Origin of the sequence: Solibacillus sp. FSL H8-0538 (assembly GCF_038003525.1) — a bacterium.
In the GTDB taxonomy this organism is placed as follows: Bacteria; Bacillota; Bacilli; order Bacillales_A; family Planococcaceae; genus JBBOPI01.
Map to the genome: position 1 here is coordinate 2,419,872 of NZ_JBBOPI010000001.1, position 57,671 is coordinate 2,477,542.

The 57,671-nt window shown below is 39.7% G+C and carries 54 protein-coding genes, 1 other RNA gene and 2 other annotated features (1 of these 57 only partly in view); of the genes, 8 read left to right on the forward strand and 47 right to left on the reverse strand.

Features of this window, described 5'->3' with window-relative positions; translation table 11 throughout:
* The 11 genes from MHH87_RS11530 to MHH87_RS11580 all read right to left on the reverse strand — a co-directional run.
* Positions 1-126 carry the beginning of a ComE operon protein 2 gene (locus tag MHH87_RS11530; protein ID WP_340749451.1) on the reverse strand. Its footprint begins 450 nt before the window's first position, so only the first 126 of its 576 coding nucleotides appear in the window; the start codon lies at positions 124-126; its stop codon lies off the left edge, out of view.
* 84 nt (positions 127-210) lie between these two features.
* Positions 211-867 carry a helix-hairpin-helix domain-containing protein gene (locus tag MHH87_RS11535; protein WP_340749452.1) on the reverse strand — a complete coding sequence of 219 codons (657 nt, stop codon included), beginning with the start codon at positions 865-867 and terminating at the stop codon, positions 211-213.
* 118 nt (positions 868-985) lie between these two features.
* Positions 986-1,723: a class I SAM-dependent DNA methyltransferase gene (locus MHH87_RS11540; RefSeq protein ID WP_340749453.1), complete on the reverse strand. Its 738-nt coding sequence runs from the start codon at positions 1,721-1,723 to the stop codon at positions 986-988.
* Position 1,724: 1 nt separating this feature from the next.
* On the reverse strand, positions 1,725-2,069 hold the full coding sequence (gene rsfS / locus MHH87_RS11545; protein WP_340749454.1) for a ribosome silencing factor: 345 nt from the start codon (positions 2,067-2,069) through the stop codon (positions 1,725-1,727).
* Between the two features lie 5 nt (positions 2,070-2,074).
* Positions 2,075-2,635 carry a bis(5'-nucleosyl)-tetraphosphatase (symmetrical) YqeK gene (gene yqeK / locus MHH87_RS11550; RefSeq protein ID WP_340749455.1) on the reverse strand — a complete coding sequence of 187 codons (561 nt, stop codon included), beginning with the start codon at positions 2,633-2,635 and terminating at the stop codon, positions 2,075-2,077.
* Complete coding sequence (locus tag MHH87_RS11555; RefSeq protein ID WP_340749456.1) at positions 2,604-3,194, reverse strand: nicotinate-nucleotide adenylyltransferase; 591 nt, start codon at positions 3,192-3,194, stop codon at positions 2,604-2,606. The genes yqeK and MHH87_RS11555 overlap by 32 nt, the downstream gene beginning before the upstream one ends.
* A gap of 11 nt (positions 3,195-3,205) precedes the next feature.
* The gene (gene yhbY, locus MHH87_RS11560) at positions 3,206-3,511 is read right to left on the reverse strand and encodes a ribosome assembly RNA-binding protein YhbY (RefSeq protein ID WP_340749457.1); all 306 of its coding nucleotides are present in this window, start codon (positions 3,509-3,511) and stop codon (positions 3,206-3,208) included.
* Positions 3,512-3,555: 44 nt separating this feature from the next.
* Positions 3,556-4,383: a shikimate dehydrogenase gene (aroE, locus tag MHH87_RS11565; RefSeq protein WP_340749458.1), complete on the reverse strand. Its 828-nt coding sequence runs from the start codon at positions 4,381-4,383 to the stop codon at positions 3,556-3,558.
* Between the two features lie 152 nt (positions 4,384-4,535).
* Positions 4,536-5,639: a ribosome biogenesis GTPase YqeH gene (gene yqeH / locus MHH87_RS11570; protein WP_340749459.1), complete on the reverse strand. Its 1,104-nt coding sequence runs from the start codon at positions 5,637-5,639 to the stop codon at positions 4,536-4,538.
* Positions 5,640-5,726: 87 nt separating this feature from the next.
* Positions 5,727-6,245 carry a YqeG family HAD IIIA-type phosphatase gene (locus MHH87_RS11575; protein WP_340750978.1) on the reverse strand — a complete coding sequence of 173 codons (519 nt, stop codon included), beginning with the start codon at positions 6,243-6,245 and terminating at the stop codon, positions 5,727-5,729.
* A 32-nt stretch (positions 6,246-6,277) separates the two neighbouring features.
* On the reverse strand, positions 6,278-7,060 hold the full coding sequence (locus tag MHH87_RS11580; protein WP_340749460.1) for a phosphatidylserine decarboxylase: 783 nt from the start codon (positions 7,058-7,060) through the stop codon (positions 6,278-6,280).
* A gap of 147 nt (positions 7,061-7,207) precedes the next feature.
* On the opposite strand from MHH87_RS11580, the gene pssA reads away from it, so the two are divergent.
* Together pssA and sigK are read left to right on the forward strand one after the other, a co-directional pair.
* Positions 7,208-7,747, forward strand: coding sequence for a CDP-diacylglycerol--serine O-phosphatidyltransferase (gene pssA / locus MHH87_RS11585; RefSeq protein ID WP_340749461.1), 540 nt, complete (start codon positions 7,208-7,210; stop codon positions 7,745-7,747).
* A gap of 119 nt (positions 7,748-7,866) precedes the next feature.
* Positions 7,867-8,568 (forward strand): RNA polymerase sporulation sigma factor SigK, encoded by a 702-nt coding sequence (gene sigK / locus MHH87_RS11590; RefSeq protein WP_340749462.1) that lies wholly within the window; start codon positions 7,867-7,869, stop codon positions 8,566-8,568.
* Between the two features lie 421 nt (positions 8,569-8,989).
* On the opposite strand, the gene mtnN is transcribed toward sigK, so the two are convergent.
* The 14 genes from mtnN to MHH87_RS11660 all read right to left on the reverse strand — a co-directional run bounded on the left by mtnN (position 8,990) and on the right by MHH87_RS11660 (position 23,504).
* Entirely contained in the window at positions 8,990-9,682 is a 693-nt protein-coding gene (gene mtnN / locus MHH87_RS11595; protein ID WP_340749463.1) for a 5'-methylthioadenosine/S-adenosylhomocysteine nucleosidase, read from the reverse strand.
* 204 nt (positions 9,683-9,886) lie between these two features.
* On the reverse strand, positions 9,887-10,567 hold the full coding sequence (locus MHH87_RS11600; RefSeq protein ID WP_340749464.1) for a YrrS family protein: 681 nt from the start codon (positions 10,565-10,567) through the stop codon (positions 9,887-9,889).
* 113 nt (positions 10,568-10,680) lie between these two features.
* Positions 10,681-11,166 carry a transcription elongation factor GreA gene (greA, locus tag MHH87_RS11605; RefSeq protein WP_340749465.1) on the reverse strand — a complete coding sequence of 162 codons (486 nt, stop codon included), beginning with the start codon at positions 11,164-11,166 and terminating at the stop codon, positions 10,681-10,683.
* 563 nt (positions 11,167-11,729) lie between these two features.
* Positions 11,730-12,365 carry a uridine kinase gene (gene udk, locus MHH87_RS11610; RefSeq protein ID WP_340749466.1) on the reverse strand — a complete coding sequence of 212 codons (636 nt, stop codon included), beginning with the start codon at positions 12,363-12,365 and terminating at the stop codon, positions 11,730-11,732.
* Entirely contained in the window at positions 12,366-13,643 is a 1,278-nt protein-coding gene (locus tag MHH87_RS11615) for a peptidase U32 family protein (RefSeq protein ID WP_340749467.1), read from the reverse strand. It lies immediately after the preceding gene.
* Positions 13,644-13,659: 16 nt separating this feature from the next.
* Positions 13,660-14,592, reverse strand: coding sequence for a peptidase U32 family protein (locus MHH87_RS11620; RefSeq protein WP_340749468.1), 933 nt, complete (start codon positions 14,590-14,592; stop codon positions 13,660-13,662).
* Positions 14,593-14,598: 6 nt separating this feature from the next.
* Positions 14,599-15,231, reverse strand: a complete 633-nt coding sequence (locus MHH87_RS11625; protein WP_340749469.1) for an O-methyltransferase — start codon at positions 15,229-15,231, stop codon at positions 14,599-14,601.
* A 576-nt stretch (positions 15,232-15,807) separates the two neighbouring features.
* Positions 15,808-16,929: an endolytic transglycosylase MltG gene (gene mltG / locus MHH87_RS11630; RefSeq protein WP_340749470.1), complete on the reverse strand. Its 1,122-nt coding sequence runs from the start codon at positions 16,927-16,929 to the stop codon at positions 15,808-15,810.
* Positions 16,930-17,128: 199 nt separating this feature from the next.
* Positions 17,129-17,656, reverse strand: coding sequence for a DUF1292 domain-containing protein (locus MHH87_RS11635; protein WP_340749471.1), 528 nt, complete (start codon positions 17,654-17,656; stop codon positions 17,129-17,131).
* A gap of 334 nt (positions 17,657-17,990) precedes the next feature.
* The gene (locus tag MHH87_RS11640; RefSeq protein ID WP_340749472.1) at positions 17,991-18,287 is read right to left on the reverse strand and encodes a DUF1292 domain-containing protein; all 297 of its coding nucleotides are present in this window, start codon (positions 18,285-18,287) and stop codon (positions 17,991-17,993) included.
* Between the two features lie 175 nt (positions 18,288-18,462).
* Positions 18,463-18,879 carry a Holliday junction resolvase RuvX gene (ruvX, locus tag MHH87_RS11645; RefSeq protein WP_340749473.1) on the reverse strand — a complete coding sequence of 139 codons (417 nt, stop codon included), beginning with the start codon at positions 18,877-18,879 and terminating at the stop codon, positions 18,463-18,465.
* Entirely contained in the window at positions 18,876-19,148 is a 273-nt protein-coding gene (locus MHH87_RS11650; RefSeq protein WP_340749474.1) for an IreB family regulatory phosphoprotein, read from the reverse strand. Before MHH87_RS11650 ends, ruvX begins: the two co-directional genes overlap by 4 nt.
* A 138-nt stretch (positions 19,149-19,286) precedes the next feature.
* A complete protein-coding gene (gene alaS / locus MHH87_RS11655) occupies positions 19,287-21,947 on the reverse strand; it encodes an alanine--tRNA ligase (protein ID WP_340749475.1) in 2,661 nt (886 codons plus the stop codon).
* A gap of 142 nt (positions 21,948-22,089) precedes the next feature.
* Positions 22,090-22,300: a binding site (T-box leader), on the reverse strand.
* 61 nt (positions 22,301-22,361) lie between these two features.
* Positions 22,362-23,504 carry an MFS transporter gene (locus MHH87_RS11660; protein ID WP_340749476.1) on the reverse strand — a complete coding sequence of 381 codons (1,143 nt, stop codon included), beginning with the start codon at positions 23,502-23,504 and terminating at the stop codon, positions 22,362-22,364.
* A gap of 100 nt (positions 23,505-23,604) precedes the next feature.
* Here MHH87_RS11660 and yeiL point away from each other — a divergent pair, with 100 nt between their 5' ends.
* A complete protein-coding gene (yeiL, locus tag MHH87_RS11665) occupies positions 23,605-24,270 on the forward strand; it encodes a transcriptional regulator YeiL (RefSeq protein ID WP_340749477.1) in 666 nt (221 codons plus the stop codon).
* Between the two features lie 221 nt (positions 24,271-24,491).
* Here yeiL and MHH87_RS11670 read toward each other — a convergent pair whose 3' ends face one another.
* Positions 24,492-25,703, reverse strand: coding sequence for a NupC/NupG family nucleoside CNT transporter (locus tag MHH87_RS11670; protein ID WP_340749478.1), 1,212 nt, complete (start codon positions 25,701-25,703; stop codon positions 24,492-24,494).
* Positions 25,704-25,938: 235 nt separating this feature from the next.
* A complete protein-coding gene (recD2, locus tag MHH87_RS11675) occupies positions 25,939-28,449 on the reverse strand; it encodes an SF1B family DNA helicase RecD2 (RefSeq protein WP_340749479.1) in 2,511 nt (836 codons plus the stop codon).
* Positions 28,450-28,616: 167 nt separating this feature from the next.
* Between recD2 and hisA the strand changes: the two genes are divergently transcribed.
* A complete protein-coding gene (gene hisA / locus MHH87_RS11680; RefSeq protein ID WP_340749480.1) occupies positions 28,617-29,372 on the forward strand; it encodes a phosphoribosylformimino-5-aminoimidazole carboxamide ribotide isomerase in 756 nt (251 codons plus the stop codon).
* An 871-nt stretch (positions 29,373-30,243) separates the two neighbouring features.
* Here the strand turns inward: hisA and hpaB are convergent.
* Positions 30,244-31,692 carry a 4-hydroxyphenylacetate 3-monooxygenase, oxygenase component gene (gene hpaB, locus MHH87_RS11685; protein WP_340749481.1) on the reverse strand — a complete coding sequence of 483 codons (1,449 nt, stop codon included), beginning with the start codon at positions 31,690-31,692 and terminating at the stop codon, positions 30,244-30,246.
* A 184-nt stretch (positions 31,693-31,876) separates the two neighbouring features.
* On the opposite strand from hpaB, the gene MHH87_RS11690 reads away from it, so the two are divergent.
* Positions 31,877-32,209 carry a hypothetical protein gene (locus MHH87_RS11690; RefSeq protein WP_340749482.1) on the forward strand — a complete coding sequence of 111 codons (333 nt, stop codon included), beginning with the start codon at positions 31,877-31,879 and terminating at the stop codon, positions 32,207-32,209.
* 132 nt (positions 32,210-32,341) lie between these two features.
* Here the strand turns inward: MHH87_RS11690 and MHH87_RS11695 are convergent, their stop codons facing one another.
* The 5 genes from MHH87_RS11695 to cymR all read right to left on the reverse strand — a co-directional run bounded on the left by MHH87_RS11695 (position 32,342) and on the right by cymR (position 36,634).
* Positions 32,342-32,770, reverse strand: a complete 429-nt coding sequence (locus MHH87_RS11695; protein ID WP_340749483.1) for a DUF1801 domain-containing protein — start codon at positions 32,768-32,770, stop codon at positions 32,342-32,344.
* 127 nt (positions 32,771-32,897) lie between these two features.
* Entirely contained in the window at positions 32,898-33,557 is a 660-nt protein-coding gene (locus MHH87_RS11700; RefSeq protein WP_340750980.1) for a tetratricopeptide repeat protein, read from the reverse strand.
* A 118-nt stretch (positions 33,558-33,675) separates the two neighbouring features.
* On the reverse strand, positions 33,676-34,797 hold the full coding sequence (mnmA, locus tag MHH87_RS11705; protein WP_340749484.1) for a tRNA 2-thiouridine(34) synthase MnmA: 1,122 nt from the start codon (positions 34,795-34,797) through the stop codon (positions 33,676-33,678).
* A 55-nt stretch (positions 34,798-34,852) separates the two neighbouring features.
* Complete coding sequence (locus MHH87_RS11710) at positions 34,853-35,995, reverse strand: cysteine desulfurase family protein (RefSeq protein WP_340749485.1); 1,143 nt, start codon at positions 35,993-35,995, stop codon at positions 34,853-34,855.
* 219 nt (positions 35,996-36,214) lie between these two features.
* Complete coding sequence (gene cymR / locus MHH87_RS11715) at positions 36,215-36,634, reverse strand: cysteine metabolism transcriptional regulator CymR (RefSeq protein WP_340749486.1); 420 nt, start codon at positions 36,632-36,634, stop codon at positions 36,215-36,217.
* 118 nt (positions 36,635-36,752) lie between these two features.
* Between cymR and MHH87_RS11720 the strand changes: the two genes are divergently transcribed.
* Together MHH87_RS11720 and MHH87_RS11725 are read left to right on the forward strand one after the other, a co-directional pair.
* A complete protein-coding gene (locus tag MHH87_RS11720) occupies positions 36,753-38,033 on the forward strand; it encodes a replication-associated recombination protein A (protein WP_340749487.1) in 1,281 nt (426 codons plus the stop codon).
* A gap of 573 nt (positions 38,034-38,606) precedes the next feature.
* Positions 38,607-39,029, forward strand: a complete 423-nt coding sequence (locus MHH87_RS11725) for a universal stress protein (protein ID WP_340749488.1) — start codon at positions 38,607-38,609, stop codon at positions 39,027-39,029.
* Positions 39,030-39,380: 351 nt separating this feature from the next.
* On the opposite strand, the gene MHH87_RS11730 is transcribed toward MHH87_RS11725, so the two are convergent.
* From MHH87_RS11730 to hisS, 6 genes are all read right to left on the reverse strand, one after another.
* The gene (locus tag MHH87_RS11730; protein WP_340749489.1) at positions 39,381-39,884 is read right to left on the reverse strand and encodes a GTPase; all 504 of its coding nucleotides are present in this window, start codon (positions 39,882-39,884) and stop codon (positions 39,381-39,383) included.
* Positions 39,885-40,105: 221 nt separating this feature from the next.
* Positions 40,106-40,507: an aminopeptidase gene (locus tag MHH87_RS11735; protein ID WP_340749490.1), complete on the reverse strand. Its 402-nt coding sequence runs from the start codon at positions 40,505-40,507 to the stop codon at positions 40,106-40,108.
* A 187-nt stretch (positions 40,508-40,694) separates the two neighbouring features.
* Positions 40,695-41,456 carry a tRNA threonylcarbamoyladenosine dehydratase gene (locus MHH87_RS11740; RefSeq protein ID WP_340749491.1) on the reverse strand — a complete coding sequence of 254 codons (762 nt, stop codon included), beginning with the start codon at positions 41,454-41,456 and terminating at the stop codon, positions 40,695-40,697.
* A 94-nt stretch (positions 41,457-41,550) separates the two neighbouring features.
* Positions 41,551-41,747: non-coding RNA, 6S RNA (ssrS, locus tag MHH87_RS11745), on the reverse strand.
* A gap of 184 nt (positions 41,748-41,931) precedes the next feature.
* Complete coding sequence (gene aspS / locus MHH87_RS11750) at positions 41,932-43,707, reverse strand: aspartate--tRNA ligase (RefSeq protein ID WP_340749492.1); 1,776 nt, start codon at positions 43,705-43,707, stop codon at positions 41,932-41,934.
* Between the two features lie 23 nt (positions 43,708-43,730).
* Positions 43,731-44,999, reverse strand: coding sequence for a histidine--tRNA ligase (hisS, locus tag MHH87_RS11755; RefSeq protein WP_340749493.1), 1,269 nt, complete (start codon positions 44,997-44,999; stop codon positions 43,731-43,733).
* A gap of 255 nt (positions 45,000-45,254) precedes the next feature.
* Positions 45,255-45,491, reverse strand: a binding site (T-box leader).
* 164 nt (positions 45,492-45,655) lie between these two features.
* Here hisS and MHH87_RS11760 point away from each other — a divergent pair.
* Positions 45,656-47,287, forward strand: coding sequence for an N-acetylmuramoyl-L-alanine amidase (locus tag MHH87_RS11760; protein ID WP_340749494.1), 1,632 nt, complete (start codon positions 45,656-45,658; stop codon positions 47,285-47,287).
* Positions 47,288-47,523: 236 nt separating this feature from the next.
* Here the strand turns inward: MHH87_RS11760 and MHH87_RS11765 are convergent, their stop codons facing one another.
* The 8 genes from MHH87_RS11765 to MHH87_RS11800 form a co-directional block, all read right to left on the reverse strand.
* Positions 47,524-48,417, reverse strand: a complete 894-nt coding sequence (locus MHH87_RS11765) for a manganese catalase family protein (RefSeq protein ID WP_340749495.1) — start codon at positions 48,415-48,417, stop codon at positions 47,524-47,526.
* A gap of 64 nt (positions 48,418-48,481) precedes the next feature.
* Positions 48,482-48,694 carry a YuzF family protein gene (locus MHH87_RS11770; RefSeq protein WP_340749496.1) on the reverse strand — a complete coding sequence of 71 codons (213 nt, stop codon included), beginning with the start codon at positions 48,692-48,694 and terminating at the stop codon, positions 48,482-48,484.
* 110 nt (positions 48,695-48,804) lie between these two features.
* The gene (gene dtd, locus MHH87_RS11775) at positions 48,805-49,251 is read right to left on the reverse strand and encodes a D-aminoacyl-tRNA deacylase (protein WP_340749497.1); all 447 of its coding nucleotides are present in this window, start codon (positions 49,249-49,251) and stop codon (positions 48,805-48,807) included.
* Between the two features lie 18 nt (positions 49,252-49,269).
* On the reverse strand, positions 49,270-51,465 hold the full coding sequence (locus MHH87_RS11780; protein ID WP_340749498.1) for a RelA/SpoT family protein: 2,196 nt from the start codon (positions 51,463-51,465) through the stop codon (positions 49,270-49,272).
* A 176-nt stretch (positions 51,466-51,641) separates the two neighbouring features.
* A complete protein-coding gene (locus tag MHH87_RS11785; protein ID WP_340749499.1) occupies positions 51,642-52,154 on the reverse strand; it encodes an adenine phosphoribosyltransferase in 513 nt (170 codons plus the stop codon).
* 13 nt (positions 52,155-52,167) lie between these two features.
* Entirely contained in the window at positions 52,168-54,489 is a 2,322-nt protein-coding gene (gene recJ / locus MHH87_RS11790; protein ID WP_340749500.1) for a single-stranded-DNA-specific exonuclease RecJ, read from the reverse strand.
* 299 nt (positions 54,490-54,788) lie between these two features.
* On the reverse strand, positions 54,789-57,056 hold the full coding sequence (gene secDF, locus MHH87_RS11795) for a protein translocase subunit SecDF (protein ID WP_340749501.1): 2,268 nt from the start codon (positions 57,054-57,056) through the stop codon (positions 54,789-54,791).
* A 230-nt stretch (positions 57,057-57,286) separates the two neighbouring features.
* Positions 57,287-57,616: a post-transcriptional regulator gene (locus tag MHH87_RS11800; RefSeq protein WP_340749502.1), complete on the reverse strand. Its 330-nt coding sequence runs from the start codon at positions 57,614-57,616 to the stop codon at positions 57,287-57,289.
* Positions 57,617-57,671: the final 55 nt, after the last annotated feature.

A 57,671-nucleotide genomic window follows, 5' to 3' on the forward strand; every position in this document is an offset into this window, starting at 1 on the left:
GCCGCCTGCAATAATGCGTTTTTCTCTTACTATTGTTGCACCAACGGCAAGTCTTGCACATGTACTTCTAAGTGCTAGCAAATGGCTTTGTGCCATGAAAAATTGATCCCATGTAATACGCTCCATATGACAACCTCCAAAAATGTTCACTTTCATTAAGTTTAATCCTTGTCTGCGCTTATGGCAATGCAACATATTCCTAATTGTACGTTATTTTACATCGATTAAGTCTTTAAGTTGCTCAAATGATTTTTCGCCAATGCCGGACACCTTTTTTAAATCTTCTATTGTTTGAAAGCTACCAACCTCAGTACGGTAAGTGAGTATTGCCTGTGCTTTTGCCGGACCAACACCTGGTAACGTCACCAGGGCCGCCTCATCAGCCTTGTTGATATTTACCTTACTCGATCCATTCGTACTACCGATAGCACCACTAGGCGATACGCTAGCAACCTGTACAAGGGTTTGCATTGCCTCCGTCAGCTCTTCTCCTTGCCTCGGAATATAAATGACCATTTCATCCTGCAATTTTTGCGCATGATTAATAAGCTGCGGATTGGCATTCTCGGTATAACCGCCTGCAAGCTCAATCAAATCTATAATTCTGTCATCTTCTGTTAGTTCATAAACACCTGGGTAATGGATAGCACCTTTGACATCGACAATGATAGGCTGTGTAACAGTTTCTTCTGTTAATACTTCAATTTGCTGTTGTTGTGTCGTTTCTTCAATAGGAATTGTTTCAATCAAATTAATAGTGGGACTTGCTGAATTGTTTTGAGGAAAGAAAAAATAAATAATTCCAATTATGCAAACGATGCCGGGGATTAGCACGCGCTTGCCATACTTCTGTAGAAATGGCTGCAAAATAAAAAAACACCCTTTCAAGTCAGAAGGCAAATCATATGGAGCTACCTCCACTATACAAAATTTGCCTCTTAATGAAAAGATGTTCTTACTAAATCACGCTAAACTTACGATTTGACTATTTAATTGCACGAATAAATACACGTTCGCTTTCATCTTCTGGTGCTTCAATTGACCAGTCTGCTGTTACAAAAACTTCAGAAAAGCCAATTTCCTTTAGCCACTTCACATATTGTGCTGGATCGAATGTTCGCTGAAAATGCTCCTCGTCGAAACGCTCAAATAAGCCGTTTTCTGTCGCCACGAAGAAGCTCATTTGGTGATATACCGAGTGTTCATAGTCACCCGGCGCGGTATGCCAAATATACGTAATCGTACCATCATCATATGTGAACGGGCTCGTTAAAAAGATATCGTCCATTTTAAATAATGAATGCACATCGAAAAATAACTGCCCGCCTGCGCGAAGACTTGCAAATACACGTTTTAACGTTTCAATCACTGCTGACTCGTCGGTTACATAGTTGATTGAATCAATTGGAATAATTGCTACATCCAGCTCATTAAAGCCGTCTAGCTCATCCATTGACATTGCAAATAACGGAATTTGGGCATTCGCCATTTCCATACGCGCGCTCGCAACTGCTAGCATATCCTCTGATAGGTCAACACCTGACACAGCATAGCCTGCTTGATCAAGCATTAGCGCAAGTGTACCTGTGCCACAGCCAATGTCTAATAGATTTTTATTATCTGCTATCGGGGCATACGTTTGAATCCATTCAACATATTCATCGTAAGGAATATCTGTCATTAACTCATCGTACACTTTCGCAAAACGTTCGTAGCTATTCATCTTACACTTCTGGTGCGTCTAGCTGAGGAGCATCTCCCCATAGGCGCTCTAGGTTATAATAAGCACGCTCATCTTTATGGAATACATGTGCAACAACATCGCCCATATCAACTAAAATCCAGCGAGCTGAATCAAAGCCTTCCATTTTGCGAACGTTAAAGCCGTTTTCTTCTGCTTTTTCTTTTAATTCACGTGCAACTGCTTGTACTTGACGCTCAGAACCGCATTCAGTAATGATGAAATAATCTGCTAAAAGTGAAATACCTTGCATGTTTAATACAACAATATCCTCACCTCGTTTATCGTCGATTGCTTTATATGCTATTTGTAATAATGTTTCGTTCATTAAATTTATTCCTCTCTCATGAGATCATTATAACAGTCGATTGATACTGGATAAACTCGCTGCTTAGTATCCACTAAAAAAGCAATTGTATGACGGACGCAAGCTTTCATCGCCTGATCCAAGTCTTTTTGTGCTTTTACTCGTAGCTTCTCAAGGCCGTGAAATTTACGATTTGGCTCAATCATGTCTGCGATATAAATGATCTTTTCTAATTTACTCATTCCAGCACGGCCGGTTGTATGATGACGTATAGCATTTAGTATATCCTCATCCTGCACACCAAATTCAGTTTGGGCAATCCAAGCACCCACCGGACCGTGTAATATTTCGGCATTCCACTCAACTAAGCGAGTATCTAAGCCGTTTTCTAACACAATTTTTCGCATCCATTCGACGTCGGCATATTTTGCTACATCATGTATGATGGCAGCAATTTCTGCTTTTTTCGGGTCTTCGCCGTATCGTTCAGCTAGTTGTATAGCTGTCTCCATTACACCAAGCGAATGAATGTAGCGTTTTTCAGGCATGCGAGGTTTAATCGCTGCGAGTAATGTCGCTCGTTCCATAAAGACCCTCCTTTCGAATATAAGCGTCTACAGCTGGATGTAGTAAAAATTGTAACGTTCTACCTGCTTGCAAGCGATTGCGAATAAACGATGAAGATAGGTTGATTTCAGGTGCTTCTACCATTATCACATTGTATGATGTTTCGCCTTGCGTACCTGGTCTTTTAACACCTACAAACTGGACAAGCTTGCTCAGTTCCTCAATGCAATACCATGTATGAAGCGAATCAATCATATCGCCACCGATAATAAAGTAGAACTGGACATCCGGCTCACGCTTAAGCATTTCGACAATCGTATCATACGTATACGAAATCCCGCCGCGGTCCATCTCAAAATGTTCCACCTTAAACTGTGGATACAGTTCTGTCATAAGCTCTACCATGCGCATTCGCTGAGCATTTGTGACTGCATGCCCCGCCTCTTTATGTGGTGCTTTGGCATTTGGCATGAAACGAACTTCATCTAGACCAAGCGCATAATAAACTTCATTTGCCATAATTAAATGGCCAATATGTGGTGGATTAAATGTACCACCTAAAATGCCGACCTTCTTCAAATTACGTCACCTTACTTTTTCGCCACTTTCGGTAACTCAATTTTTTTGCTGTTGCGTGATTCTTTATATAATACAACTGTTAAGCCGATCAATTGTACTAATTCTGCACGAGTACCAGCTGCTAAGCTTTGCGCCACATCATGCTTGTCGTCTTCACAGTTATCTAAAATACGTACTTTAATTAATTCACGAGCTTCCAATACATCGCGTAATTGCGAAATCATCGCATCGTTTACGCCACCTTTGCCTACTTGGAAAATCGGATCTAAATGATGTGCCTGGGCACGTAAAAAACGTTTTTGTTTGCCTGTTAACATGAAAATTATTCCTCTCCTAAAACAAATCGACTTATGCGATTTATTTATTTCTGCAATTGCTCTGTAAGCCTTGCAATCATTGAATTTGTATTTGGGGATTCACCAAGCCAGTATTCATACGCAATAGCGCCCTGGTGTACGAACATCCCCAGTCCGTTGACGATCACTGCACCTTTGTCCTGTGCTGCCAGTAAAAAAGGCGTCAATAATGGATTATACACTATATCCGCCGCAATCGCTCCTTTTGGAAACTTGTCCATTGAAAAAGGGAGAGTAAATTCCCCGTTTTTCAGCCCTGCTGGTGTCATTTGGATGAAAACCCCATACAAATCAAGCGTCGCTTCTGCCTGCTCAAGTGAAATTGCCACACCATCGCCAAGCTCATCTATAATTTTCTGCGCATTGGCTACAGTACGATTTGCAATCGTTAAATCATGATAGCCAGCCGCCAGCAGTGCAAAGGCAATACCACGTGCAGCTCCACCCGCACCAATTAGTAAAATACGTTTGTTTTTATGCTTCGTGCCAATTGATTCTTCAAGCGAACGCACAAAGCCAGCACCGTCTGTATTATAGCCCTTTAGCTTGCCTTCTGCTGTCCGAACAACCGTATTCACTGCGCCCATTTTCTTGGCCATGTCATCTAACTCATCTAAGTAAGGAATGATCGTTTCCTTATGCGGAATAGTAATATTCCAGCCACTTGCACCGAGCGTTTTAAACGACTGAACCGCCGCCAGTAAATCATCTGGCTTCACGTGGACAGGAATATAGGTCGCATCTGCGTTCATTTCTTCATACCAAGCATTATGCATTTCAGGTGATTTCGAATGTGCAATCGGATCACCAATAACAGCAAACCATTTCTTCATCTCGTCTCTACCTCTCTCTAGAAAAGCGCGTTCGCGCCAGTTTGCACCTGATAAGCGCTGGAGGAGCCTGACGAGTGTGATTGCACACGTGGGAAGGAACCGAAGCGACCTCAAGGGTGCGGCGCGAAGGCCTGGACATTCTTTTTTAATCGTTAAATTAATGAAGTTCGAACAAAAACTTGTACACCCTTTGGCGCGTATGCTGCTACAACAACGTTCGCATGTTGTACTGTAATCCAACCAAGTCCAGAGAACACGACATCTGTTTTCGCTTCTTTAATTGAAAACTCGTGACGCACTAGTTCTGGTAATTTATCTATATGCGCAGCAGTTGGCGGTGCTAAAAGCTCGCCCTTATGCTCTTTATATAAATCATCCGCCTTTTCAAGCTTTGTGCGATGGATTGGTAAATCATTTGCCACGTGCACCGTGAATGCTGAACGCTCGCCTTGAATAAAATCAAAACGTGCAAGCGCCCCGATGAACAATGTTTGTCCTGGATTTTGTTGATATACTTTTGGTTTAATTTCTTTTTTCGGCATAATATATTTTAATTCAGTTGCGTCAATATGATGCGCCATTTGGTGATGGTTAATTATCCCTGGCGTATCATATAATGCTGAGCCGTCATCAAGTGGAATTTCAATCATATCTAATGTAGTTCCTGGGAAGTGAGAAGTTGTAATAATCTCTCCCTCACCTGTCGCTTGTTTAATAATGCGGTTTATGAATGTTGATTTCCCAACATTTGTACAACCAACAACGAATACGTCTTTGCCACGACGATATTTTTCAATGGCTTCCACTACTTCTACCATGCCCATACCTTTATGCGCAGATACAAGCATCACATCTATTGGTTGAAGACCTAATGATTTTGCTTCGCGCTTTAGCCAATTGATTACTTTGTTTGACTTTACTGACCTTGGTAATAGGTCTGCCTTATTTGCTACAAGTAATACAGGGTTTTTGCCGACAAATCGGTGAAGTCCTGGTAACCAGCTACCATTGAAATCAAAAATATCCACGATTTTTACGATAAGACCTTCCTGTTCGCCAAGGCCGTTTAAAATACGTAAAAAGTCGTCGTCAGTTAAGCTTACTGGTTGAATTTCGTTATAGTTTTTCAAACGGAAGCATCGTTGGCAAATAATTGTTTCTTTTTCTAGTGAAGAGGCTGGAGCATATCCTAGCCCGTCCTTATTTTCTGTCTGAATAACTGCACCACAGCCAATACAATTTGGCATTTCTATCATTACTGTTCCTCCTTAGTAAGACACATCTCGTCTAAAATAAAACGCGATGATGTCCTTACTTATGGAAGAATAAGAAGAAGCACCTTCTTATTCCTCCCAAGTTTTAATACCTTTTCGTTTTAAATCATTAAATACACGTCGTTCTACAAATCGGTTGAAAAGCGTAACAAAACCGTCCGATTCCGCAACCGGTCGAACTAAAAATGTATAAAGCTTTTGACGTTTCGCACCGAGTACATCGGTTAATAATTGATCGCCAACCATTGCTACCTCATTTCGTTTTAGACGAAGTTGCACTAAGCCAGCATAGTACGCTGCCCCTAATGGTTTTTTGGCACGGTGAATATACGGGATGCCCAGTGGTTCAGCAAACCGTTTAACGCGATCTTCATTATTATTTGACGCGATAATAATACGAATACCTGCTGCCTGTAATTCCTGCATCCACGTAGCAATTTCTGCTGTCGCATCTACACGATCCCATTCGACTAACGTATTATCTAAATCGGTAATAATGCCGCGAATGCCATTTGCTTGTAATTTTTCAGGTGTAATTTCAAATACACTATTAACAAATTCGTTAGGTAATAAAAAATTATACAAAATCGTGACCCCTTAAACCAAATTTTATTACACTATTATAACATAGTTGCGAATGCTTCTCCCATTCTGATTGCACAGCCTTGCTTGACATTTTTCGAAAATGTGACGGATTGTGGCTCAAATAGCATGACAACCGTGGAACCGAATGAAAAATAGCCGACCTCATCGCCCTTATTCCATTGTTCCGTTGTATTCGTCAGCTTTATAGAATTAACAAATGTCGCCCCTACTTTAATGAATGCCGCAAGCGTATTTTCTGCATACTCGATTTCACTAATCATACGGTAGTTTTGGCTAATTGGCTTTTTACCATATGCTAGCCCCCACTGATTCACCGGATATGATTTTTGACCAAGTATGTATTGACGGACTACATGTGCGTCAATTGGACTATGAATGCGGTGGTAATCAGCTGGACTCAAGTAAAACACGATAAACTTGCCATCTCGATAGCGGGCTGATTGCACCTCACTTCCAAGCAAATCTAGTAAAGAATACGGTTTATTTTTAACATAAAATGTCATGCCGTCCACAATATCTCCATATGCTTCTACCTTGCCATCCACGGGACTTGCAAAAACATTGTGTCCTTGTGCAATTGTTCGCGCCTCTTGCTTCAGTGTACGAACAAAGAAATCATGCAAACTAGAAAAACTATCGATTTTATTTGAAACCTCTTCTATATTAATTCCGTATACTTTACTATAGCTACGGATAAACTTTTTACTAAATGTCGATTGCGCAACTGCTTGTAGTAGCTTTGAACTTGTTTCGCCATTGGTTAGTTCAATTAAGCTTTGATATACTTTTTCTTTCATCTAGTCACCTCCATCTAATAATAAAACTAAATTATATAATTTAAATACGACGATGAAAAGAAAATCTTGCTTTTTTCAAACAGATACCAATTTTTCTTGTTTCGAAGTATAATAGACTTATCTTAATGTGCAAAGGAGTGTTTTCCAATGTTTCTTCTCCACAAGGTCGATTCGACTGTGAAGAAAATGAAATCGCACGCTGCCAACTTAATCACAATGTGTAACATGTCTTTTGGTGGAGCTTCTATAATGGCGACACTAAACGAATCATATAACTACGCTGTCCTTTTTATTTTTATTGCTGCTTTTTTAGATCGTTATGACGGTAAGGTTGCACGTAAGTTTAATCAGGAATCCGAGCTAGGTAAACAGTTGGATTCAATGGGTGATATTATTTCATTCGGTGTTGCACCAGCATTACTTATGTATGAATTTGTATTAGTTGATTTCGGTGTTGCGGGTATGTTTATGACCGTGCTTTATATTGCATGTGGGGCGTTACGCTTAGCGCGATTTAATGTGATGGAGTCGACAGGCTATTTTGTTGGCCTACCGATTACAGCTGCTGGTACGCTACTCACGTTTTCATTTTTCCTTACTCATGTACTATCACCGGTAGTGTATATGTTCCTGTTCTTCATTTTGGCCATCTTAATGGTCAGTACATTTACTCTAAAAAAAGTATAGTGCTTGTAAAAAAACTCAATTTCCACTCTAAAAGTTTAGTGAGCCCTGCTCATTATTCTTTTTTTCATTTCCACGCAGTTTTCGTCATATACTGTCGAAAAGATGAAAGGATGTCGCCGTTGAGTGGGATTGTTACGTCTCTTCTCCAGCTTTGGCTTGAACTCCCAACACTACTCGGCTATTTAAAGGGGCAGGCATTTTATAAGCCGTTTTCACGCGATGAGGAGGCACTCGCCATTGAAGCCTTTATAGGGGGTGATGAGCAGGCTCGGCTCGATTTAATCGAACGGAATATGCGACTAGTGGCACATGTCGTAAAAAAATTCCATCCATCCCATGAACAGCTAGATGATTATATCTCCATTGGTACAATTGGTTTAATGAAGGCTGTGAGCAGTTATACGCCCGATAAAAAAACGAGGCTAGCTACTTATGCCGCGCGCTGTATCGAAAATGAAATTTTAATGCATTTACGGGCACAAAAAAAAGTGCAAAAGGACGTCTCTCTTTTTGAACCAATCGGCGTAGATAAAGATGGCCAATCACTTCAAATACGTGACCTCCTACAGATGGAAGAAGTATCCGCGATTGACCAGATCGAACAGCAGGAAAGCTTTAAACAGCTTTATGCCTACTTGAACACCTTAGAACCACGTGAGCTTGAAATTATTTCACATCGCTACGGACTACATGACCGTGATCCATTAACACAAAAAGAAATAGCAAGTCTTCTCAACATTTCTAGAAGCTATGTCTCCCGTATTGAAAAAAGAGCACTAATTAAGCTTTACCAGCAATTCAAACATAATCAGAAAGAATAGGAAAAGCGCATTCGCGCCCGTTTGCACGCGGGCAAGCTGCTTGCGAGCCCGAAGCGAAAGGAAATGCCCCACCACTTTCGCTAGAGGGCAGACCGCGACCTCGAGCGTGCGGCGCGAATGCCTAGACATTATCAAAAAGTTACACTTTCTTATCGTTTAAAAAAAGCGCATTTAAAAGGAGGAAATTCCTTTTAAATGCGCTTTAGTTTATCCACTTAATGCACTGTTTCACTCGTTTCAGCAAAAATAATTAATCCTAAAACTGCTGTAATACCAACAGCGACTGCCATTAAAAATACCATTAGACACGCCTCCTTATTAAATAGCCGATTTTCAATTAAAATTATCGTACCATTTTACCGTATGGATGACTGTGATTTTTTTAACACCTGTTTCGTTTTTTTTTGAATAGATTATGAAATTACAATTTCGTAATTGCTTTTAAGACGATTTCTGTTGAGTGCTTTGCAGCTACAGGTAAAAATTCATCAAAGCTAATATTTGATTCTTTTCCTGCAATGTCTGATAACGCACGAATGACTACAAACGGTGTATTGAATTGGTAGCATACTTGTGCAACTGCTGCTGCTTCCATTTCTACAGCTTTCATTGTCGGAAAATGCTCACGTACATTAGCCACCCTTACAGGATCATTCATAAACGCATCGCCTGAACAAATTAAACCAATGCCGTATTGGTGCTCTCCTACTTCTGTTACTGCTAGTTTAGCAATGTCCATAAGTTTTTCGTCTGATTTATAAGCAGCAGGCATGCCGGCCATTTGACCAATTTCGTATCCAAAAATTGTCACGTCTACATCATGGTGACGAACCTCATCTGAAATGACAATTGCACCAACTTCAAGCGTCTCATCAAATCCACCTGCTGAACCTGTATTAATGACAACATCCGGTTTAAATTGTTGCAATAAAATCGTTGTCGACATCGCGGCATTTACTTTACCAATACCACTTTTTAATAAAACAACATCCTTTCCTGCATACGTACCTGTTGTGTATTCACTACTCGCAATCGTTGTTATTTCTGTATTATTAAGCGCGTTACGTAGAAGTTCAACTTCTTCTTCCATTGCGCCAATTACTGCTATTTTCATCATTATTTCCTCCAATTTAAGGCTCTACACCAAAATCTGTACTTGACAGCACATTCCACTCCAGGCGGTCGCCTTCCGTTCCATGTGCTTATAAAGTAGTACACTTTCTTTTAAAGTAAAGCACATGTTTTGGTAAAGACCCCAATTTAATAACACTCTTTTAAAAGTAATCAAAGCATGCACCTTCGTCAAGGGAAACTTTGGTTAAAATGCACCTTCAAGCGTATTTAACGTTTCTAGCTTTACTGGCTTCCATCCTGCTCCGTCAACCCACTCGATACTAACTCGGTATTTTAACGTCTTGTCAAGTGAGGATACCACTACGCTCGCCGTGTCGGCACTGCCGTTATTTTTCACATTCCATACAATGCTTGCCTCCGGACTAAGCTGAGTCACCGAAAAAGCCGCCCCTAGCTTTTCCTCATAATCAATATGCCCTTTTTGATATGTGGAAGTATGGACACCATTTTGCTTGGTTGGATACGATTGCCAACTCGGATTCGTCTGCACTTCATTAACGACTGGATCATCCGATTGAGATACAATTGCCTCTTCCTCTTGTGCTCCTACCGAGGATTCGCCCTCCGATTTTTCAGATGAATCGTCCTCAGCTAACTCCTTTTCTACAGAAGCTTCCTGCGAAGAATTTTTAGGCTCTTCTGCTAATGGTTCTGACTGTTGCTGCATATCGTTCTTCTGCTCTTTAGCAGAACTTACAGTATCATCCTGCGTACGTAAAATAATTACTAAGCTTATTACAATGAGCATCGATACAATTGCGATTAATACATTTAAAAGCCGATCTAGCTTACTACTGTTTGAACTATGATCTTTACGCTCCGAATGCTCTCTACGCGTTAAAAATTGTCGCTTTTGTTCCGCCATCGTTTTATCACCCTTACTTTCATGTGATTTAATTTTAGCAGGAAAAGAAAAGAAAGCCTATATAATAACATATAAAAAAGCAGTTAACATTTTCTGTTAACCGCCTTTATATATTATTTAATGTTTAAGATAACGACTTCCATATCTCCACCTGGAGTTGTTAATTTTACAACGTCATCTACTGTATGTCCCATTAACGCTTTAGCAATTGGAGAATCATTTGAAATAAGTCCTTCAATCGGATCTGCTTCTGCTGAACCTACGATTGTGTATGATTCTTCAAAATTAGCACGCTTGCCATTGATTAACTCGTCGAATGTGACAGTTTTACCAAGTGTAACGGTACCGCCACCTTCATCTTCAGTAATGATTAATGAATTACGTAGCATTGATTCGATCGTAGAAATACGACCTTCTACAAAGCCTTGCTCTTCTTTTGCTGAGTCATACTCTGAGTTCTCAGATAGATCGCCAAAGCTACGAGCAACTTTGATACGCTCTACAACCTCTTTACGTTTAACCGTTTTTAATTGTTCAAGCTCCTCTTCAAGCTTTGTTTTACCCGCTAATGTCATAGGGTATTGTTTTTCATTTGACAAAATGCTCACTCCTTAATGTTGCTTGAAAACATTACTATACACCTTAATGTTCAAAATGCAATCGTTTTCTTAATGTAAAGGCGCTGTTAAACGCTACTGTCGTTTTATTAGCTAACCCAACCGTGCTGAATGCCAAAGCAGGTATGGTCATTGGGGAAATGCAGTATCTATGCGCATGTTTGCCACCCGCTTTGCAAGAAACGGTTGTAGTAAGTTTTCACTACTCATGTTTATTTCCATAAAAACAACAATGTTATTTAACATAGCCAATGTAAAAATAAAAATCGGTACATAGCACAAAACCCGACCACTAGTTCACGATATGAAAAAATGTCCCCCGTTAGAAGGACAAACTTCATCGTAATAAACTATTAGCCGAATTTTCTCTACTACCTATGCAAATGACAATGTAAATCGTTTTACCAGTCAATCAAATTCGCCTCTGCGAATTTGGAGTCCAGATTTTGAATCGTGCAAGCACGATTAACTTCATTCAGCCGGCGTTTGAACGCCTGCTGAATGAAGTTAAAAATGAAAAATATTGTCAATACTTATCCATCATATTACACAATAGAGTCAGTTTCAAGAATTGTTTTAATTTTTGTAACCATTAGATCAATCGCTACGTCATTGTCGCCGCCTTCTGGAATAATTACATCAGCATAACGTTTCGTTGGCTCAATGAACAGATTATGCATTGGACGAACAGCTGCTAAGTATTGATCGATGACTGAATCTGCTGTACGGCCACGCTCTTTAATATCACGCTGAATTCGACGAATAATACGTAAATCCGAGTCAGTATCAACGAATAATTTAATATCCATTAGATTGCGCAGACGTTCATCCTCAAGCACTAAAATACCTTCTACGATAATAACATCCTTTGGCTCAACATGAATCACGTCTGTTGCACGAGTATGTGCTACATAATCATAAACGGGCTTATCAATTGCTTCATATTTAACCAAAGAGTTTATATGCTCTATTAATAAATCGGTATCAAATGCAAGTGGGTGATCATAATTTGTTTTTAGACGTTCTTCAAATGTCATATGCGATTGATCTTTATAGTAATAATCTTGTTCGATTACAACAACGGAATGGTCACGGAAAACATCATAAATGGCACGTGTTACACTCGTTTTACCTGAACATGACCCACCTGCGATCCCAATGACTACAGGACGCTTTGCCATTTATTTATTCTCCTTTCGCATCATGTTGAATTTTGTCAACGGACGATCAACCTTGAATTTTAAAATTTGTAATGGATGACGCGCTATATCGATCTCTGTACCCTCTTCATCCCAAATTGGGCCCACTTCCATTTTAAAAGTTTCGATGTCTGGACCGAAGAATTCGATTGTGTCGCCTGGTTTAAAGTAGTTACGTTGCTCCATTGTTACCATTTGAGTTTCTGCATCGTAATCAAGGACGAAACCTGCAAAGTCCCACTTCATTTTGTGAGAGTGGAATCCAAACATTTGTTGTTTGTAACTAGGCTCTCCTTCAAAGAAAGAAGAAGCTGTTGCACGGTTTGCACAGCGCGCAAGTTCTTCTAACCACGCTTTTTTGATTTGGAAGTTTTCGGGATCTGCGCAATAGGCATCAATTACTTTTCGGTAAACAGAAATTACTGTTGCAATATAGTGAATTGATTTCATACGACCTTCAACTTTTAATGAGTCAATGCCTAGCTCAATCATATGAGGGATTGATTCGATTAGTTTTAAGTCTTTCGGGCTCATTGCAAATGGTGCTTCGCCTTCGATGAATAATGCTTTTTCTTCACCTTCAACATTTTCATATAAATCATAATCCCAACGACATGATTGGCAGCACCCACCACGGTTTGAGTCACGAGCTGTCATATGGTTGGAAAGCGTACAACGACCAGAGTAAGCGATACACATTGCACCGTGCACGAATGCTTCGATTTCAATGTCCACTTCCTCTTTCATTTTTTGCATTTCTTCGCCGCCTACTTCACGTGCAAGTACAACACGTTCTAACCCTTCTTGTTTCCAATACTTCACAGCTTTCCAATTTGATAAAGACTGCTGCGTAGAAAGGTGAATTTCAAGGCTAGGTGCTGCCTTTTTACAAGTCTCAATAATTAATGGATCCGCCACGATAATTCCTCTAACGCCTGCGCCCTCAATAGCTTTTAAGTAATCGGCTAGTCCGTCCATATTTTCATTATGAGCAAAAATATTTGTTGTTACGTATACGACAGCGCCATATTTTTTAGCGAACTCAACGCCTTCATGCATTTCTTCAATTGTGAAGTTTCCTGCATTTGAGCGTAGGCCGAATTCTTGACCACCTATAAATACAGCGTCAGCTCCGTAGTGAACGGCAACTTTTAATTTTTCTAAGCTTCCTGCTGGTGCTAAAAGCTCAGGTTTTTTCACGATAACTGTTTTGCCATCTATTGTTCCGCGAATTTTGTCGTTTTGAATTAATTGAAGCATTGTTTCGCTCCCCTCTCTAGTAGACTGTTTCCTTGAAGATGAAGCCTGTATCCAATGGTCGTAGCTCTGGTTGAATTGCTTCTATTTGCTCTAATAAGCCGTCTTTAATTTCTTCGTAAGCATCTTCACCTTGCTCATAGTACGCATCAATTGCTTGGCGGTAAAGGTTTGTTACTGTAACAGCATAATCAAATGTCTGTAGAACGCTGTCGATTTTAAATGAATCTATTCCCGCTTCGAAAAGCTCCGTTAGTTCATCGATTACACACATATCATTTGGTGAGAAAATGTGTGTACCATTCAGATCTTCATAAATTGGATATTTATTTTTACGTTCTTTATCATGTAGGAACATATTTTTATTTTCTTTTCGGTTTTCAATTTCCATCGCTTCGTCACGGTATAAGAAGTAGTTTCCTAAAAGTGAGCGTTTTGATTGGAACATGCAAGTCATCCCATGGACTTGAGCTTCGATTTCGTACTCTGTGTTTTCTTTAATTTCAACTACTTCATCTAAAGAAAGCTCACGTGCTAGTACGGAACGTTTTGAGCCGCGCTCGCCCCAATAATTAACTTGGAACCAGTTTGTTGCAATTGTTTCTGGGCTCCAGTGTAATGGAATTGTAACGCCTAATTCACGAACAGCTACAACGACAGCTGGGTCGCCAAAAACAAGCGCATCTACGCCAATACGTTGCATTTCTTGTAAATACACATCTAAAGCATCTAGTCGATCATTATGGAATATCGCATTAACTGCTACATATACTTTTTTTCCAGCTGCATGAATTAGCGCAGTTGCTTCTTCAACTTGAGCTACTGTAAAATCTCCAGCAAGTCGTAAGCCAAATTTTTGTTCACCGATTACAAATGCGTCTGCACCTGCTTCAAGCAAAGCCTTCACATGCTCCACTGATTGCGGTGTTACTAATAATTCAGGTTTCTTCACCTTTCGTCACCTCTTCAAACAAATTAATAATCCATCTCCAACCGGGAAAAATGCACTTGTATAATCTGGATGTTGCATAATCCACTCTGAAAAATGTTTTAAGTTGCGAATCATCGTTCTTTTTCTTCTAGGCACTTCTTTAATATCTAAATCCGAAAGTCCGTGCATATACATATTATCGATATACAACACACCACCTGATGGCACAAGCGGTGAATATTTTTCAAAAAACTTTTGATATTGGCCTTTCGCCGCATCAATAAAAACAGCATCAAAAGTAGGTTGAATACTTTCAACATCTACCTCTAACGCATCCCCTTCAATGACCGTAATTCGATTAGCTACTTCGGAACGTGCGATAAACGATTTTGCATGCGCCACACGGGCTGTGTCACGTTCAATCGTCACAATACTACATTCAGGTAGGGCCTGCGCCATACGCATAGCAGAATAACCAATGGCCGTCCCAATTTCTAAAACTCTCGAAGGCTTTTGAATACGAAGTAATTGATTCAGTGACTCAATTCCTGCAAGTTGCATAATTGGCACATGATTTTCCTTCGCAAAACGCTCCATTTCTAGTAGCAGTTCGTTACGGGCTGGAATGAAGGAGTCGATATAAGCATCTGATAATTCCATTCATAGAACCCCTTTAAGAAAAGCTCGGGTCACAAAGAAAAGTGCTAAAATGCCCACTTACACCCGTATCACCAAAAACACCGCTTCTATATCTAGACGGCCTTTTTTTGCACCTAAAATCGTAGCGGCAGTTGCATTGGGAATATGACTGACAACGTGCGAGCCTCAGCTGCTTGCAGGTCCGAAGTGATAGTATCTTTTCGACTATCGCCCATGGGCAGACCGCGACTTTGTGGGTGTAGCGCTTTATTCTAGACATATATTTCGTCTTTTACAAATTAAAAAGACGAAACGATGATGTTTGCGCCCGTAGCTTCATAAATATATAAGGACAAAAAATTACAACTTATAATAGCACGAAAATAAAAGGAATGCGAATAATCTTTACTAGATTCATCGACCACTTATGAATATTTATCGCAAACACAATTCATTGAAAATTCAATCGTATCAACGAACTTAACAGGTTGATGCATAATTATTGAAAACTACGCGACTCAATCCTGCATAATTCTGCAATGAAATTCATACTTTCGGCAAAGAAACTGTAAATTTAGTCGATTCCTTTTTCATTCATTATTTTCGTAAATATTTTTTTATATTAGCCAAGTGCTCATCATAAGACTTTGCAAAGTGATTAATGCCTTTTGAGTCAGCTAGGAAATATAAATACTCCGTACTTGACGGATTTAATGCAGCTTCAATGGATACTTTTCCTGCTCCAGCAATTGGTCCTGGAGGCAATCCAGTATTTTGATATGTGTTATACGGATTATCAATTTCTAAATCTTCATACAATACACGGTCCTTATGTGAGCCAAGCGCATATAACACAGTCGGATCGGTTTGTAATGGCATATCAATATCTAACCGATTATAGAATACACTCGCTATCGTTTCGCGGTCTGTTTGGGCAGTTGCTTCTTCTTCTAATAGTGAAGCAAAGGTTAATAATTCATGAACTGTTAACCCATTCTCCTCTAAAGCTGCGCTGTATTCTAATACAATATTATTTGTAGTTGATAGCATGTCTTTAATAATTGCTTTTAGACTTGGATTTTCCTCATAAAATGCATAGGTTGCTGGGTACAAATAGCCTTCTAAATTATATCGAATTGCTTCACCGTAAATATCCTCAGATAGTAAATCCGGATATTCAGCTAACATCTCTTCTATAAAGGTTGGACTTGTTACCATTTCCATAAATTCATCTGCTGAATAGTTTGCATTTTTCTCAACAATTTTTGAAATTTGTTCCAGTGTCAAGCCTTCTGGAATTGTCATCGAAAACACCGGTTCACGATAAACTTTCCCTGTCTTTAAGCTTTCGATAATTTCATCTAGCGTCATCGCCTGCGTCATCGAATAATTTCCTGCTTGGAACTGCGACTCATTTTTAAACTTTGTATAATATTTAAAAATACGCGCATCTTTAATAATACCTTTTTCCTCTAAAATACTCGCGATTGCTGTAATGCCTGATCCCATTGGAATATCTACTGCAACTTCAGCTGTTGCTTCCGAATTCATTGGTTGTAATGCCGATGTTACATAATTGTATGCGAAATAGCCACCAATTCCAATAATAAGTAGTACAACCAACGCGACGATTGCAACGATGCGACGTACAACCTTCACTTCGCTTTTTTTGCTTTTCATTTTACTAAACATTTCCTGCTTCTTTTTGTCATTTTCCACAGGTGTCCCCCCTTAACTCTCTTTCATATGATACAAGATAATACAAAACGTGACAAATTAAAAAGACACATCTCACCCAATATAGGGCGAGATGATGTCCTTATTTATGTTGATAAGAAAGTGTTCCTTTCTTACCTACCAAAAAAAGAAGTGCATTTGCACTTCTTTTTTTTCGCCTCATACAACAAAATATTGAAAACTAGTTACTTTGTTGAAGTGTTTGTAGTATTTCTTCAACTTTCGCCCATTCTGCGTCTGTTTCAATCGGTAGTAGCTCTTCTACAGCACCGTTTTCATCTGCAGTATAGCCCGCTGCAAAAATTTCTTGATGTACACCATCTTCATCAGCAAAGCCGTAGAATAAATATGATTTACCAAATTCTTTAAGCTCGAAGCGGTGTAAAATTTCACAAACGATATCATCGCCATTTTCATCCGTAATTGTGATGAATTTTGTTTGATCTTCGCCGAATTCTTCAATTAATGTATTCATAACCTCTTCAACCATAGCCCATTCTTCGTCTGACTCTAAATCAGCGAAATCAGCCATCTCACCGTTTTCATCTAATTCATAACGAAGTGCTGAAACATCAGCATTCCCTTCACCGTCTTCTCCAACTAAAGTGAATAATACATATGAATGATCTTCTGAATCGAATGTGAATACAACACGGCAAAGTTGTTCGCCGCCATCCTCTGTTTGTAATTTAAATAATTGCTCTTCCATTTCTAGTTCCTCCTTGTATAAAAAGTAGTTGTAGGTATGTTGCAGTTGCCTAAGTACTATTTAGAAAGATACATCGCGCACCAAAATGAGACAACTGAAAAAGTCGATTTATCACGAAAAACATAATACAAAATCACTTATTTCATGGAAAAATCTCAATAAAAAAACAAGATTTATACTATAAAAAACCGAACTTTTTCAGTGCCCTACCCCAAAATAGGGCGAGTTGATGTCCTTAACTATGTGGATGGGAAAGTTAACCTTTCTTATCCACTAAAAAGAAAACAGAGTCGGCCAAGGCCGCCTCTGTTCCTCGTTTGTTCTATTGTAGAGATTACTCTTCGTCTTCGCCTAGCTCATCTTCAATTGCATTTAATACGCTCTCGATAAAATCCCACTCTGCTTCTGTTTGAATTGGCTCTAATTCGCCATCTTCACCATTTTCAGCTGGTGTGTAAGATGAAGCGAAGATTTCTACTGCGCCGTCTTCGTCTTCTTCAGCACCTACTAAAGAATAAAGTACATATGATTTACCGAATTCTTCCGAATCCACTGTGTGTAGGATTTCGCAAAGTTGTTCGTTACCATTTTCGTCTACAATTGTAATATGTTTTTGTTGTTCTTGTTCCATTTCTGGTCACCTCTTCATTAATAGTTAATAAAACATATTTTGACTCCAAAAGGTCTCATCATATGTTATTACTTGTTTTTGCCCCTGTCGCTTCGCTTTCCGGGCAGAAAAAAACAAATTTTTGCCCCTGTCGCTTTGCTTTCGGGGCAGAAAACTAATGGTTCTAGAAGAACCATTAGTTTTTGCTATCTAAATATCCTTGAAGGATCATGACAGCTGCCATTTTATCAATGACTAACTTTCGCTTTTTACGGCTTACGTCCGCTTCAATTAACATGCGTTCTGCAGCCATCGTTGTTAAGCGTTCATCCCAAAGTTTCACCGGAAAGCCGAATGTTTCTTCTAGTAACTTTTTATAGTTTTCTGAAGCTTCTCCGCGCGGACCTACTGTATTATTCATGTTTTTCGGAAAGCCGACAACAAATTCTGTTACCGAATATTCCTTCACAAGCTCTTTTAGACGTTCAATGCCAAATTCGCCTGCTTCTTCATTAATTTTTACAGTCTCGATTCCTTGAGCTGTCCAACCTAACGCATCACTAATTGCTACGCCGACCGTTTTCGTGCCAACGTCTAAACCCATAATTCTCATTTTTCCGCCTCGGTATTCTTCCTAATATAAAATTTTACGAGCTCCTCGAGAATTTCATCCCGTTCAAGCTTGCGAATTAAATTACGCGCGTCCTGGTGGCGAGGGATGTATGCCGGATCACCAGATAATAAATAACCTACAATTTGATTAGTTGGATTGTAGCCTTTTTCTTCTAATGAAGCGTACACCTTTAACATCACTTGCTTTACTTCTTGTTCCATTGACTCTTCAGGAAAACTAAATTTCATCGTTTGATCGAAAGAACTCAAGACCAGCACCTCGCTTTCAGAAATAAGGAGATGGAGAAAATCCCCATCTCCATTTTTTCTATTATAACCGATTCAGGTCATCACATCAAATACGCCTTAGTATATTTTACGCTGAGAATTGTGTGAAACTGAATACTATTAAATTGATTTAACATAATCATACACAGAATGTAACGCTTCTTCAAGTTTTGACGCATCTTTCGCACCAGCCATTGCCATATCTGGACGACCGCCGCCTTTACCACCGCAAGCTTCCGCTACCATTTTCACCATATTACCCGCATGGAAGCTACCGCCAACTAAATCTTTTGTCACACCTGCACAAAGCATAACTTTGTCGCCGTCAGTTGCACCAAGCACTACTACTGCACCCGTCATTTTTTCTTTCAGGTCGTCCATCATTTGACGAAGTTGGTTGTTGTCTTTTGCATCTACACGTGTTGAAAGTACTGTTACATCACCAATTTTTTGTGCTGAATCAAGTACTGCTCCAGCTTGTGCGTTCGCAATTTTTTGTGACAGTGATTCGTTTTCACGTTGAAGTTCTTTGTACTCTGCTTGTAAGCCTGTTACACGTGCTACTAAATCTTTTGGATTTGCTTTGAAGTGAGTAGCTGCTTCAACAAGAACCGCTTCTTCTTCTTTTGCTGCCATGTATGCACCTTTACCTGTAACTGCTTCAATACGGCGTGTACCAGCACCGATACCACCTTCAGAAACGATTTTGAAAAAGCCGATTTCTGAAGAGCGTTTCACGTGGATACCACCACATAGCTCGATTGAGTAGTCGCCTACTGCTACAACACGTACAACATCTCCGTATTTTTCACCAAAAAGAGCCATTGCGCCCATTGCTCTTGCTTCGTCAATTGCCATTTCTTGAATAACCACTTCGATATCATCCCAAATTTTTTCGTTGACGATCAACTCAATTTGTTGCAATTCTTCTTTCGTAACTTGACCGAAATGAGAGAAGTCAAAGCGCAGACGATCCGGACCTACATAAGAACCTGCTTGGTTAACATGGTCGCCAAGTACGTCTTTTAGTGCACGTTGCATAATATGTGTAGCTGTATGGTTTTTTATAGTTAAATTTCGTTCCTCGCGGTTAACTGCTGCGTGTGCTGCTTCACCAACATGCATTTCACCAGATTCAACAATTACTGTATGTAATGGTTGACCGTTTGGCGCTTTTTGCACATCTTTTACGAATGCTGTAAAACTATCATTTGAAATGGTACCGTGGTCAGCAATTTGGCCACCCATTTCAGCGTAGAATGGTGTTTCAGAAAGAACTACTAATGCTTCTTGTCCTTCTGATGCAACTTTAGCTACCTGACCATCCACAACGATTGCAGCAACTGTTGTATTAGCTGTTAAAGTATCAAAACCTACAAAAGTACTTTCTTCTTTGAGGTTTGCTAATACTTCATTTTGTACTTGCATTGAGTCTACGTCTTGACGCGCAGCACGTGCACGATTACGTTGTTCTTCCATTGAAGCCTCGAAACCTGCGTGATCAACTGACATGCCAACTTCTGCCGCGTATTCTTCAGTAAGTTCTACCGGGAAGCCAAACGTGTCATATAATCGGAATGCATCTGCACCTGGAATAAACGTTTCGCCTGCTGCTTTTTGCGCGGCAACCACTTCATTAAAAATTGAAAGACCACCATCTAATGTTTCGTGGAATCGCACTTCTTCATTTTTAATTACACGTTGAATGAAAGTTGTTTTCTCAGTCACTTCTGGGTAGAAGTCTTGCATAATCGCCCCAACAGTCGGGACTAATTCAAACATAAATGGTTTTTCGATACCGATTTGTTTTGCATAACGTACAGCACGACGGAGTAAACGACGTAAAACATAACCGCGCCCTTCATTTGACGGTAATGCGCCATCACCAATGGCAAATGCTACTGTCCGGATATGGTCAGCAATTACTTTAAATGGTGTGTTAATGTCTTCTTCTGAACCGAAAATTTCTTTTAAGTCGATTTCATTCGGACGTTTGTATTTACGGTTAGAGAATTCTTCTATTTTTCCAATGATCGGCATGAATAAATCTGTATCAAAATTTGTTGGTACATTTTGCACAACAGAAACGATACGCTCAAGACCCATCCCTGTATCAATATTTTGCTTTGGTAGTGGTGTATATGTGCCATCTGGGTTGTGATTGAATTGAGAAAATACTAAGTTCCAAACTTCCAGGTAACGTTCGTTTTCACCGCCTGGGTACATTTCTGGATCTGTTTCATCTGTACCGTATTCAACGCCGCGGTCATAGAAAATTTCTGAGTTTGGTCCAGATGGTCCTTCACCGATATCCCAGAAGTTACCCTCTAAGCGGATTAAACGTTCCTCAGGAATACCAATTTCTTGATACCAAACATCGTACGCTTCTTGATCTTCTGGGTGGATTGTAATTGTTAATAATTCCGGATCAAAGCCCATCCACTTTTTATCTGTAAGAAATTCCCACGCATAGTGAATTGCTTCTTTTTTGAAGTAATCACCGATTGAGAAGTTTCCTAGCATCTCGAAAAATGTATGGTGACGTGCTGTTTTACCAACGTTTTCTATATCGTTGGTACGAATAGATTTTTGTGCGTTTGTAATTCTTGGGTTGTCTGGAATAATACGACCATCAAAATAAGGTTTTAATGTTGCAACCCCTGAGTTAATCCAAAGTAAAGATGGATCATTTATTGGTACAAGTGGTGCTGACGGCTCATGATGATGCCCTTTTTCTGTAAAGAATTCTAAGTAAAGACGGCGAATATCTGCTGCTTTCATAGTGAAATTTCCTCCTAATATTATAATTACATAATTTTCTAAAACGACGATAGCATATCCGGAAAATTAGAAAGACACACCTTGCCTCCAAAAGAGGGTAAACCGATGTACTTTTTTAACAACAAAAAAAGCCCTCATCCCCAAAAGGGACGAAGACTGTTATCTCGCGGTACCACCCTAAATTATAAAAGCATAAAACTTTTACATCTCAAGCACTTGTAACGTAAGTGAACGGCAGGTATTAGCTGCACTCTGGAGTAGCTTTCCGAATCAAAATGAGGAGATTTTTTCAGCCGAGAAATCTCTTTCTAAAACACATCTATAAAACGTACTTTTTCCATCATCGTTTTCATTGTATTCTACTACACATTATAAATAAAAACATGGATGTGTGTCAATCGCTTAGACACATCATTAATATTTATATTGTTTACGTGTTAGTAAAATAATGAAAATAGCAGGAATTGAACAAACGATCATCCCTAAAAAAGCAAGTCCAGGTTTAATTTCATATAAAGCTCCGCCAATTAACGTTAAAACCGCCGCACTTAAACTCATCGCAAGTGCTGAGTATATACCTTGAGCATTTGGAATTTGTTCCTTGGGTAGCGCCTTAGAAATATAGCGAATAAAGGCAAAATGCGCAACTCCGAACGATAATGCATGTAGTGCTTGCGATAAAATAAATACCCAAACATTCGGAAACATAAAAATCAAAATCCATCGTAGCGTAGAACCAATCGCTGCTAGCATTAATAGAGAGGATGGTCGCCATCTCGCTAAAAATGTATCTGCTTTTAAGAAATAAAGTATTTCAAAAATAACTGCGACATTAATAATCATCCCAATGTAAAATGGATTCACTTGTAAGTCCTGCAAATAAATATAACCGTAATTATAATAAGCCGCATGCGCACCTTGTAATAAAATAACAATAATCAACACGACTGGAAAACCTTTAATTTTTAATAAGCCCTTCATTGAAAGAGCTTCTCTACGCACTGGTTCAACAGCTAGTACTGCCGGCCCTGGCATGAATTGCATGATTAACATTGCTATCAACCCAATAATCATACTCCATAAAATAGCCTGCTCACCGAGGCTAGCTGTTAACATGCTAATAATTAATACGGATACGACAAAACCAAATGATCCGAGCGAACGTGCTTTTCCGTAATGCACATTCCCTTCTTGCATAAGTGATGCCGCACTACTTTCGACAGCCGGTAATAATGCTGGATATGCTGCACTAAACAGAAGCGTCATTACTAAAAGCGATGAAAATGAAGTCAGTGGAATATAGAGAAGCGCTACTACTAGCGATGCAATTGTGAACAAAATGATTACTTTTTTATTGCTTACATATTTTGAAACGAGCGGAAAAACAAACATTGTAGATACCGCACGTGCCAATAAACCGAACCCCATAACCATACTTGCCTCAGACACAGTTAGTCCTTTTGCTTGAACGAGCCACCCTGTCCAATACGGTAGAAATACGCCCCAAGTAAAGAAGAATGTGAAGAAATTTTGTGAAAGCCAACGCTGATTATTCATAATAAAATTCATACCTCCAATAACTTATGTTGAATCATATCATGATGCGTTTTACAATAATGTGAGATATCTCATATTCTTCTCTGATTGGAGGAAAAAAATGCAAATTTTAAAAAACGAATTGCGGAATACATATTTAGAGCGATACCCCATTCAACATTTTTTCTCCTTTGATATTACACCATATATTCACGTTTGCCGATTCGAAAAGGGGGAGTTTATTTTTCATGAGCATTCGTATCCTGAATATATCTATTATATGGTGGAAGGAAAAGCCAAACTATACGTGACCCATAAAAACGGCAAAGTATCATTGATCGATTTCCTAACGTCTCCTTGTTTTATGGGCGAAATTGAACTTTTAAACGAGGAAAATTACTCCAAAGGCATTCAGACGGTTACAAATACGATTTGTTTAGCCATTTCCATACGGGAATGCAAAGAAAAATTATTGTCCGATTCTGTTTTTCTCAGGATGCTTTGCGTCTTTTTAAGTAAAAAGGCAACTAGTATTACAGCAAAATATACACAAAACCAAGCATACCCATTAGAGAATCGTTTAGCTTCATTTATGCTCATATCTTCTGACAATGCCATTTATAAAGAAAAACACACAGAGATTAGTGAATATCTCGGTGTGTCTTATCGTCATCTACTTTATGTCCTCGCTGAATTTACCGAGGCAGGGATCATTCAAAAAACGACTAAAGGCTATCTTATTTTAAATGAAGAAAAATTACAGAACCTAGCATTAGAAATCAATTAGAAATAAAGCTTATTGCGAACAAACTTGCACTAAGCTTTTATTTTAACTTTTTAGTCTTATTGCGGCACAAGGTATTTTACAGCAACTTCCTCTACTATCAATGGCTTAGAAAAGAAATCCCCTTGAATAATTTTGGATGACAGCTATGTTCATTGGATATTAACAGAAAACCAAAAATCCACAAAAGAAAAAGCCTTCCACAAGAAGGAAGGCTCTGTCAATTATAAAAACATACCGGCAATTGACGCGCTTAATAGTGAAGCAAGGGTCCCTGCTACAACGGATTTCATTGCTAATTTTGCAATTGTTGAACGACGGTCCGGGGCCATTGATCCTAAGCCACCGATTAAAATTGCCAATGAGCTAAGGTTCGCAAAACCACATAGTGCGAACGAAATGATAATAGTAGTTTTTGGAGATAGTGTATCGATCATCGGAGCAAAGTTTGAGAACGCAACGAATTCATTTAATACAAGCTTTTGACCAATAAATGAACCAGCTTGTACTGCCTCTGACCAAGGTACACCGATTGCAAAAGCAAGTGGCGAGAATACATAACCTAAAATTCCTTCGATCGTTAAGTTATCAAAGCCAATCCAGCCACCGATTCCACCTAAAATACCGTTAAGAAGTGCGATTAATGCGATGAAAGAAAGTAACATAGCACCAACGTTTACCGCAAGCTTCATACCGTCAGCCGCACCTTTAGCAGCCGCATCAATAACGTTTGCAGACTCTGTGTCTTTTTCTAATACAAAGTTCGATTCATCTACGATTTCTGTTTCAGGAATCATTAACTTCGCTAAAACTAAGCCTGCTGGTGCAGCCATGAAGCTTGCTGCAAGTAAGTATTCTAGAGGAACTCCTAGTAACGAGTAACCCACTAAAACTGAACCTGATACAGATGCTAAACCACCCGTCATAACAGCAAAAAGCTCTGATCTCGTCATTTTATTTAAAAATGGACGAATAACTAACGGTGCTTCTGTTTGCCCAACGAAAATATTCGCTGCCGCGTTAACAGATTCCGCTTTACTAGTACCTAATAATTTTGATAGTGTGCCACCGATTAATTTAATGACGAATTGCATAATACCTAAATAATATAGTGCAGAAATTAATGCAGAGAAAAAGATAATGATTGTTAATACGTTTATTGCAAAAATGAAGCCAACTGACTCAATATCTGCTAAACCACCGAAAACAAATGAAATTCCCTCATTAGCGTAAGAAATTAACTTTTGAACTCCGTTAGAAAGCGCCAATAACATTTCACGGCCTAATTCCCATTTTAATACGATGAAAGCGAATAATAGTTGAATTACTAAACCAACACCAATTGTACGCCATTTAATTTTTTTACGATCACTGGATAAAGCTAAAGCGATTCCTAACACGATTGCAATCCCTGCAATTCCCCAAATAATACTCACAATGTCACCTCTTTTTATTTTTGAAAACCTTTTCATTTTAACTTACATAAATTGACACTCGACATCAAACATCCGAAATATTTACTATATTAACACAGAGTAATAACACAACCTATATAATAGTTTTTTCACACATTTCTATTATTTTGCTCAATTTCTCCGTAAATATATTGGCGTATAAAAAAAAGCAAACCTAATTAATTTAGGTTTGCTCAATCCTCTATATAGTTGGAAGTCATTCTGATTTACAAAAGTCAAACGGTGAAATCCCATCCATTCCAATCAGAGGATGAATGTATGGGGCAGTTTCTGTTGTTAAGTTCATTGGTAGTGCTTCGGCAATTTTATGTGACTCAGAAATATTAAGAATCGCCATTTGCTCCTGTACTTGTTCAGGCTGTTTTTTGATTTTATCGACCTGCACAGGCTTGGCAGATACTTGTTCCATAGTGACAGTTATTTCCTCTACCTCGTCAATTGCCATCGGATTTAAACGGGCTTTTAGGCTAGTAAGACGGGCAAGATCATCCGTCTTCGCCAAACCATTTGCAAGTACATCTGGTTCACCGCATAAAATTAGGAAGCTTTTCGCACGGGTAATACCAGTGTACAAAAGATTGCGGCGTAGCATTTTAGAATAGCCGCGCACGACTGGCATAATAACTGTTTGAAACTCCGACCCTTGCGATTTATGAATGGAGCAGCAATAGGCTAGCGTAAGCTGATTTAAATCACCGCGCTGATACGTTACTTCAATCCCATCATAGGAGACGATGAGTACATCTTGTTTTTCAATTGTTTCCTTCGCTCGTATAATAGAAATCACTTCGCCCATGTCCCCGTTAAACACATTGCTTTCTGGCTGATTCACAAGCTGTAATACTTTATCACCAATGCGGTAAATGGTATCACCAAAAACGAGTTCCTTGCGGGTGCCATCATTTGGGTTTACGAGCTCTTGAATTTGTTTATTCAGTGCATCAATGCCTGCTGGACCTTTGTACATCGGTGCGAGCACTTGAATATCCCGGATTGCATGACCTTTTGCTACCGCACTTTTCACAACCTGTGTAACAACGCTCGTTACCTGATTTGCAGAAGCATTAATAAAAGAGCGATCGCTTGTTTTAGCCGTTAACGTTTCCGGTACAATCCCCTTTTTAATTTGGTGGGCTATGTCAATAATTGTTGAACCTTCAGCTTGTCGGTACACATCTGTTAATTCAACTGTTGGAATTTGATTTGATGACAGTAAATCCTTTAATACCTGACCGGGGCCTACTGGTGGTAGCTGGTCCTGATCTCCAACGAATACAACTTGTACATCTTCATGTAGTGCCTTGAGTAATTGGTGGGCAAGCCATGTATCCACCATCGACATCTCATCAATTATCACGAGACGTCCTGTTACTTCACGCTCTGTTTCCTCTTCCTTTTGCTGACCAGTAAAACCGAGCAGACGGTGAATTGTCATCGCTGGCAGTTCTGTCGACTCCGCTAAACGTTTCGCTGCACGTCCAGTTGGCGCTGCTAAAACAATAGGAAACGGTTCTTCCTTTTGCGCATAATCTTTCGGGTTCAATGACAAGCCGTGAAGCTCGGCATATACTTCAACAAGCCCTCGAATAACAGTCGTTTTACCTGTTCCCGGACCGCCCGTTAAAATCATGACCGCAGAGTTTAATGCCGTTTCAATCGCCTGTGCTTGGGTCGGTGCATACGTTACGTCATAGCGCTCTTCTACCTCTCCAATTGCTTTGCGAATTTCATCACGAGAAAAGCTTTCACTTTTTTTATTCTTTTCTTTTAAATCAAGAATTTTTGACGCAATACCAACTTCACTGAAATAAAGTGATGGTAAGTACAGACGGGTTTCCTCGCCACAAATTTTTGACTCCTCGCGCATTTGAATACAGGCTTGTGAAATCGCATCAAATGGAATTTCCACGCCCTGACTTTGCTCAAGTATCCCCTTTACCATGGGAAGTACAATTTCTGCGTCGAGATAAACATGTCCCTCTGATAGCGCGGCATTCGTTAGCACATGAAAAATTGCCGCCTTAATACGGTCTGGATGATTGCCTGTAATCCCTAATTTAGAGCCGAGTTCATCCGCACGACCAAAGCCGACACCATCCACTTCTTCAATGAGGCGGTATGGATTTTCGGTTAACATTGAAATGGTTTCTTCACGATATGTTTGGTAAATTTTCATGCCTAGCTGCGGTCCAAAACCCCATTCGTTCAGCTGAATCATGACACGCTCAAGGCCAAGGTTTTCTTCAATCGTTTGACGGATTGCGAGCTTTTTCTCTGTTGATAAACGCGGGACCGCATTAAGCGCTTCTGGATCTTCTAAAATACGTTTTAGTGCATTCACGCCAAGCTTTTCTACGATCGTTTCTGCCGTTTTCCGTCCAATGCCAGTGAATAGATCGCTTGATAAATAATGAACAATGCCCTGTTCTGTCGCTGGCACTTCTTTTTCAAACGTTTCCACTTGAAACTGGATGCCGTATTTCGGATGACTTTTCATGACACCCGTAAAACGATAGAGCTCGTCCTCTGTAAGCTGCGGGAAGTAACCGACAACGATCATTTCTTTTTCTTCATATTGCAGATTTGTTTCTTGAATTTTTACGCGAAGAATCGAGTACATATTCGTCGCATTATGAAAAATTGACACGATGGGACGGCCGAGGATAAATAGCTTATTCATTTCAAATAAATCAAGATTTTGTGACATCCAAGTAGCGCCCCCTTTCTATTTTGTATGCCCATTTTACCATAGGAGCTAAACGCTGTCTTTTGTAAATGAAGCAATTGTTCTGCCAGTCAGATTTTTCTATAAATTAGCGCACTTAGAATGGTATGATAGAAGAAGAATTTTTTAGGAAAGGTTTGTGAATAGCAGTGGAATTTAGACCTTGTATTGATTTACATGATGGAAAAGTAAAGCAAATTGTCGGGAGTACCCTCGGACATAAAGATCAAGCGGTTGTCGAAAACTTTACATCTGAGCATGATTCAACGTATTTTGCTCAGCTGTTTGCGAATGATAAGTTAACAGGTGGGCATGTCATTATGCTAGGTAGCGGTAACGAAGAAGCGGCTATCCGCGCGTTAAACGCATATCCAAACGGTTTACAAATAGGCGGTGGTATTACTGCCGATAATGCTAAAATATATATTGATGCTGGTGCATCCCATGTCATTGTGACGTCGTATATTTTCCATGACGGAAAGCTAGATATGGAGCATTTACAAAAGCTGATTGCGGCGGTTGGCAAAGATAAGCTCGTCATTGATCTTAGCTGTCGAGCGCGTGATGGTAAATGGTTTGTTGTCACGGATAAGTGGACGAAATTTAGTGATTTTGAAGTAAATGCAACTTCGATTAAAATGATGGAAAACTATTGTGACGAGCTACTCATTCATGCGGTCGATGTTGAAGGAAAACGCAGTGGTATGCAAGAGGGCTTAGTAGCAGACTTGGCGAAGTGGACGTCTATTCCGACAACTTATGCTGGGGGCGTTCGCTCTATCGAAGACTTAAAGCTATTCGAGACAATTGGAAACAATAAACTTCACGTAACAATTGGTTCCGCCCTCGATATTTTCGGAGGCGATCTTTCATACGAAGACGTTGTTGCATACTGCAAGGAGTAATTCCGTAAATATGGGCTGCCTCATATCGCTGTGAGAAGGCCCTTTTAAAAACTATTTAAGCACAAAAACGCTAAAACACCCGCTTAACCTCGACAAGTACTGAAGAGTCCGAAGTGAAGCGGCTCTTTGCATTCGCCCGAGGACAAATAGCGACCTCAAGGGGCTAGCGATTTCGCCTAGACTTTGCATTTACTTAGTTGACTGTTATCCACAAGGCGAAATTCAATAATTTCTCTTACAACAAAAAACACCTCCAATTGTTAGGAGTGCACTGAAAAACTTACGCCTTAATAATGACGAATCTTCTTCAGGTAAAAATAAGGCGCTTCTTGTTCTATTTTGAACAGGAAGTACTTTATTTCTTTCTCTATTCCTTACACTTTTTCATTTAGTAGCTTCAATATTCGTTTCAAATAGACAGCAAATATCGTTGTGGCACAACCATTTTGTAAATCGCCATAAACGAGCTTAAGTAGAGTCTTTCTTGGTTTGAAATAATTTGGAAACACTAACATTAATTAGTTCCTTTTAGAATACAAAAAAATCACTCTTTTTAGATGAGAGAATGACGCATTCATTCTTAACAGTTACAAGTTGATTGGAGTGGAGGCGACGACTTCTAGGGGATTAGCGAGCAGCTTGAGACCCTGGACTGAGGCCAACACGATGTTGGTCACAAAGGCGTTGCCACAGGACGTGGCGTACTTAGCCTTTGTTCCATTGTTACACAGAAGCGGCTCAAGGCTCGCCCCCAGAAAAGCGTTCGCCGCAACGGAAATCAACGACATCGAAGTAAAAAGCCAGTTCTTAAACGATGTCTCGTTCAAGAACTGGCTAAACTACTTTATTGACTTTTTCAGTGCCCTCAATTTCAAGTCGGTGGGCTTTGGTCTAATAGATCCTTCACTCGTTGGACAAATATTTCTTTGTCGTACGTAAAGTATAATTCACTTGAAATTTTCACTGGGTCGCCGAAGAAAAACCGCTCGTAAAGTGTTTGGCGCGTTCCAAATGAACTCATAGTTAAATCCCAAGCTAGACGGAATAATTTCACGCGATTTTCTGCATCCTCTGCTTTAGCCTGTAAATATTGGTCTAAATCGTTTCGAATTGTCGAGCTAAATGCTTTTTCAGTTGGAATAGCCATTAAACCGCTCGCACCAAGAAGCTGAATAATGTCAGTAAACCTTGGGTAAATACGCGGAAATACATTGATAGCAACTTGAAGCGTTGTACGGTCTGGGCGCAAATATCCCCAATCATCTAGTTTTGCTTCGATCTCAGATTTGAGTACTAAAGCTTTCATCGTTTCAAGCGCAATTATTATTTCGGAAATTTTTTCCTGAACATGCTGATATTCGGTAATATTAATCGTATTGGCGATCGACTCGACCAGTCCTAAAATGAATTCCGTCTTAATAATTTGCCTTGAAGCAACTTGATGCAAGGAAAATGATTTGAACGCACATACATTCATAAAGTTATTTGCGACTTCCAAATTATCATAATAAAATATGCGATTCCACGGCACTAGTACATTATCGAACACCACAATGCAATCCATTTCTTCAAATCGCGCGCTTAAAGGATAGTTAAACACAGATTCTCCACCAACAAAAGATTCTCTACAAATGAACTTTAACCCTTCACTATTGCTCGGTATGGCAAATGCGTATGCATCCCCTTCACTTACCATCCATCCCGAAGATATGACGATGATTTCATCCGTCATCCCGCCTTGTGTTGCAAGTAACTTTGCACCTTTTATAAGGATGCCTTCTTTCGTTCGGTCGATTATTTTTGCAGCAATGGGTTCATCCGTATCCTCAAAATATACTTTAGAACGATTTACTTGAGGGTTAATAAATGTGTGCGTTAAAGATAAATCTTGCTCACGTGCCATTTCATAGAATGCCTTTAGATTCTCTGGAAAACAATTCTCTTTCCCATTCAAGTAATCCGTAGAACAAACAAGGGCTGTTAATACGGTGTTCATATAATCTGGACTTCTCCCCATTAAACCATTCGTTAATTTCGCCCACTGTTGGACCATCAATCGTCTTTTTGTCAAATCCTCTTGTTTCTTTGGTTGTAAAAACGACAGTCCTACTTTATCCCCTGTCAGAGGTGAGGGATACGTTAAGTCATCTTTTACTGCCATTTCATGTTGTAAATCATACAAGGCAGCCTGACTTTTCATAACGCCTTTAAATGCTGGATGTTCTGAAATTTTGCCTGTTACCTGCTCACCATCTATCCAAACATTAGTTTTTAGCTGATCAATCCGTTCAATATATTGTTTTCCCGTAATCGCTGCCATACACACACTCCCACTTTGTATTAGCTGTTATTTTTGGACGAAAGAATTCTACTGTAGTATAGTATTTATTTATGGATTCAATTGTTACAAAATATATGACTACTTTTTATCATTGTCCGAGCAAATAAAATAGGTTTAACAATTATTTTTTTATTTGAGGTAGTCTACGATTAAAGGAGCTTTTTTGAAGAAAAAAATTATTACTGTTTTTAGCCTATTACTTCTTGCCGGATGCACAGAAGAGCCAAAAACACTGCCGACAGAAACAAATTCACCTGGAAATGGTGTATTAGATGTCCCAACAAATGAAGATAATACCTTACTAAATGATATACCTGAATACAGTGCTCTAACAGCCCATATTGATTTAATCGCTTATACGGCTCATATTGAAACAGACAACCCTGGTAGCCGCGTGATTTTTTATAAAAATGTTAGTGGAGTTAAAACATATAAAAGTATTTTTATTAAAATGAAAACCGTCTTAAAATTATCAAGCTCCAAGATGATCGTTTAATCTACAACGATCTCCTTCAATAAAAAGATTAAGCCCTCGAAACAATGGAATGTTTCGAGGGCTATTTTTTACTAAAAGGCTATGTTAAATAACTAATTATGCAGTATATCCAGTATTATTCCCGAAATCACCTTACTGCTCAGGATATAGGTTTTTCAAAAAAATAATAGACTGTTCAATAAGCTCCTTTAAAACCTCCGTGCTGATATCGTCTACCTTATTAATATAGACACAGGCTTTACCTGATGTATGTTTTCCAAACCGTTGTAAGAATGAATCCCGTTCGGTAAATCCTGTTGCGAAATAAAGACTAATTTTTGCTTTTCTTGGAGAAAAGCCGACAAATGGGGCATATCCTTCGTGACCAGTTGGATATTTATAATGATAAGAGCCAAAGCCAATAATGCTCGGTCCCCACATTTTTGGCTCGTAACCTGAAGTTTCTTCAAAAATTTGTAGCAGTTTAAAGGCATCTGCTCTTTTTTTCGGACTGTCCACCGCTTCAATAAATTCAATGACGCTTTGAGCTGTTTCAGTTGTTTTCTGCTCGTACTTTGCCATGTTGAACTCCTCCCTTTTGACTTTCTCTACCTTCGTAAATAATACTCCAAATCAAATTCATTCACCATTTCCCTAAATGTAGCTAAAAAAATAGCGGTAGGCTTTTGACATCTCCTACCGCTGACCACTAGTTTAAACGTTGACTAATCATATCATAAATATAGCGTGCTTGATCAAACTCTGGCTGTAATGTATACGCTTGTTTTAAGTGATACATCGCTTTTTCCGTATCCGTCGTTGACACCGCATATAAGACACCTAAATTGTAATGCGCGTCTGCATTATTCCAGTCTTCATCAATTACAAATTGCAGTTCTTTTAGTGCGTAATCAAACATTTCAAGGGTACATAATAAAATACCGTATGATAGACGAATTTGAATATCATTTGGTGCAAGTTCAGCTGCGCGCTGCATAAAAGGAAGCGCCAGTTTATACTGTTCCCCGCGCTCGAAGCATTTACCTAGCATATAGTAAGCATCTGCTCCCTCAACGCCGTAATCAATTGATTTTTGATATAGTTTTGCTGCTTCTGTATAGCGCTCCGCCTCATAGTACAAGTTCGCTAAGCCGTAATAAGCTGTTGCTGCTTTTTCATCTACTGTAATCGCCTTTTGGAAGAAACGCTCCGCACGCTCTATATCATTCATCGCTGCAAGTAAAGTACCAAAATTAATATAACCTACTGCATCTTCTGGGTTTGCATCAATTGCTTGTGTAAACGCTTGTGCTGCGTCCTCATAGTGTTTTTCTTGGAATGCTTTAATGCCAATTTCGTTAAAATCTATCTTCATCTAGTTCACCTCAAAAAGATAGACGACCGAAGCCGCCTATTTTATATTGTCTAGGCATTCCCGCTACACCGAAGCGCTTGTCGGGTGTGAACGGACGCGAATGCCTTTTCTCTTATCCTACATACGTTAATTTTTCATTATTTTTAAATACTTCATCAATCGTGCCGCCACCTAAACAAATCTCACCGTCATATAAAACAACCGCTTGTCCTGGCGTAATCGCACGCACTGGTTCTGCAAATGTAATAAGTGCTGTCCCGTCTTCGCGCATTTCTACCTCAACTGGAGAATCCTCCTGGCGGTAGCGGAATTTCGCTGTACAGCTAAATTTGTCTGTTTTAGGTGCACTTGACGTAAAGCCCATGTTCACTGCTGATAAAGCTTCAGAGTATAGTTTCTCATGGTGGAAGCCTTGTCCAACGTATAATACATTACGTGCTAAATCTTTCCCAAGTACGAACCAAGGCTCACCATCGCCGCCGATACCAAGACCGTGACGTTGCCCTAATGTGTAATACATTAAGCCATCATGGTTACCCATTACTTTACCGTCAAACGTTTCCATAGTGCCGGGTTGTGCCGGTAAGTACTGACTTAAGAATTCTTTAAAGTTACGCTCACCAATGAAGCAAATTCCTGTAGAATCCTTTTTCTTCGCTGTTGCAAGACCAGCCGCCTCTGCAATTTCACGCACTTTTTTCTTTTCAATATTACCGATTGGGAACATGACGTGCTTCAGTTGTTCTTGTGATAACTGATTTAAGAAATACGTTTGGTCCTTGTTGTTATCAATACCACGCAACATTAGTACTTCACCGTCACGCTCTTCTACACGTGCATAGTGACCTGTTGCAAGATAATCCGCTCCAAGGTTCATCGCGTGCTCGAGGAACGCCTTGAATTTAATCTCTTTATTACACATAACGTCCGGATTTGGCGTACGTCCTGCTTTATATTCTTCTAGGAAGTATGAGAATACTTTATCCCAGTATTGTTTTTCGAAGTTTACTGCATAGTAAGGGATACCGATTTGGTTACATACCGCGATTACATCTTCGTAATCTTCTGTTGCTGTACATACACCGTTTTCATCAGTATCATCCCAGTTTTTCATAAAAATGCCGATTACATCATAGCCTTGCTCTTTTAACAGATGCGCTGCTACTGATGAATCTACGCCACCTGACATTCCGACAACCACTCGGATTTGCGATGGATCTCTTGTTTCTGTCATTATATTCACCTTTTCGTTATAAACTCTTTCGCGTAAAAGGCGCGAAGCATTTATTTTATTTCACAAGACGTTTGACGATTGCTGCTGTACGCTTTCCTGCCTCACGAATAAGCTCATCTGTATGCTCTAGACCAAAGCTAAAGCGTATCGAACTGCGAAGCTCGTCTGCATCCTTGCCAAACATCGCGACAAGTACGTGCGACGGATCAATGGAACCCGCTGTACAAGCAGAACCACTCGAAACAAGTACACCAGCCATATCTAAATTAATTAAAAATGATTCAACATCTGTTCCAGGGAACGTCACATTGAATACATGCGGTAAGCCGTGCTCTGCGTTACCATTTACTTTATAAGAAATGTCGGCCAAGTTAAATTGCTCACATAAGATCGCTTTAAAGTTTACATATTTAGCGCGATTTTCCTCACGTAGAGAAGTTGCTGTAGTTGCTGCTGTCGCAAAGCCAATTGCTGCTGGAATATTTTCCGTTCCTGCGCGGCGCTTTTTTTCCTGTGAGCCGCCGTACATCAAGCTAGCTAATTTAACACCAGACTTCGCATACAAAAAGCCAATACCTTTTGGCCCGTTTATTTTATGTGCGGACACACTTAATAAATCCACACCTAGCTTTTTAGGGTTAATATTTTCCATGCCAAATGCTTGAACTGCATCCGTATGGAAGGTTGCTTGATGGTCTTTTAATAATTGCCCAATTTCAGCAATTGGTTGTATCGTACCCACTTCATTATTACCAAACATTACCGTAACTAAAATCGTATCTTCTCGTAGTGCTGCCTGGACATCTTCTATGCACACTCGTCCCGTTTGATCGACAGGTAAATAGGTTATCTCAAAGCCTTCTTTTTGTAGCTTTTCGCAAGCATGAAGAACAGCATGATGTTCAATTTGCGTCGTAATAATATGTTTGCCCTCATTAGCACGACCATACGCTGTGCCGAAAATAGCCATATTATCTGCTTCTGTTCCACCACTTGTAAAAATAATTTCACTTGGGTTAACATTTAATTTGCTTGCAAGTGTTGTGCGTGCTCCGTCTAAATGCTTACGTGCCACGCGACCAGCTGCATGAATGCTAGATGCGTTTCCGTATACGATTTCCATAGCCTTCGTCATATCACGAATTACTTCCTTGGCGACAGGCGATGTTGCTGCATGGTCAAGATAAATCGTTTCCATAAAACGTTAAAACTCCTTTAAAAGGTCTACCTTCAATAGATAGCCTTCATACAATTTTAGAATGACACAACTCGCCCAAAATAGGGCGAGTTGATGTTCATACTTATGTGGATGGGAAAGTTATGCTTTCTTATCCACTAAAAAGATGCATATCGCCCAGAGGATAGGGTAATATGCTATCCTTTTTTTGTAGATTAGGTCGGTATATTTTCTGCTCTACTAAATATAAAACATATAGCCGTCGTCAACTGTGTTGTCTGTATACTTTGCTAAATCTTCTAAAGAAGTCGTATCAAGTACATCTTTCACAGCATTTTTAATGCGAAGCCATAACTCGCGCTGTGGTGCTTCTTCATTTTCGAGGCCTTCTACAATTTGGATTGGTCCTTCTAAAACGCGAATAACATCAGCTGCTGAAATATCGGTCGGTTTATGAGCCAACATATAGCCACCGTATGCACCTCGTACACTTTTTACAAGTCCCGCGTTACGAAGCGGCGATACTAATTGCTCTAAATACGCTTCTGATAAATCTTTTTCAGCTGCAATTTGGCGTAGTGGGATCGGTCCCTCACCATGATGCTTTGCTAATTCAATCATAATCGTTAATCCATAACGACCTTTTGTAGAAATTTTCATTATAACACCCCAATTTAGCTAGTCCATTTATATGCTCAATTATAGCACATCTCCTTTTATTCCACTCGGAAATACTCTATTATATTTTTTATAAGTATGTTTGAAGGAAGGTGACATATTGCAAAATGAACCATTAGCTTATAAAATGCGTCCAAGAAATTTACAGGAAATTGTCGGGCAACGAGCGATTATCGGTCCCTCTACCCCACTCTTTAAAATGATTGATAAAGGTCATGTGCCATCGATACTATTATATGGTCCACCGGGTACTGGGAAAACATCGATTGCTAACGCGATTGCCGGTAGCTCGAAGCTGCCATTCTTTGCGCTTAATGCGACACATGCTGGCAAAAAAGAAGTCGAGCAAGTCGTGATGGATGCACGTATGAGTGGTAAGGTTATTTTATTTTTAGATGAAATCCACCGGTTTAATAAATTACAGCAGGATACGCTACTGCCGCATGTTGAAAACGGATCAATTGTGTTGATCGGAGCGACTACTGAAAATCCATTCCACGATGTCAATCCTGCCATTCGTTCACGCTGCGGCGAAATTTTGCAGCTTGAGCGCCTAACAATTGAAGATGTCGTTCAGCTTTTAACATCTGCTCTAGCTGATGAGGAGCGTGGGCTTGGTCGCTACGAAATTCAAGCATCCAACGAGCAGCTTGAGCGCATTGCTAATGCCTGTAATGGTGACGCAAGAAAGGCGCTAACGCTATTAGAATCCGTTTATTACGCGTCGGATGAGCAGGACGGGGTAACGATTTTAAATGATAATGCGATTGACGCCCTTGCAAAAAGGATTGGTGTGTACGGAGATAAAGGCGGCTCGCATTTTTATAATTTGCTGTCTGCCTTGCAAAAGTCTGTGCGTGGTAGTGATGTCAATGCAGCACTCTACTATTTAGCACATTTACTTGAAAGTGGGGATTTAATTGCGGTTTGTAGGCGACTCCTTGTCATGGCGTATGAGGATGTGGGCCTTGCGAATCCCGCGGTGGGTGCACATGTTCAGTCGGCAACAGAGGCTGCAGTCAAACTTGGACTCCCTGAAGCACGTATTCCACTTGCTATGGCCGTTGTAGAAATGTGCCTATCTGATAAATCAAACTCAGCTTACAAGGCGCTAGATGCTGCCATTGCTGCGATTCATGCAGGTAAGACAGGGGATATTCCAAACCATTTAAAGGATACGCATTACGCTGGTGCTGCCACGCTTGGTCATGGTGGTTATCAATACCCTCATAATACCCCTGTCGGAACATTTGGCGGCTGGGTTGATCAGCAATATTTACCGGATGCACTTGTTGGCACAGAATTTTATAAACCGGTTATTGCCGGTGAGGAAAAACGAATGGCCAGTATTTATGAGAAGTTGAAAACGTTCAAGAAATAATAGTGGTAAATACATTAGGGCCACATAAAAGGCGCGTGACTCCAATAGTTAATTCATTCTTACCTACAAATAAAACTCAACAATGAAATTTAACAGCCACTTTTATAATCGCATATTTTTTATTCGCGAAAATTGAAAGTAGGTGATTTGAACATACAACTTAACTAAAAATAAGTGCCAGTTTCACTTTTTTTTTGAATAAGTCGTAGGTCAATTTCGCCAATTTTAACGAATCGTGTTTGAAAAACCCTCACGTAAATTTCTCCAAATAAATATCCGGCACTTCTTGTTCGATTTTGAACTGGAAGTATCGGATTTTTTCTATTTCTTCTATTTTTCCTTCAATCTTTTCAAAAATCAATTTCAGATTGACGACGAAGCTTGGGGCGAGTTATCTACCGTATACGGGAAGTTATTTATTCCTTGAGCCCATAGCCCGTGGAAATCAACGAAATCGAAAAAGATTTACTAATGGATTATCCCAATTTTTCCAAACGTTCAAGAATTCGTTGTTTTTATATCCAGAATTTTAAGTTATTTGCTATAATCGAACTATACTAAGGAGGTAATTTTATGCCAACTGTTTATCACCATATCATCGTAGCCATTGATTTTTCTGAACAAGCTAAAAAAGCTTATCAGCGTGCAGTTGAAATTGCTAATTCAACAAATGCGACACTACATTTAGTAAGTGTTGTGGACACATATTCAAACGCTTCTGTCGAAACATTCGATCGAAAATATGCAGTAAAAATCCATGACGAATACGCACAAAAACTAGAAATTTATAAACAAAAAGCTATCGAATCCGGTGTTACACACGTTCTCACTCATGTTGAATTCGGCTCACCAAAACAGATTTTAACAAACTTTGAGAAAGCCGAACTTATTGTGATCGGTGCAACTGGCTTAAATGCTGCACAACGCTTTATTTTAGGCTCTGTTTCATCAAACGTCGTACGCCATGCCAAATGCGATGTTTTAGTTGTCAAATAAAAAAATTCAATAATTTTTTATTCCTTACATTAATTTGTTAGCTTTTTGTAAATTCGTTCTATACTTTATAATCAAGAACAAATGCGCTAAAGCGCCTGCTTAGCCCCGACAAGCGCTGGAGAGCCCGAAGTGAAGGCGCTCTCTTTGCCTTCGCCCGAGGGATCGAAGCGACCTCGAGGGGCTGGCGCTTTAGCCTAGACGTAGCATTTACTTTTTTTGAATGTTATCCACATGGCGAAATTTTATAATTTCCTTATCAACAAAAAAGCTGTCCGAGCGAAACGAATCTTTTCGCTCGGACAGCTTTTTACTAGAAACTTTATCTAGCATTCTATTCATAACATGTCGTTTTTATTCATATGTCTTACATAATGAATAAAACGACTCCATACATTCCTTCATAGTACAGCCGAGGGAAACATTCATAGTCGCACGATCTTCTTCTGGGGCAATTTCTTGTAGACTTACAGTAAGCTCTTGTAAAAATTGTTCATTTTGTTCGAGCTTAGCATTTGGTAAACAAGTTGCACTTTTTTTATACAAATTAACAATATGATTTTTTGCACCTTCGTCTTGCAAATCAATTAACTGGGCATGTGTTAGCCCATTAAAATAAACCAGTCGCGACGCAATATCCATAAATAGTACCCAGTACGGATTACTTTTTGGTAATTCACCAGCATTTTTTTCCACATATTGATTAAAAAAGTTGACCATTTGGTGCAGTAAATCGTCGAGAATCGAATACGCTTTTTGCCAATTTTTTGTTGTATCAACATAATCGAAAACCGTTTCATCCATTTTACTTTGAAGACTCGCCAAGTTTAACATTTTATTCGTTACTTGAATGTTCATAAATAATCATCATTCTCCTTTACGTCCCCTGCGTGCGCATATACAATACGTACCTTAACTATAACAAAAATAACGATGGGTTCTTTCAAAACGAAAAATTCATCAAAAAATGGGTTTAATTTTCATAAATTTAATCATTTTATAGATAATTATGTAATTTGTCTAAGGAATATTACTTTTTCTATACTTACCTAAAGTATGCACCTGATAAGAAATATGCTTTATAAGCGTTGCGCATACTTCGGGTAAAATCCATTATCTAGCAATTCAGTGTCTGTCCACGATGAAAATTGCTCAAAAGGTGTCACATAAATGGTTGCATCTTTATATGTTTTTATTGTTTTTTTCGAGCTATAAAAATGCCATGTAATCGAGTCAATCCACTGTGGCAATGTCTGTTGCTGTTTTTTTTCGAAAAATTGCTTCCCCTCCAATACTACTGCCATTTTGTAAAATCCTTCACTTAACATATAATTTTTATTAGAAAAATTGTACTCTGGCTCTACCACTTGTTGTATGTCAAAAACGTGTATTGTACGTGATTGCTCATGTAAAGCAATTTCCACTGTACTAATTTCATCGAAAAGATTAAGCCCTTTATATTCAAGTTCATTTAATTTCATCTTCGTGTCATCTCCTCATACGACCAAGCGCTAAGTATTATCGACAAATAGTTAGAAAGACACAACTCGCCCAAAATAGGGCGAGTTGATGTCCTTACTTATGTGGATGGGAAAGTTATACTTTCTTATCCACCAAAAAGGGTGCCCGTATAGTAGAGTCCTACTACTGTTACGACACCCTTTTTCTTTACCCGTGTACGCGTGTAATTTTCACATCTTTAACAATTTGATTAATGACCCAACTGGCAGCAATAAGACCTGCAACAGAAGGTACAAATGCATTTGACGATGGTGGTAATTGCGCCTTACGAATCGCTGCATTGGGATTTCCTACTGTTTCTACAACATCCGGGCGCACGATGATTGGTGATTCATCTGAAAACACAACCGTTACCCCTTTTTTTATGCCTTCCTTGCGTAGCTTTGTGCGAATAACTTTTGCTAAAGGATCCGTATGCGTTTTCGAAATATCCGCAATTTGGAAGCGTGTAGGGTCCATTTTATTAGCAGCACCCATACTCGAAATAATCGGAATATCTCTTTTTAAGCATTCCTTCATTAGATGAATTTTATAAATGACTGTATCGGAAGCATCAATAACAAAATCTATGCCTAGATTAAAAAAGCTCTCATATGTTTCTTCTGTATAAAACATATGCATATCAATTACTTCACATTCAGGATTAATATCGGCAATACGCTCCTTCATAACACCTGATTTGGATTTCCCAACTGTCGATAAATACGCAACAAGCTGGCGATTAACATTTGTAATGTCTACATTATCCTTGTCTACTAAAATAATTCGACCAACGCCACTTCTCGCACAAGCCTCTGCAGCAAATGATCCCACACCCCCGATACCTAAAATAGCTACCGTTGTATTTTTTAATTTTTCTAGCCCTTCTGTTCCAACTGCTAATTCATTACGTGAAAATTGATGCAACATATTCTAAACACCTCAATCTATATGATTCTACTCGGAATTATACACAGTAAAAAACTCTCCTGCAAGTGCAGAAGAGCTTTAGACAAGGAATTAGACGAACCCCGAATATGCCGTTATGTTAATAACACCGTTTTGAACCCGCATCCTAGCAGGGGGGTGCCCTAATCTTTACGTTAAACGTCCCTCTCCAATGGGGCATGTTTGCAGCAAAAGAAATGAGTGGCTCCCAACGATATAATGTTCGGTCAAAACTGTTAAGAAACATTTGCGTAACAAACATCTCAGGTTTCGTATTGATTTCATCTTATCATCGTAATTCTGAATATTCAATTAAAAAAACTTGAAATCATTTAAAATATTTAATATTTACTAGAAATTAGACAAAAAAATGTAAAAAAGAGCGATAAACCACAAAAAACTATGATTTATCACTCATGTAATTATTTATGCTAATAGAACTACACCTTGGCTAATCCTATTTTTTTTCCTTCACAGCTGTAACAGCCAGGCTAAGTTCACCTAATTGTGCATCTGAAACGCTCGATGGTGCAGATGTTAATAAGCAGCTTGCTGAAGCTGTTTTCGGGAATGCAATTGTATCACGTAAGTTTGTACGTCCTGCAAGTAACATAACAAGACGGTCAAGCCCCATTGCTAACCCACCATGTGGAGGAACGCCGTACTCAAATGCTTCTAATAAGAAACCAAATTGTGCTCTTGCTTCTTCTTCAGAGAAACCTAAAATCTCAAACATTTTCGCTTGTAAGTCTGGCTCATAAATACGTAATGACCCACCGCCAAGCTCGTAACCGTTTAATACGATATCGTATGCTTGTGCACGTACTGCTTGTGGATTTGTGTTCATTAATTCAAGATCTTCATCGAATGGACGCGTGAATGGATGATGCGCTGCGTAGTAACGACCATCTGCTTCGTCGTATTCGAATAGAGGCCAGTCGACAATCCAAAGGAAAGCAAATTTAGACTCATCGATTAAGCCAAGTTCTTTACCTAGTTTCGTACGTAATGCACCTAAAGCATCAGCTACAACTGATGATTTATCTGCTACGAATAATAGTAAATCGCCAGCTTCTGCTTCTGTTGCATTAATAATCGCTTGTGCAGCTTCACCTTCGAAGAATTTTGCGATTGGTCCGTTTAAGCCTTCTTCTGTTACTTTTAACCAAGCTAGACCTTTTGCTCCGTAAACTGCAGCAAATTCACCAAGTGCATCGATATCTTTACGTGAATAATTGGCTGCAGCACCTTTTACGTTAATTGCTTTTACTTCGCCGCCCGCTTTTACCGCGTTAGCAAATACGCCGAATGCTGAGTCTTTTACGATTTCTGAAAGCTGTTTTAATTCTAAGCCGAAACGTACGTCTGGTTTGTCTGAACCGAAACGATCCATTGCTTCTTTATAACTCATCCGTGGGAATGGTGCCGTTACTTCTACACCTTTCACGTCAATCATTACTTGTTCAATTAAACGCTCATTCATTGCAATAATCTCATCCATTGACATAAATGACGTTTCAATATCTACTTGCGTAAATTCCGGTTGACGGTCTGCACGTAAATCCTCGTCACGGAAGCAACGAGCAATTTGGAAGTACTTCTCAAAGCCACCAACCATTAATAATTGTTTAAATAGTTGCGGTGATTGTGGTAATGCATAAAACTCACCATCATGTACGCGTGAAGGTACTAAATAGTCACGTGCGCCTTCTGGAGTTGATTTTGTTAAAATTGGTGTTTCCACTTCTAGGAAGCCTTCATTTTGTAAGAAATTACGAATTGTACGTGTAACGTCTGAACGCATCTTGAATGTATCGAACATGACTGGACGACGTAGGTCAAGGTAACGATATTTTAAACGAATATCCTCTGCAATTTCCGCTTTGTTGTCAATCGCAAATGGCGGGTTTTTCGCTTCGTTAATAATAGTTAATGAAGAAGCTAAAACCTCAATTTCACCTGTTTTAATGTTTTTATTTACTTGGTTTGCTTCGCGAAGAATTACTTTCCCCGTTACTTCGATTACATATTCATTACGGATTTTTTCCGCTACTTTAAGTGCTTCTGGTGCTTCGTCGCCGAATACTACTTGTACGATACCTGAACGATCGCGCATATCAACGAAAATTAGTCCACCTAAGTCACGACGCTTTTGTACCCAACCCTTTAATACGATTTCTTCACCTTGTTGTGCTGCAGTTACTTCCCCACATGCATGCGTTCTTTGTGCCATGATTGTTTCCTCCAAAAGTTTACTTATTTATGTTCTAATACGAAATTCACTAAGTCGTGGAAGGCAATCTTTTCTTGATTTCCTGTTTCCATAACTTTCACATTAACTGCACCTTCTGCTAGCTCCGTTTCGCCTAATACGATTACGAATTTTGCACTAGCACGGTCCGCTGCTTTCATTTGCGCCTTCATTTTACGGTCAAGATAATCCATGTCCGCTGAAATGCCTTTAGTACGGAATGAGCTGACAAGTTCCACAGCTTTTAACTTCGCTTCTTCACCCATCGTCACTACATACATATCAAGACCTTCCTGAACATCTAACTCAATCCCCTCTGCTTCAAGTGCAAGCAGTAAGCGCTCGATCGACATTGCAAAGCCAATACCAGGCATATCTGGACCGCCGATATCTTCAACTAACCCGTTATAGCGTCCACCACCGCAAAGTGTTGTAATGGAGCCAAAGCCACTAGCCGTTGACATAATTTCAAATGCTGTGTGGTTGTAATAGTCAAGACCACGAACTAAATTTGGATCGACTACATATGAAATACCTAATGCGTCTAAGTATTTTTTCACTTGTGAAAAATATGCTGCTGAGTCATCTGTTAAATAATCTGTCAGTGCCGGAGCAGTAGCCATTAATGGGTGCTCATGGTCTTTTTTACAGTCCAAAATTCGCAGTGGGTTTTTTGCTAGACGATTTTGGCAATCCGAGCAAAACTCACTGATGCTTGGCTCAAAGTGATTAATAAGCGCTGTACGGTGTGCGTTACGTGTTTCCTTGTCTCCAAGTGAGTTGATCACTAGTTTTAAATCCTTTAAGCCAACTGAACCGTAAACGTCCATCGCCAGTGCGATAACTTCTGCATCGATTGCTGGATTCGCTGAACCGATTGCCTCAACACCGAATTGCACGAATTGTCGGTATCGTCCTGCTTGTTGACGCTCATAGCGGAACATTGGACCTGTATAGTAAAGCTTCACAGGTTGATCTGCTTGACCAAACATTTTGTGCTCTACGTATGCGCGCACTGCTGATGCAGTTCCTTCTGGTCGAAGTGTTAATGAACGGCCACCACGGTCTTCAAATGTGTACATTTCTTTTTGCACAATGTCCGTTGTATCACCAACACCACGTTGGAATAATTCTGTTGCTTCGAACATTGGTGTGCGAATTTCTTTATAGCGGTAAACCTGACATAAATCACGAATTACCCCTTCTACTTGCTGCCATTTTTCCGTTTGTCCTGGTAAAATGTCTTGTGTTCCTCTAGGTACTTTAAAGCTCATAAATAACTCCCCTTCCTGTCCGTTGATCTGTAAACTCTAAGTTGAATTGCTGTCTTTTAACTAGTTCAGCGTTTTCAAATGAATTCGCCATGGCGCATTTTTTAGCCTGCAGAATGCAGATCAGTTAGCCGTTGTCGCATGAATACGACGTTCTTAGGCTAGCATCCAACATTACGAAATCTGTGACATCCGCGGGAGGCTTTTTGTTTTCCCATGGTAAAACACAAAAAAGCTTTCGTCCCCTGCATAATAAATGCAAGGGACGAAAGCTTGAAAAGTCTTCCGCGGTTCCACCCTAGTTGATGTATTGCTACATCCTCTCGTATTCGGATAACGGCCGATTCCGTTTTCCCCTACTAAACAACAAGTTGTTCGAAGAAAAGCCTCTTAAGTGTTGTTCGCATGTTACTTACTGTAGGAAAGATTTCAGCCTATGTCTTTCCCTCTCTTGTCAGCATTGGTAGCAGCTACTTGCTTGGTCAATGGCGATATTACGTCTTTAGATTAATCCTTATGTTAATGTTGTCACATGCAGTTGTCAACACTTTTGAAAAAAACTATGGATTTTAGTACATAATTGCTTTTACAATAAGAGGGTATATATCCTACGTTTACAGAATTGTTCATTTTTTAACAAATACGAAGGGAGGAATTCGATGCGAAAAGTATCGCTTCAATTATTAATGAGTTGTGTATTAATATTTTTAGTAGCTACGCCCTCATTTCTTAATGAGCACGTATTTGCAGATGATGGCAAAAAAGCGGATTTAGTCGTATCTGCTGAAATCTTACATTTACGTGAAGGACCAGGACTATCCTACCCTATAATTGAAACATTAAAGGATGGACAAGCGCTTAGATCTATTGAACAGCAAGGAGACTGGATTCATGTACAAGTAGGGGATTTAGATGGGTGGGTGGCTTCTTGGCTAACGCAACCCTCTGCACAGGAGGTTGTCGAAGAATCGCAAAAAAGTATCATCTCTCAAGTAGATCATTTAAATGTCCGTTCAGAGCCCTCACTATCAGCAGCCGTTTTGACACAGCTTTCATCTGGCACTGAAGCGGTTTTGATAAAGCAACAGCAAGACTGGATTCAAATTCAATATGGAGATTTTATAGGGTGGGTTTCAGCAATTTATGTAACGATTAATGACAACATCCTTACTTCAACAGAAACAGAGACAGAGACAGATACAGATACAGATACAGAAGAAGTCCCTCCTGAACAACCAGAAAATAATTTGCTCGATATTGAAAATGATCCGAATACATTTATGATTTCAGTAAATGCAGTAAATATTCGTAAAAAAGCGGACTTAACTTCTAAAAAGCTTGGTGTCGGTAAAAAGGGGCAGCAGTTTAAAGTTGTGAGTCGCAATAATAACTGGGTGCAAATTGAATACACGAACAAGAAAAAAGGCTGGGTGTATAGCTTTTACGGCACATTTGCTGCGAAAACTGTTAGTACTACCGCAGATGAATCAGCACCACCTACAGAAAGCGTAACGATAATTTATAACGGCACGAATTTACGCGAAAATGCCTCGACCTCTTCAAATGTTGTAACACGTGTAAATGCAGGAGAAACATTCACCATCCTTGCAACTGAAGGTGAATGGTATAAAATTGACCTCGGTAATAATCAAGTAGCCTATGTGGCAAACTGGGTCGTTACAAATAGTAATTCACAAGATATCATAACAGCGACTACTACTGAACCGCGCAAAAAAGGGACCTTACAAGGGGTTACCATTGTTCTTGATCCGGGCCACGGTGGGAATGATCACGGCACTACCGGCAACCGTGGTACGGCAGAAAAAGAGATTACTACTAAAACTGCCGAGTTGCTTAAATCAAAGCTACGCGCAGCTGGAGCCGATGTTATATTAACGCGTGAGTCCGATGTTTATGTAGATTTGCGTAAGCGTGTCGCAATTGCACATCAATCAGTAGCAGACGCCTTTGTCAGTATCCACTACGACGCAATTGAGGATACCTCAGTTACAGGCTTTACAACATACTATACAAATAGCTATCAGAAAAATCTAGCTGAATATGTCCATAGTGGCCTTGCTACAAAGGTGTCAATTCGTGACCGCGGCGTTCGTGCTGGCAACTATTTAGTATTACGTGAAAATCGTCAAAATGCGATTTTAATTGAACTCGGTTATTTAAGTAATCCCAATGAAGAGCGTACAATCGCAACGGATTATTACCGTGAGCAAGCTACCCTTGGTATTTACCAAGGCTTATTGAACTATTTTGATGCACAACTAACAGATTAAAAGTGCTTGCTTTGCCCTAACAACCGCTGTAGACTCCGAAGTGAAGGCGCTCTTTGCCTTCGCCTGAGGACAATATACCGCGAACTCGAGGGGCTGGCGCTTTCGCCTAGACGTTGCATTTACTTTTTTAAATGTTATCTACAAAGCGAAATTTTTTAATTTCCTTAACAGAAATAAAGCGTAAGGAAAGTTCTTTTTCTGAACTTTCTTTACGCTTTTTTAATAGTACGTCATTGTTACATCTTTGCCATCAATCGCTTTGCAATCATTTGGTATTCCTCTGGTCCAATGCCTGGAGCAAATTCCTCTGGCAGCTCATCTAGATCCGGCATATCATATCCTTTCGGGGAACCCTCCTGCACGATAAGCGGCTCACAGGATACCGGATGCACCCCTTTCCAAATTTTATCAATATCCTTATAATCCCCCACTGTATTCCATGTAAATAATACATTCCCATAGCCAAGTTCTTCATACTTGCGCGCTTGATCGAAGACACGGTTATCTAGGTTTGGAATTGGTAGCATTCTCGTCACATCGACACCTGTAGCTATTTCCAATGCTTTTGCGTAAGCAATGATATGCACACCTCCGCGCACTAATAAATAACCGATCATTTCACGCGCTACTGGATGGGCGGTCATTTCATAGACTCGCATTTTATGAGTGCGTGCCCCGCATTCAAGGAAAAAATTATGCAAAAGATCGAGTACTAAATTTCCACTCGAAAAAACATTTTCTCCTGTCCAAGGTTTCCCCATTGAATCGACGGCTAGCGCTGTTTGTGCAGAGGCAATAAATGCCTGTGTGTTACGCATATTTTTTCCGTTTTGCAATGGCGTTAAATCGGGTGGTGCGGTGAAGGAAGAACTTTTATTGAGTAAGTTAATCGTATTCGCCACAAGCTCTACATGACCAAACTCTTCTGCTGTAATACTCGCGACTAAATCATGAAACGGCTTCAGCTTCTTTTTACCTCGAAAGTTAAATGATTGGTACATATAATTATTCAATGTCGACATCTCGCCAAATTTGCCCCCGAGCAACTCCTGAACGGCACTTGCTGCATTTGCGTCGCCATATTCGACTTCTGGAAGTTCTATTATCAGCTTATTTACGCGTTGAAACAAAAAAACACCTCCTGAATTGTCATATGTAACATATGTCAACTTAGAGATGCGTATTCACTAGTATTTAGTTTTTCGTTCGTGCTAACGTAATCCAAACGATCTCATCCATTCGTATAAAAAATGGTGTCCGACAAATTTCTACAACAATATGATCTGGCAATACAGCAGTTAGTATACCTTGCGTAATATTGTTTCCCGTTTGCACGACAATTGACTGGCCGATTAATCCTTTAATCGTTTCGAATAAATAAGGATTAGACACATTACCTGCTTGCACCGGTCTCCCACTCCTTTTACATAGTTCTGTATTGTATGAGTGGGAAATAGAATTCGTGCCTTTATCCCCCAATAACGATTAGTAAATTTCCCGTTAATAGAGGTTTCACCTTATTTTTCTTTCGATTCGACAAGTATTGTAACAGGGCCATCATTCGTTAATGCAACGTCCATCATCGCACCGAAAATACCTGTTTCAACACGTAAACCTTGATCGCGAAGGGCTACGTTAAATGCATCCCATAAAGGCTTGGCCACTTCTGGGCGTGCCGCATCGATAAAGCTTGGTCGTCTACCTTTTTTCGTATCAGCATACAAAGTAAACTGTGAAACGGATAAAATATCGCCACCCGCATCGAGAATTGAGCGGTTCATCTTGCCTTCGTCATCTTCCCAAAGACGAATATCCGCAATTTTTTTGGCTACATAAGCTACGTCCTCTAATGTATCTGTATGTGTCATGCCCACGAGTAGTACATAGCCTTTGTTAATCGCTCCTGTAACTGCTCCGTCGACTGTTACTGACGCTTGTTTTGATCGTTGAATGACTACTCTCACATAAAACCCTTCAATCTATTAGTTAATGACGCGTTGCACCGAATAAATGTCAGGCAGCTGCTTTATTTTCTCTACGACTTTATGCAATGCCGAAATATTTGATATCGAGATGGTTAAATGAATCGTGGCAATTTTATCTCGGTCTGCACGACCCGTCACGGCTAAAATGTTCGTTTTCGCTTCACTTACCGCATGCATAACATCATTTAATATACCTGGGCGGTCGAATGCCGAAATTTCGATATCTACTGGGTATTCCTTACGCGCTGGTGTTGGTCTATTCTCCCATTCAACCTCGATTATGCGCTCTGCATTATCACCATCTTGGATATTTGGACAGTCCCCGCGGTGCACAGAAACGCCTCTGCCTTTTGTAATGAACCCAACAATTTCATCGCCTGGCACGGGTGTACAGCAGCGTGATAGACGAATTAATAAATTATCAATGCCTTTCACGACAACACCTGAATCAGTTGGCTTTTTATGATTTGGGTTATTCATTTCCTTGACGATTTTCTCGAGCGCTTCTTCTTGCTCGCGCTCCTTGCGCATCTTTTCAGCTAAGCGGTTTACGATTTGCTGTGCGGTAATGCCACCTACACCAACTGCTGCATATAGATCATCTTCGTGTGTATAATTAAACTTCTCAATGACACGTTTGAAGTTTTCATGTGTTAATACTTCTTTTTGCTCGAATCCTTGTGCTTTAATTTCCTTCTCGACCAATTCCTTACCCTTAACGACACTATCTTCACGTACATGCTTTTTAAAGAATTGTTTTATTTTATTTTTGGCCTGTGAGCTTTGTGCGATTTTAATCCAGTCACGGCTTGGACCAAATGATTGTTTTGAGGTTAACACTTCAACAATATCGCCTGTTTTAAGTGGCGTATCCAGTGTCACCATCTTACCGTTAATTTTTGCACCGATTGTTTTATTACCAACTTCTGAGTGGACACGGTAGGCGAAGTCAATTGGCACGGAGCCTGCAGGAAGCTCGATGACATCTCCTTTTGGTGAGAAGACGTATACCATATCTGAGAATAAATCGAATTTTAATGACTCCATAAATTCCGCTGCATTCGACGATTCGTTTTGGAATTCTAAAATTTCGCGGAACCACGTTAGCTTTTGATCGATATTTTTTTCGCTATAATCCATCGTTTTGCCTTCTTTATAAGCCCAGTGTGCCGCGATCCCGAATTCTGCGATTTGGTGCATTTCCTTCGTACGAATTTGTACTTCTAGTGGATCTCCGTATGGACCAATAACCGTAGTATGAAGCGATTGATATAAGTTTTGCTTTGGCATTGCGATATAGTCTTTAAATCGACCCGGCATCGGCTTCCATAGCGTATGGACAATTCCGATTACCGCATAGCAATCTTTAATGCTGTCCACTAAAATGCGTACAGCAAGCAGATCATAAATTTCGTTGAACTGCTTTTTTTGGAGCGCCATTTTACGGTAAATACTATAAATATGCTTCGGTCGTCCATATACATCCGCGTCGATTTCTACTTCATGTAGCTGTGAAATTATTTCGTCCATGACATTATCTAAATACGCTTCACGCTCGTCACGCTTTTTCTTCATTAAGCTGACGATGCGGTAATATTGCTGCGGATTTAAGTAACGTAGTGCCGTATCCTCAAGCTCCCATTTCACCTTTGAAATTCCTAATCGGTGTGCGAGAGGCGCAAAAATTTCAAGCGTTTCGTTCGAAATACGCCGCTGTTTTTCTGCAGGTAAGTGCTTCAGCGTGCGCATATTATGAAGACGGTCCGCAAGCTTAATTAAAATTACACGGATGTCTTGTGCCATCGCTACGAACATTTTACGGTGATTCTCTGCCTGTTGCTCTTCTTTTGACATATACTTAATTTTGCCGAGCTTCGTTACTCCATCGACAAGCATCGCCACTTCTTCACTAAATTCGCGCACTAAATCCTCACGCGTCACAGTCGTATCTTCTACGACATCATGAAGGAAGCCTGCCGCGACCGTTTCAGGGTCCATTTGCAACTCAGCTAAAATACCGGCTACTTGAACCGGGTGAATAATATAGGGTTCTCCAGAGCTTCGGAACTGCTCTTTATGAGATTCTTTCGCTACCTCATACGCTTTTACGACAAAGGCAACATGTTCATCATTCATATACGATTTGACGAGCTCGAAAACATCTTCGGGCGCCAATATTTGTTCTTTCGCCATAGTTTGTCCACCTTGTTAAGTAATTTTTTCACATTAGATATAACCTTAATTGTATAAAAAACATGTACAAATTGTAAAGATAGGGGCAAATTTAGTTTTCTAAAAAAGAGAAATATGTAAAATATATGAACGAAAAAGCCTCATTCGTAACTATTTGCAGAATGAGGCCAGAAAAATTAATATTGGATTAAAGTTTTTATTGGGTAGCCACCGATTTTCCCGCGTCCGTTAAGCTCCATTAATTCGATGATGAACGCGGCACCAACTACTACGCCACCAAGTTGCTCGATTAGGCGAACTGTCGCTTCAACGGTACCACCAGTTGCAAGTAAATCATCACAGATTAATACTTTTTGGCCTGGCTTGATTGCATCTTTGTGCATTGTTAATGTGTCTGTACCGTATTCAAGACCATAGTCCGCTGAGATTACTTCACGTGGAAGTTTGCCTGGCTTACGTACTGGTGCGAAGCCAATTTCAAGAGCATAGGCAACTGGGCAGCCAATAATGAAACCGCGCGCTTCAGGTCCTACGATAATTTCAGCGCCAACTTCTTGTGCGTACTTCACGATTTCATCAGTCGTATATTTGTAGGCTGGGCCGTTATCCATAATTGTTGTAATGTCCTTGAAGCTGATTCCTTCTTTAGGCCAGTTCTCAACCGTTGTTACGTATTGCTTTAAATCCATTTCTTTGTCCTCCTCAAGAACTCACTCGTTCATCAAACCATTGTTTTAACTCTATATAAGTTGCATATAAAAGCTTCTGCTCTAATTCAATTTGTTCTGAACGCATTTTGTACGACGGTGCCTCAGATAACCCCTTTTTTGGTGCATTTTCGACAACAGTCGTCAAACCATTCTCTATTTTAACAAATCCCAGCTCAAAAAACACCTTTGTCATAAACTTAATTACATCAATATTTAGTCCAATATGTTGTGATAATTGTACAATATGCTGTTTTAAGTTAAAGGTCGGACGTTTCTTTAAAAATCCATAATACCAACTAAAGTGCTCACGCGTTGGCATTCCGTTAAAATATTGAGAGCTTGGCGTATAAAAATGCGCATAAATTCGGTTTGGTTTCACCGTTTTTAAGAGTCCTTCTAACAATTGAACATTTAGTGGCAGATCGAGTAAAACGATATTTTGACCAACGCGCGCGAATGCTTGTTCATTTTGTATGAGTACTATTTCTGTTCCAATTGCCTTCTCGTAATGCGCTACTGTAGCTTCCTCAAACGCAATAAAATCCGTTTGCTCTACAGGAACTTTCGCGAGCCAGTTCGTCAATTGGCTTTTGCCACGAAAATCAAATAGCTGCCATTCCATCACTTGAACATCCTGAATCATAAACTGTGGCTTTTTTTTGCCTTGCCACTCGTTAATTTGCAAATCCCCTACAAAGGACGTATTCACATCGTACGAAATTTCATTGTGTAAATAGCCTTTCCCAAAGCCGATTGCATCAATCGCTCCGTATGCATCTTCCAGCTCCATTTTTAAATGATTTTCCGCCGCACCAATTTTACGCATTGATTTCACCTTAACATTTTGAAGCGCGAACATTGGCTTTTCAAAATCCGCACCAAATGGACCCAGCTTGCGAATATCCTCAATAGCATCCACTGTAACTTCACTTAGCTCTACAGGTACATCAACTACGAGCTTTTGTACAAGTTGATCTTCTGTTAAACAAGCCTCAGCCTGCATGTGTAGACGGCTGCGAAGCTCATCAACGTGGTCTAACGGCAATGTCATCCCCGCCGCCATCGGATGCCCACCAAAATGCGGTAGAATATCACGGTTTTTTGCAAGTTCATCATACAGATGGAAGCCTTCAATACTACGGGCTGAGCCTTTAGCCGTACCCTTTTCACGATCTATCGATAAAATAATCGTCGGACGATAATACTTTTCTACAAGACGGGACGCGACAATTCCAACAACGCCTGCATTCCAGCCTTCCTGCGCAACAACTAATACGAGATGGTCTTTAATTGCAGGATCACTTTCAATGAGTGCGACTGCTTCTTCAGTAATGCTATTGACAATATCCTTGCGCTCGGCATTATTATCATTTAACTGCTTGGCCAATTGCTTCGCCTGAGCACTATCCTCGCTCATCAAGAATTGAACACCTGGTGCTGCACTGCCTAAACGACCAATGGCATTTAAGCGCGGTCCAAAATAAAAACCGATTGTCTCTTCGTTAATATCTTTTTGCGTGGCGCCTGAAACATCACTAATCGCCTGTACCCAAGGATTTTGTGAACGCCGTAAATGCTTTATTCCTTGCTGCACTAAATAACGATTTTCACCAACTAAAGGTACTAAGTCCGCAATTGTACCAATCGCTACATATTCAAACAAATGATCCGGTACTTCACCATACAGTGCATGCGCTAGCTTAAAGGCAACCCCTACCCCTGCTAGCTCACCGAACGGATAATGCCCTTCTGGAACACGTGGGTGTAAAATTACATCCGCATCCGGCAGTACTTCTCCAGCTTCATGGTGGTCTGTCACAATAACATCCATGCCTAGCTCTTTTGCTACGCGAATCGGATCAATGCCACTAATTCCATTATCCACTGTAATGATTAACTGCACACCATTCGCATGAGCCTCTCGGAATAACTCCTCATTCGGTCCGTAGCCATGTGTAAAACGATTCGGGATGACAAAATCGACATCTGCCCCTAAATCAAGCAACACGTTTAGCATGACGGTAGTACTAGTAATGCCGTCCGCGTCGTAATCCCCGTATACTAGTATCTTTTCACCTGCGTCCAGTGATTGCTCAATACGTGCAACTGCTTCACGCATACCTTGCATTAAATACGGATCATGTAATTGCTGTGGATCCAGTTTTAATAATGCTTGCGCTTGTTCTACTGTTTCACAGCCTCTTGCTACTAAAATCTTGGCCGCAATAATAGAAATTGATAATGCATCTTGAAGCATTTTGACGGTAGCTTCATCCGGTTTTTGTATAACCCATTTTTTCGTTGATGCGATCATTTTTTCACTTCCTCATGCTCTCCATTATACAAAATTTTCGTGGGATACTGTCATAAAATCTCTTTTCTATCCTTTCATAAAAGCGAGCAAACTACTTAGTAGGTTAGTAGCTTGCATCCTACCGCTTCCTCTTTAGTAACCTAGACTAAGTACGTTACCTAGTTCACCTAGACCTTTTTACATGAATAACATTAGAAAGACACAACTCGCCCAAAATAGAGCGAGTTCATGTCCCTAGTTATCCACTGAAAAAAAAGCAAGATATGCTACATGTGCATATCTTGCTTTGAAACCTATTTTTATACTTGTGGCTCGTCTGAACCCCATGATTTCTTCTCTTTTTTCACAACTGAACCGCCAGTTTTGTTCATTTGACGTACTTTTAATGAGTACCAAACTTGTGCTGCGATACAGATTGAAGAGTACATACCTGTTACTAAACCAATTAGTAATGCGATTGAGAAGTTTTGAATTGATGGTGCACCTAAGAAAATAAGCGCAATAACTACGATGATTACTGTTAATACGGTATTAACAGAGCGTCCCATCGTTTGACGAAGTGACTTGTTCACAATGTTTGCAAGCTCTTCTTTTGTCGTAATCTTTTCGTGGTGTTCAATGTTTTCACGAATTCGGTCAAATGTAACGATTGTATCATTAATTGAGTAACCAACGATTGTTAGCACCGCCGCGATAAACGTAATGTCTACTTCTAAACGAAGGAAACTGAAAATAGCAACCATGAAGAATACGTCGTGAAGAAGTGAAAGAATCGCACCTAAGCCCATGCGCCATTCAAAGCGAATTGCTACATAAATAATAATACCAAGTGCTGCTAATGCTAATGCATACATCGCATTTTTTGCTAGTTCTTCCCCAACTTGTGAAGAAACTGTGCTTAAGGTTGGATCATGTCCGTAAGTTTTTAATACGTCTGCTTTAAAGTCCAACACTTCTTGCTGCGTGAAGTCTTCTTTATAACGTAATACAGCCGTATTTTTTTCTTCTCCAGAAATAACAACATCATCTGTTGGCAAGCCAATTTCATCAACGTATTTAATAATCTCTTCTTGCGTCAATTCTTGATTTGCTTGAATTTCAACACGTGTACCACTTGAGAAGTCAATCCCTAAGTTCAAGCGGAATACACCTAAAATAATAGCGCCGACAATACAAATGACCATCGAAGCTGCGTAAAACTTTTTGCGGTTTCTCACAAAGTCTAGTCGATCAAATTTGGTTGTTAACTCTAATGTTGTCACATTCTCTTCAGGCTTATGTTGTTTTGATTTCGCAATTCCAAACCAAGATGGGTTATTGAAGTAACCACTTTTTACAAGAAGGCCTAGTAAGACACGCGACCCCCATACAGCTGTTACAAAGCTAAGTAAAATTGAAATAATTAACGTCGTTGCGAATCCTTTAACTGAGCTTGTACCAAAGTAGAATAATACAACAGCTGCAAGTAAAGTAGTTAACTGTGCATCAATAATCGCTGTTAACGATGATTTCGAGCCGAAGTGGAATGCTTCTTTTACCGAATGTCCAACGCGCAATTCCTCACGAATACGCTCTGCTGTCAGGATATTCGCATCTACTGCCATCCCAATACCTAATACGATTGCGGCAATTCCCGGTAATGTCAATACCGCATTAATACCGTTGAATACTGCAAGTACCAAGAATGTGAATACTGTTAATGTAATAATAGAAATAAAACCTGGTAGGCGGTAGTATAGTAACATAAATACAAAAATTATTATTACACCGACAATACCAGCAAATACTGTACTTGTTAATGCTTCTTCACCAAACTGTGCACCCACAGAAGTTGAATAAATTTCTGTTAGTTTAACAGGTAATGACCCAGCATTTAAGACAGAAGCGAAATTTTTCGTTTCTTCTACAGTGAAGTTACCTGAAATCATTACGTCTGTTGTATTTAAAACTTGTGTTACGGAAGCGGCTGATTCAAATTTTGGTTTAGGTTTCGTAGCTTCTTCTGCATATGAATCTACGCCTTCTTCAAAGTCTAACCAAACTACTAGTAAATTACGACCTTCACCCATGCTCATTACTTTTTGTGTTACTTCTGCAAATTTCGCAGCGTCTTTTAATGTTAACGTAACAATTGGTTGATTTTGTTGGTCAAATGAAGCAGATGCCCCACCTTCTTTTAAATCCTTACCATCTAATAAAATATTATTATCTACATCACGGAATGTTAAGTTGGCTGTACTTGATAATAGCTCGCGGGCTGATGACTGATCGTCTAGTCCGGCTAACTGTACGCGAATACGATCTTCACCCTCAACTTCAATACTTGGCTCACTTACACCAAATTCATTAATACGATTATCTAATGCAGTTGTCGTATCTGCTAATACAGCAGGAGTAACATCCTGTCCATCTACAAGAGATTCAACTTCATAAAGAACTTCAAATCCACCTTGTAAGTCAAGCCCTAGTTTTACATCATCTAAAACTTTTTGTACCGTCGTTCCCATTCCTGTAAATAGCAACGCTACTACAAGTACGAACGTAATAATACGGTTTGCTAATTTCATTTGTAAATCCTCCTCAAATTTGTGCGAAAAATACGCACTAGAAAAAGCGCTAAAGTTGCGCCATTTCGATAGACTATGTAGCTAAAACAAAAACATACCATTTAATACTAACGCACTTATCAATCGGTTATATATTAATGGCAGATTCCTAAAAAGTGCAATAAACCTATTATGAAACACGATGCACTAACTGTCAAATTAATACTATAGTCATCCGTTCATTTTACCATTTATTCCATATTCACTTTTTCGAGATTGGGCCCAGGATTTAACAATGCCTTCAATTCATCTTCTGTAATGCCAACAAGTTGAGGTTGCTCCTTCAAGTCATTGATTTGGTCATAACTAACAATTTCAGACGGTGAAACACTATAAATGGTTGCAACAATTTCATACAAATGCAAGTCTTCAATCTTCACCTTGCGCCATTTTTTTTTAATACAGTAGCGCCACAGGTCGTCCTTTGAAATAGCATTGTAGTCATAATACCTAAATTCTTCAATCTTGCTGTTAAGGACAAGTTGAACTTGCTCGTATAGCGTTTGATACGGAATTGCCATTATGGATCACCTCTAACTCAAAGTTTTAACCATTGACCTTCATGCATACAAATAT

Coding starts and splice junctions, on each gene's coding strand:
- MHH87_RS11540 (WP_340749453.1), bottom strand. CDS start 1,723: ATGAATAGCTACGAACGTTTTGCGAAAGTGTACGATGAGTTAATGACA.
- rsfS (WP_340749454.1), bottom strand. CDS start 2,069: ATGAACGAAACATTATTACAAATAGCATATAAAGCAATCGACGATAAA.
- yqeK (WP_340749455.1), bottom strand. CDS start 2,635: ATGGAACGAGCGACATTACTCGCAGCGATTAAACCTCGCATGCCTGAA.
- yhbY (WP_340749457.1), bottom strand. CDS start 3,511: ATGTTAACAGGCAAACAAAAACGTTTTTTACGTGCCCAGGCACATCAT.
- aroE (WP_340749458.1), bottom strand. CDS start 4,383: ATGAAGAAATGGTTTGCTGTTATTGGTGATCCGATTGCACATTCGAAA.
- yqeH (WP_340749459.1), bottom strand. CDS start 5,639: ATGATAGAAATGCCAAATTGTATTGGCTGTGGTGCAGTTATTCAGACA.
- MHH87_RS11580 (WP_340749460.1), bottom strand. CDS start 7,060: ATGAAAGAAAAAGTATATCAAAGCTTAATTGAACTAACCAATGGCGAA.
- pssA (WP_340749461.1), top strand. CDS start 7,208: ATGTTTCTTCTCCACAAGGTCGATTCGACTGTGAAGAAAATGAAATCG.
- mtnN (WP_340749463.1), bottom strand. CDS start 9,682: ATGAAAATAGCAGTAATTGGCGCAATGGAAGAAGAAGTTGAACTTCTA.
- MHH87_RS11600 (WP_340749464.1), bottom strand. CDS start 10,567: ATGGCGGAACAAAAGCGACAATTTTTAACGCGTAGAGAGCATTCGGAG.
- udk (WP_340749466.1), bottom strand. CDS start 12,365: ATGGCAAAGCGTCCTGTAGTCATTGGGATCGCAGGTGGGTCATGTTCA.
- MHH87_RS11615 (WP_340749467.1), bottom strand. CDS start 13,643: ATGCTTCAATTAATTCAAAACGACAAAATTCGCGGAACAATAGATGGC.
- MHH87_RS11625 (WP_340749469.1), bottom strand. CDS start 15,231: ATGGAATTATCAGATGCTTATATCGACTCCTTCATTCCAGCCCGTAAC.
- MHH87_RS11635 (WP_340749471.1), bottom strand. CDS start 17,656: ATGGAAGAGCAATTATTTAAATTACAAACAGAGGATGGCGGCGAACAA.
- MHH87_RS11640 (WP_340749472.1), bottom strand. CDS start 18,287: ATGGAACAAGAACAACAAAAACATATTACAATTGTAGACGAAAATGGT.
- ruvX (WP_340749473.1), bottom strand. CDS start 18,879: ATGAGAATTATGGGTTTAGACGTTGGCACGAAAACGGTCGGCGTAGCA.
- alaS (WP_340749475.1), bottom strand. CDS start 21,947: ATGAAAGCAGCAGATATTCGCCGTCTTTACTTAGAATTCTTTACAGAA.
- MHH87_RS11660 (WP_340749476.1), bottom strand. CDS start 23,504: ATGAATAATCAGCGTTGGCTTTCACAAAATTTCTTCACATTCTTCTTT.
- yeiL (WP_340749477.1), top strand. CDS start 23,605: ATGCAAATTTTAAAAAACGAATTGCGGAATACATATTTAGAGCGATAC.
- recD2 (WP_340749479.1), bottom strand. CDS start 28,449: ATGTCACAAAATCTTGATTTATTTGAAATGAATAAGCTATTTATCCTC.
- hpaB (WP_340749481.1), bottom strand. CDS start 31,692: ATGGCAGCGATTACGGGAAAACAATATATTGAACGGATTGATCAGCTA.
- MHH87_RS11695 (WP_340749483.1), bottom strand. CDS start 32,770: ATGGCAAAGTACGAGCAGAAAACAACTGAAACAGCTCAAAGCGTCATT.
- mnmA (WP_340749484.1), bottom strand. CDS start 34,797: ATGACAGAAACAAGAGATCCATCGCAAATCCGAGTGGTTGTCGGAATG.
- MHH87_RS11710 (WP_340749485.1), bottom strand. CDS start 35,995: ATGGAAACGATTTATCTTGACCATGCAGCAACATCGCCTGTCGCCAAG.
- cymR (WP_340749486.1), bottom strand. CDS start 36,634: ATGAAAATTTCTACAAAAGGTCGTTATGGATTAACGATTATGATTGAA.
- MHH87_RS11725 (WP_340749488.1), top strand. CDS start 38,607: ATGCCAACTGTTTATCACCATATCATCGTAGCCATTGATTTTTCTGAA.
- MHH87_RS11730 (WP_340749489.1), bottom strand. CDS start 39,884: ATGAACATTCAAGTAACGAATAAAATGTTAAACTTGGCGAGTCTTCAA.
- MHH87_RS11735 (WP_340749490.1), bottom strand. CDS start 40,507: ATGAAATTAAATGAACTTGAATATAAAGGGCTTAATCTTTTCGATGAA.
- MHH87_RS11740 (WP_340749491.1), bottom strand. CDS start 41,456: ATGTTGCATCAATTTTCACGTAATGAATTAGCAGTTGGAACAGAAGGG.
- aspS (WP_340749492.1), bottom strand. CDS start 43,707: ATGGCACAAAGAACGCATGCATGTGGGGAAGTAACTGCAGCACAACAA.
- hisS (WP_340749493.1), bottom strand. CDS start 44,999: ATGAGCTTTAAAGTACCTAGAGGAACACAAGACATTTTACCAGGACAA.
- MHH87_RS11760 (WP_340749494.1), top strand. CDS start 45,656: ATGCGAAAAGTATCGCTTCAATTATTAATGAGTTGTGTATTAATATTT.
- MHH87_RS11780 (WP_340749498.1), bottom strand. CDS start 51,465: ATGGCGAAAGAACAAATATTGGCGCCCGAAGATGTTTTCGAGCTCGTC.
- MHH87_RS11785 (WP_340749499.1), bottom strand. CDS start 52,154: ATGGATTTAAAGCAATACGTAACAACGGTTGAGAACTGGCCTAAAGAA.
- recJ (WP_340749500.1), bottom strand. CDS start 54,489: ATGATCGCATCAACGAAAAAATGGGTTATACAAAAACCGGATGAAGCT.
- secDF (WP_340749501.1), bottom strand. CDS start 57,056: ATGAAATTAGCAAACCGTATTATTACGTTCGTACTTGTAGTAGCGTTG.
- MHH87_RS11800 (WP_340749502.1), bottom strand. CDS start 57,616: ATGGCAATTCCGTATCAAACGCTATACGAGCAAGTTCAACTTGTCCTT.